Here is a 57,671-nt window from a genome sequence, read left to right as displayed (position 1 = left end):
TTTTATTTTATGGGAATAGCGATACATGAAGCCTTCCATCAAGGTTACATTATTGGCCTGTGATGCCTGAATCATCTGGCGACATTGATTCAGATTCATAGCTAATGGTTTTTCACATAGAACATGTTTACCTGCCTCACAAGCACGTATACTCCAGAAATGATGTAATGCATTAGGCAGTGGTATATATACAGCATCTATATTAGGATCCAAAAGCAGTTCCTCATAAGATTTGTATGTGTTGTGGGGATGAAAATTTGTTCGACATTCTTTGAGGGATTCTTCACTCCTTGAAGCAACTCCATAGAGAACAGAGTTTGGATCTTTAAGAATGGCAGGAATAACTTGTGTCTTCGCTATTCTTGCATACCCAAGAACTCCCCAATTAATTTTATCATTCATGACTAATCCTTATAGTATAAAGTCTTGCCTTTTAAGCCAGGTTTCAAATAGAGACGTCCATTGAGCAGAATTCCCTCTATCTTTTCCCAGTCCGAAGCCATGACCACCTTCTTTGAATAGATGGAGCTCAGATGATAAACCTGCTTTTCTTAAGGCCAGATAAAAATTTATTCCACTTTCAGGTGGTGTTACTTTATCATCATCTGCTCCTGCAATAAAAGTAGGAGGTACTTCAGAATGGACAAGCTGGTCTGTCGGATAAGCTCTGATAATGTCACCTTTAACTCTGACATGCTGGGGCAGATTGTCCTTTAATGAGTCATAGGACGCCATAGATACAACAGGATAGATAAGTCCCATAAAATCAGGACGACTAGAGAGAGTATCCACCTCATCAACAGGATTATACACTTTTTTTGAATAACATGTTCCCAGGGTAGCGGCTACATGTCCACCTGCTGAAAATCCCATTACTCCAATTTTCTGAGTATCATATCCATATGTGTTTGCTAATGATCTAATAACCCGTATGGCACGTTGACTATCTTGTAATGGAACATCCAAGTCGTTTTCATGACCTTCGCCTGGCATTCTGTGTTTTAATATAAAGCAAGTTATTCCTAATGTATTTAACCATTTCCCAATGTCCAAACCTTCTTTTGATATAACTTGTCTTTGAAACCCGCCTCCGGGGATTATCATTAAACAGGTCCCTGTAGGCTTTTGGGGTAAACAAGGAATTAAACTTGGATTAAGTACGTGCTGAGCAATTGTTTTACGCCAACCATTATCTTCTACGACTTCCAGGACTTCTTCTTTTAATTCTATTCCCTCAGATCCTGGTGCGACGGAAGGGTATAATCTGATCTCATCCATTATATTATCCTCCATAATGATCATTCTGACTTTCTAACCATTATAATAATTGTTCATATAGTGCCTTATTATGTTGGGAAGGGCAATGTTTCGATATTTATTTATATTATCAAGAAGTGTACACAGGAGAAATATAATTAAATCTATATAATAAAATAAAATATTAACATAAAAAGCTTGATAGTGTGATTAAATAATGTATTATAAAAATGAATATGTACCATATGAAATCGTAAGTATTGCACCATCTGAGAAACATTGGTCGTTTACAGTTTTTTTTAGTGACCTCAATAATGGCCACAGAACACTTTTGTAAGACGGGTTAGTGAGCAAATGAAAACAAGCAATGGTTCGGTAGAAACCAATTCTACCAGTTTTAATTCCCCATTGAATCGCTTTCAGAGAAAGTTCATTCAACAAAAAGAATGGCAACTCTATCTGTTTGTGCTTCCTGCTGTGATTTTCTTCTTTATTCACAGCTACATTCCTATGGCTGGGTTGCAGATCGCGTTTAAAAACTACAGCATTTCTAAGGGAATCTTAGCGAGTCCATGGATTGGATTTACGCACTTTGAGAAGTTCATTAAATCACCGATGTTTAGTCGGTTAATGGTGAACACGATTAAGCTTAGTTTGTACAACATAGTACTAGGCTTTCCTTATCCAATACTATTTGCATTAGTATTGAACCATTTAAGATTAAAGGGGTTGAGAAGGTTCTCTCAAACAGTGGCATTCGCACCTCACTTTATCTCTTTGGTCGTTATGGTTGGTATGATTTATCTCTTCTTATCACCTTCATCTGGTGTGGTAAATGTTTTCATAGAGAAGCTTGGGGGCGAGCCAGTATTCTTTATGGGAAGTTCTGCCTGGTTTAGGCCAATATTCGTTATTAGCTGGATTTGGCAGCATTCTGGTTATGAAGCTATCATTTATTTAGCTGCCCTTAGTGCGGTTGATATCTCTTTATATGAAGCTGCCACAATAGATGGTGCTAACAAGATACAGAAAATATTAAGAATTGATATTCCTGCCATTACTCCTACATTGGTAACGATGTTGCTTCTTAAAGTAGGGCGTATGTTGAATGTGGACTACCAAAAAGCGTTACTAATGCAGACAGCATTGAATCAGGATACTTCTGAAATAATCGGAACATATGTATATAAGGTTGGTTTGATAAACGCACAGTTTAGTTACTCCACTGCGATTAACTTATTCCAGACTGTTATTAATCTAGCACTTATTATCGCAGTGAACAAAATTAGTAAGAAGGTTGCAGATGAGAGCCTCTGGTAAGAAAAAGAAAAAAGAAGGCTTAGTTGCAGCCTTAACTTTTAAGCAAACAAAAGAAGATATAATTTTCAACGTTATTACAACAGTATTTGTAATATTAGGTTGTTTTGTCATTATATACCCTATTTATTTTATCTTGATTGCTTCTATTAGTAATCCTGATTATGTCCTCTCCGGTCAGATCATTTTTTGGCCAAAGGATATTTCTTTGGGTGGGTACGAACGGATCTTTAATTACAGCCCTATTTGGGTTGGTTATAGAAACTCTATTTTGTATTCCCTATTTGGGGCCATAATAAGTGGGGCGATTACATTATTTGTAGCTTACCCCATATCAAGGCAAAATTTTTCAGGACGTAAGTTTATTACCATCTTTATTCTGATAACAATGTTTTTTCAGGGTGGATTGATACCTACCTATATTCTTGTTAAATCTTTGCACTTGCGTAATACACCATTCGTGTTATTATTTGTAAACGGGATAAATGTGATGAATGTTTTCATTGCCAGTTCCTACTTCAAATCGTCCAACATTGAGTCATTGTATGAGGCAGCACAGATTGATGGATGTACCCACTTCGGTTACTTCTTTAAGATATTACTCCCCATATCAACACCCATTGTTGTTGTCATGTTACTCTTTTATGGAGTATGGCAGTGGAATGATTTCTTTAGAGCTATGATCTATATTGATAAAGATAGCATTCAACCGTTACAGACGGTATTAAAAGACTTATTGGCTATTAATAAGGTAAGTAATGATACATCAGAACTTGTATCAGATTACAAAGCTATAGAGGATATGATTAGAGCAGCGGAGTCTATGAAGTACGGTATTATTATCATGGCCACTGTTCCTATGCTAATTCTTTACTTATTACTACAAAAATACTTTGAACAAGGTATAACTATGGGGTCTGTTAAAGGTTAGGACCCTAAGAAATAAAATCGGAGGAAAAACATGAGAAAAGGTTTTCTTGTATCCATGGCCCTCTTTGTTTTGACAGCGGGGATGTTACTCGCAGAAGGTCAAGGTGAAGGTGCTGGTTCTGTAACTGGATTCAATCCTACAGGTCTTCCTATACTTCAGGAAAAGACTGAGTTTGATATGACTGGTATCTTGATGAACAATACACGTCAAGGTCGTCATGATGAAACAGATATGATGAAGTGGTTGGAGGAACAAACTAATATTAAGATCAATTGGAATTTGATTCCCCAAGACTCTTGGCAGGAAAAGAAAAATCTAATTGTCGCCAGTGGTGATTTACCAGATGCCTTCCATGCACAGAGAAGCCTGTCTTCTGAAGATGTTCAGAAGTTTGGAGCTGATGGTGTTATTATCCCATTAGATGACTTAATTGATGCCTATGCTCCTAATCTTAAGGCAAAAATGAGTGAACCATATCTACAATATTCCCGAAGTATGGATGGTAACCTTTATGCGTTGGCAGCTATTCAGGATTGGGGATTTGATTCATTTAACGCGGCTATCATCAACACTGCATGGTTGAAGAAGTTGGGTCTAAGTATGCCAAAGACAACTGATGACTTCTACAAAGTACTTAAAGCTTTCAAAACTCAGGACCCCAATGGTAATGGTCAAGCAGATGAGATACCATGGTCTTTCTTATATAAAGAAAATCCTCCTGTTCGAGAAGTTAAGAGAGAGCACTACTGGATTTTCCCTGCTTTTGGTATTGTTGATAACCCTACTCACATCTCAATTACAGATGATGGAGAGGTTATTTTCACTGCTAATAAGACAGAGTGGAAAGAAGCTGTGCAATATTTATCCAAATTGTACAAAGAAGGACTAATAGATCCAGAAGTATTTAGCCAGGACAGAGCTACTTTAACTAACAAAGTTAGAAACCAAGGGGCTGTTGGTTCTTATACTGACTATAGATTAAGATTATCTATTGCTTCTCCTGATATCCAGGATAACTTTGCTGCTATGCCTGCATTGACTGGTCCTCATGGTGACAAGGGTTGGATGAGAGCCATGATGGCTTATTCTGAAGGTTCCTTTGCTATAACCAGTAATTGTAAATCCCCTGCAGCTCTAATCCGATGGATGGATTACATCAATAATGATGAAAACTCTGTTCAAATGTCTTTTGGTATGTTTAAACCTGCTGGATATTCTGCAGCAGAAGCGCTTGTCCCTTCTACAAATATACCTGGTAAATATGTCGTTAATACGGAATTACGACCAGCAGATGTTAAGCCTTCTGAATGGCCTTTCACTGCACCTATCACAGTAGCTTGTACTTTGTTAACTTCTGAAGTAAGCAACAAGTACATCGAAGTTAAAGACAGTAATGTTGCCAAAGAAGAAGTATGTGCGGTATATAGAGATGATCTATCTAAGTATCCTTACAACTTCCCCTTTAAGTTCAGCAGCAGTGAAATCGAAGAACTTAGTTTGATTCAAACTGACCTTCTTAACTTCATCTACACTACTGAAGCTCAATGGATTGTATCTGGTTTCTCAGATGCAAAATGGAATACATATGTTAAACAGTTAGACAACCTTGGTATCGATAGATATCTTGAATTGTACAAAACTGCTTTTAACAGACAAAAGTAAGGAAAAAAAGCTGGCAGTTTCGTTACTGCCGGCTGCTTTCTCTCTATGAAAAGACCTCTTAAAAACCGACCTTTTATTAAACGATTCTTGGTTTCTTATTTTCTAGTGCTCCTATTGCCTATTATATTTTCCTATATCATTCTCTGTTTAAGCACCAACGTGGTCGAGAGTTATGCAGAAAAATCTAACAAGGCTATGATCAACCAGATACGCTTTAGTCTGGATCAGCGTCTGGATGTCCTGGAGAATCTGGTTTTTCAATTAAGTCAAATGCGACGAATAGAAAATCTGAGTAAACAAAAGGTTCCTCTACAACCTGATTTCTATTTCAATCTGAATCGTGCTATTAACGAAATTCAAACATATTTTATACCTAATAATAGTATCGCAACGGATCATTTCTTAATTTTATTGAATAGCCGTACGGTTACTGATGGCCATACAGTCATTCCTTTTGATACCTTTTTTGGCAGTCGTTTCCAGTACAATGATTGGTCAAAAGAACAATGGCTTGAATATCTGTCTCATCCCAAATATTCACCAACCTTTTTAGGGGAAGGGGATATATCGGACGGAACGGAAATCTTCAAGGGCATTCCTATGATTCAGACCGTTCCCTTTTATTACAACTCAGATAGTTCTGCCATTATGATGTTTCTCATAAAAGAAAATGATATTATCTCCCATTTTTATCCCGAAGATTCCACTTGGACAGGGGTTCCTCATGTCTATGATAGCCAGAATCACAATTTGCTAGCAGGCGCGGATCATGAGTTAAAGGGGAAGTATATAACCATTAATTCACCATCAGACTCTTTTGATATTGTCTATGGACTAAGTGTTCCTTATAACGAAGTCTTTATGGATTTGCTGCGTATAAGAACAATCATGTTTATAGCCTCATCCTTTATTCTGATTCTGACATTGTTTATTGCTATCATTATGGCCCAGAGGAATGCCAATCCCCTTCGCCAATTATACAATATGATATCCGATACCTTGCCTGAGGATGATCTGAATACCCTGGGCTATGAATCCTTAAACGGTTCTGTAACAAAACTTATTACTAGCAATGAAGACCTTAGGTCCAACCTACAGGATCATAAGAAGATTATCTCGGAAGAGTTTTGTCATAGATTGGTGAAGTACGGATTTGATACCCCATCAGAGATGGACATGGTTCTTAAGTTTATAGACAAGTCTATTCCTACAGGAACTTCAGGAATACTTCTTATGAACCTTCCTGTAGAAACATACTTTGATCAAAAGGATAGTATAGAAGAAATCAAAGGACTAAAATTAAGTCTGATGGAATTATTACAGGGTATCTCTTCCTTTCCCGCATATTGGATGGATCTTGATGATTTATCGATTGGTTATATTTATAGTTTGGAGAGACAAGATAGAGTAGGCTGGTTTGATGCTTTATATGAAGAAATAAAAGTACTAACCAATGCTTTAAGAGATCATTATGATCTTCCTTTTTACTGGTCTGTAGGGAATCCTGTAGACAACTTCTTTAATCTTAACTCCTCCTATAGGCAGTCCAAGATCGTCGCTGATGAGTTAGTGGACTTTCAGGTCGGTTCTATATATGAATATCGGAACTTTATTCAGAATAGCAGTGTCTATTCCTTTCCCATTGATTTAGTTCAGAAGTTATTCAATCTTACTAAATCAGGAGACACTGATATGGCCATCTCCTTATTTAAAGAAAACTGGACACAAAATCTGGAAGATCATTTTCTATCAAGAAGAAATCGTCAGATATATTTCTTAGAATTAAGAAGTCTTCTGACCAGAATTGATCCCACTATTACAGAAGTTCCCCAATATTTTGATTTTCATACTTTGCCTCAAGAGCAAGTATTCGATATGGTTATAGACACATTTTATAAAGTTGGTCAGAAGAATAAACGGTCTACCAACCAGGTTCAGAGTGAATTAAAAGATCAGCTTCTCAAATACTTAGAAGAGAATTTTGATGATCCTAATATTACCTTATGTAGTATCGCTGATGAGTTTGGCAAAAGTGAAAGCTATATCTCCCATATATATAAGAAGGGCTGTGGAACCAATTTCTATGGTTTACTTGAAGGTTTTAGAATGGAAAAGGCAAAGAAACTACTTATCCAGACGGATCTGTCTATAAAGGATATCTCAGATCAGTCGGGGTATTCCAGTATGCACTCCTTTAGAAGAGCTTTTAAGAAGATCTTTGGTATTAGCCCTTCTGCATTTCGTTCGGTTACACCTTCTGAAGAAGGTCATACCGCTATCATTTAAAATTTGATGACAAGATATCTCAGGAGTTAAGAGAATGGGTACAAATGTGAAGTATGGACCTTGGATTAGTGACCAGGGGGATGGGACTTTCAGGAATCCTGTATTATATGCGGATTATTCCGATCCCGATGTAATTAGAGTTGGTGATACTTATTATATGACAGCCTCCAGTTTTAATTGCACACCAGGTCTCCCTGTTCTGGTCTCAAAAGACCTTGTAAACTGGCAGCTCATTGGTCATGGAATCAAGAATGTCCCCCATCCAAGGTATACAGAATGTCAACCAGGATGCGGTGTCTGGGCTCCTTCTATCCGTTATCATCAGGGAATTTTTTATATAGTATTTCCTATGCCAGATGAAGGTTTATATGTCATATCCAGTGAAGATCCTTTTAAGGGATGGTCTGAACCCTGGCTACTATTGGAGGGAAAAGGACTCATTGATCCATGCCCCTTCTGGGATGAGGATAACAAGGCTTATGTCGTTCATGGTTATGCCTATAGTCGTGCGAGTATTAAAAGTAAACTTCACTTGATTGAAGTGAGTCCGGATCTAAAAAATGTTCTTAGTGAGGGCCAAACGATCATAGATGCTATGGGACGAATTCATACGCTTGAAGGTCCTAAAATGCATAAAGAGAATGATTATTACTACATAGCCGCTCCTGCTGGAGGAGTCCCTCAAGGTTACCAGATGGTTTTTAGATCCAAAAATATTTTTGGACCCTATGAAGAAAAAATAGTTCTATCCCAGCAAGGTTCACTAACCAATGGTCCTCATCAGGGAGCCTTTGTTGATGATATTGAGGGAAAATGGTGGTTTTACCATTTTCAGGATTTACAACCATGGGGGCGGATCAATCATCTGCAACCAGTGCAATGGATCGAAGATTGGCCCATCCCCGGTGTTGATCCTGATGGGATAAAGGGCGGTCGCCCTGTGCAGCGTTATAATAAACCGGCAGGGGAAAGCATCATTATCCAGCCAGCCGACTCGGATGATTTTTCTACAGAGAGTCTAGGATTGCAATGGCAATGGAATGCCAATCATGGGGAAGATTGGTATCAACAGGAAAAGGGTCTTCTGACTTTAAAGGGCACCACTTTAGACACAAAATTCTCTCTTTATCCCAGAATATTGACACAGAAGATTAATGCACCTCATTACCAGGCTATTGTCGCCTTGAGACCCTCCCAGGATTTCGTACATGGAGAAGCCGGCCTTTGTATAACAGGTCTCGAATCCTATCGCCTGGGAATGTCATGGGAAGATGGTACCTACTATCTTCTGTATTCTACTGATGAAAATGTTCTTCTAAAAGAAGCTATTGACTGGACTGATAAGGTCGATCTCTTTGTGGAAATGAATAAAGGAGGACTTTGCCGTTTTGGATACTTCCTGGGATTACAAAAGAATTATTTCGGCCCAAGCTTTAGGGCCAAAGAAGGTCGTTGGATAGGAACAAGATTTGGACTGTATTGCTACAGCAATAATGAACAAGAAGTAAAAGCTGATTTTATGTCGGTTAATATTAATAAAGGATAGGATGATGCCAGATAAGAACGAAATATATGCCATGGTTGACTCGTACATTGATAAAATCCTGGCGACAGGTTCTCCCGAAAAACCAGTATGGAATCAGGAAATGCTTCGACAAAATAAGAAGCCCCACTGGAACTATATTGATGGCTGTATGATGACAGCTTTCTTAACACTTTATGAATCCAGTAAGGATAAGAAATACCTGGATTTTGTAGATAATTTTATAGACTACTTTGTCAAAGAAGATGGTTCTATACTCTCCTTTGAACTTGAAACATACAACCTTGATAATATCAAGGAAGGAAGTGTTCTCTATAAACTATATGATTACACAGGTAAACAAAAATACCGTAAAGCCATGGATACCCTTTACCGTCAGATAAAGGAACAACCTCGAACCATTGAAGGTAACTTCTGGCATAAACTAATTTATCCAGGCCAGGTGTGGTTAGATGGACTGTATATGGCCCAACCATTCTATGTAGAATATGAAAAGAGATTTAAAAACAAAGAAGGTTTTGCAGATTCTTTCAAACAATTCATGAATGTAACTCAAATGATGAAAGACGAAAAAACAGGACTCTATTATCATGCCTATGACAGTCCTCGTATGATGTACTGGTCAGATGATGCTACTGGTAATTCTCCACACTTTTGGTTACGAGCCCTTGGATGGTTCCTCATGGCATTAGTGGACATCATAGAACTACTAGATGCTGAAGACAAAGAATTCAGAGATTTCATGCAAAAAACCCTGGAAGATCTCATCGAGTCTCTTATTAGGTTTCAAGATGAATCAGGCATGTGGTATCAAGTTGTTGATAAGGGTAATAAAAAAGGCAACTATCTTGAAACAAGCGGGTCTTCTATTATTGCCTATGCCATACTTAAAGCCTGTCGCCTTAATGTTTTGTCTGATAAATATCTAGAAGCTGGTAAGAAAGCTTTCTTTGGAATATGTGATACTTATCTCAAACCCGATGATACTGGTAGTTTTAATTTGGGAGGGACCTGTCTTGTCGCTGGTCTGGGGGGAAAACAACAGCGAAATGGTTCCTATGAGTACTACATCTCTGAACCTGTTGTCGAAAATGAAGCCAAGGGAATTGCTCCCTTCTTATTAGCTTATGTGTACCTTCGTGGATTAGAGGACTGATTCTTATCTAAAGAGTCTGAGAAAATAGCTAAAAAGGTCAGACGTTTTACCCTAAAAGGTCTGACCTTTCTTATAAAAACCTCAGACCTTTTTGATGACTTATCAGGCTTCCTCTGATTGTAAGTGCTTTTGAAAGAAGGGAAATATCTGTTCTCCCCCAAACTGATGAGAACCTTCAAACTCCGTATAAGCAAAATTATCATCCTTGTTTATCCCTTGATAGAAGCTCCGTATATGCTGAGCTAATCGTCTAGGTCCTTCAATACCCGAGCGTCCACTTAAGGGATCATCCTTGCCCTTTTCAAGGATGAGGGAACGAGGAGCAATGAGGCAGGCCACATCGGCCATATTCATATTCTTATTAATACCCGGTATAAAGTTGCATCCACACATATTACGAAGAAAAAAAGAATCCTCCCAGTAATGCAGATAACCACTAACGGCTGTACATTTGATACGTTCATCCATAGCCGATAGGTATAAGCTCTGTAGTCCTCCCCCGGAAAACCCACAGACTCCTAATCTAGATGCATCACCCCAGTTTTGCTGAAGAAGGAGATCTATTAATTTCATAAGATCCCATACCCAGGCACCGGCTAAACAGCTGCCTTGATTAATGAGAAGATTGTTGATCTTCTGACAGGAGCTCTTTTTTAGTTGTTCCGGTTCTAGTCCGGAATCTTCCGGCTCTCGTCTGTCTCCTGATCCTCTACTGTCAGGACAGAGTACTAAATAACCTTGTCTGACAAACTGGCGACCTATATCGTGATGATAGTGGTTGATATTGTGTTCCATCTGCACATGACGATGTAAACCTGCCACTCCGTAACGACCATCACTACCATGACCATGGGGAACGATCACTATAGGGAGTTTTTTTAATGTGTCTGTATTCTTAAGATCAATGGGGGACAAAAGAAAAAAAGGCATAGTGACACCCGGTTCTGTATCCATTGTCATATCATAACAGTAATGATCCCCATGATTTTCTTGTCCAAGTATTTTTGTATGGGCTGTCGTCTGTTGATAGATCTCTAGACCGAGTGATTCTTTTAGTTTGTCATAGTATACATCCCTCTCCTTAGGGGCCCTCGTTACTAAAGGAGGCGGGGTGAAATAGTTTTGTGCTACATTCATAACTTGTATTTTAGCATACAAATGAATTGTACGTTTAATATAAGAATCTGCCCCCTTTTCAAATGCCTAATACCCCATTTTAATAGGGGATATGGAATTACAATTACATGAACAATTATCAGAGTATATAAAAAAAGATGACCGAGATAATTTGTTAAGTATTTTGGCAAGTAATCCTTCTTTGATTGAAAAGCCCTATGAGGGAGGATGCTATCCTATCTTTCTAGCTGCCTCCACAGGGAATTATGAACTTGTAAAATACTTAATAGAATACTCACGGGTTAGTATGAACATTTGGGATGATAACCATGGGAATGTTCTCCATTATGCTGCCAAAGGGAATAATCCCGAACTGTTTGATTATTTGATAAACAGAGTTGGTGTTAATCCTTTAGAAGTCAATCTTCAAAGTCATACAGCTCTTGATGTAGCCCTTTCCGAAGGCTCTCATCATATCATACAGTACTATAAAGAGGGGCTCGGTATTGAAAAGAGCGACCTCTATACCAATCCTGTTTTGACCGGAGCTTATCCTGATCCTTCTGTAATCTGTGTAGGAGATGACTTTTATATGGTTACCTCCAGCTTTACTTTCTTTCCCTGTATTCCTGTTCTACATTCTTCAGATCTTGTTAATTGGAAGACTATTGGTCATGCTATAACGGAGACTGAGTATATAGATCTAACAAGCTTAGATGATGGTAGGGGTTTTTGGGCTCCGGACATCTCTTATCATGAAGGCCGTTTCTACATTACAGCCACACTTCGTTACAATGATGAAGATGTACCAGTTAGAAAACAGATGATCCTTAGCTCTGATAAACCGGAAGGCCCTTATTCTAAACCTGCTTTTATTGAAGAAGATGGTATTGATCCCTCCCTTTTTGTGGATGATGATGGGAGGCGGTATATGCTTCTGAACAGGGGGGCACGAATCTTTGAATTATCTCAGGATGCCACTAAAAAAATAGGGGAACCAACTCTCCTTTGGTATGGGAATCAAAAGAGGGCACCAGAAGCGCCACACCTTCTTAAGAAAGACGGGTACTATTATGTGTTTGTTTCTGAAGGGGGAACGGGACGTAATCATCAGATTGCCGTGGCACGTTCAAGGAATTTATTAGGCCCCTATGAAAACTGCCCCTATAATCCTATCCTTCATCAGAAAGATCCAGACCATCCTATACAACGTTCTGGTCATGGAAAACTATTGAAAGCTCCCGATGGGCGTTGGTTTATTTTGTACTTAACAGGGCGTATGGTGGATCAGCAGTATAGTATTCTGGGACGAGAATCCAGTTTGGATGAAGTGACTTGGACTGGTGATGGCTGGCCTATTGTTAATAATCTCAAAGGACCCAGCGGGGTTAATGTAAAACCTTTTCCTCTAAAGGAGGAGAAGGCTCCTTTACCAGGTCTATGGTTTTGTCAGGAAGAACTTGAAAAGGAATGGATCTTTGTGCGTCGTTCCTATAGGGAATACCTTCAAATGGATCCTGCCCAAAGAATACTAAAGATGGTTGCCGGTTCCACTCCCTTGAGTGAAGGCACCCCCCGTAATGTTATGGTTCAAAGGCAAAAGGCCTTCTGCTTTGACTTTTGCTGTCATATCCGATTATCGACCCCCAAGGTCGCAGGAGAGGCTGGCTTAACATGTTATTATGATCGCTCCACCTATTTGACCTTTTCCCTTGTAAAGGAAGGTGAGTGTTTAACCCTTCAGGTTAAGGAGCATGAAGGGCTTGAGGACCGAGTCCCTTTTAAACTAGCTTGGCAAGCTGATCAAGTAGAGTTGCAGATTAGAACAGACTATTATAAACGGGCTTTTTATTACAAAGCACAAAAGGAACAAGAATGGATACTGTTAGGGGAACTTCCTGAAGTCTACTACTTAAGTGACGAAGGAGGGAAGGGCAAGAGGTTTACAGGTGCTATGTTCGGCTTGTATACCTTTGATGAGGATGGTTCTGACCAGGTCATAGGTACATTTCAAGATTTTACTGTGAATAATAAAGATAGTGAGGAAGTTAGATGCGTATTAAAGTAGGTCCTTTTGAAAAATATACTCGTATTAATGATGTGTTAAAAGATTATTCTTCTTCTGATGAGACACTTATCATAGAATTATCAGAAGGAATATATGAAGAGAAGATAAGTGTCCTTCGTCCCCATGTTCAGTTTATTGGTTCCGGGCGGGATAAAACTAAGCTCCTGTGGAGTGATGGGGCTATTCATAAACTTCCCAATGGTAATGAGATGGGAACTTTTAATAGCTTTACCTTATACATTGGTGCTGAGGATTTTTATGCGGCTCATTTAACTGTTGAGAATGGAGCCGGTGAAGGACACAAGGTAGGACAGGCTGTGGCTGTCTACGCCGATTCAGATAAGGTCTTCTTCAGGGATTGTAGCCTATTAGGCCATCAGGACACCCTCTGTACAGGGCCCTTACCAGCGGATCCTTTTCCTAAGAGTCCTGAATTTATTCTTCCCTTTCATTCCTTAAGAGAAGGGAAGCTTGTCTACCGGCAATATTATGAAGACTGCTTTATTGAAGGTGATGTGGATTTTATCTTTGGATCCGCCCGTGTTGTCTTTCATCATTGCGAGATTTCTTCAGCCCGAAGAAGTAATGCTTTGGAAAGTTATGTGACAGCAGGATCTCATCCAGAATGGGAGCCTTATGGGTACCAATTCTGGGATTGTCGTTTGACAGGTTCTGCTCATGAACAATCTGTTTATCTAGGGAGACCCTGGCGTCCCTATGCTAAGACTGAATTCTGGAATTGTTATCTAGGGGAACATATTAAAGGTGCCGGTTGGGATCATTGGCGTAGTGAGGAGAAAAAAACAACTTCCCGATATCGGGAAGTTAATAGTCATGGGCCAGGTTTTAATTCCTCTGAAAGGGTTTCCTGGGCTTTGATTGTGGATGATCCTCAATTAGCCCCGCCCTCACTGGAGGACATATTCGAATCCGATAAGGACTGGATATTAGACAAAACACTTTCTAATTGATAATGGCCTACCAGGAATAGAGGTTTTTCTTTATCTCTGCTCACGGCATAGTAGTTTTTATCATATTCGAAGAAATTAACAGTCCCCTGATTCATAGCCATTCCTCCTAGGGAGTAACGGATTTGATAAGGGGCTTTTTTACCTACTTTCTCAGGTTGAGCTTCTCCTTCCACTTGAAAGCTAATGAGGTTTTGATAGAATATAAGAAATTTTTCCCTATCAATCTCTTGTCCATTATAGAGATATTGGCGATTATCCTTATCCCCATTGATTATTCCCGTATAGGTGGCATCCTTTGTGAATAGTTCAGCTTTGGTTACCGAATCAATACCCACAAGGTAAACATAGGGATCAACAAGATCAAAAGCTTTTGTCTCCAGAAAAGGGATCCTGTTTTTATCAAGGATGAAGATACTGTCTGAGCCAGGCACCTGGGCATATATATCTCCCTCAGGGCTTTGTGATCCTAGAATGAGGCTCAATGTTTTACCCCTTGTATCAGTAATCGATAGTTTCATAGGAGAGACTCCCAGAACCTCAGGAGATAGATCGGTAAAATCTTTAATGAGTAGGGGATCTGCTACTTTTTGGAGTTCTTTATCCATCTTGCTTTGGTTAACTGGTCTAGCATAGGGGTAAGGAGCCGTTAAGCTATAGGAGTAGACCTGTGCAGTAAACATATCGATTCTTGAATAAGGCTCGATATGAATCGTCTGGTTTCCTTGTTCAATGCTTATATCCTGTATACCCGTTATGTCTATAGGGGTGAGTTTTCTGGGTCTATAATCATTGAGAGTTTTACGCAGATTATCACCAATACTTCGGCTGATAAGCCAGGTATCATCTGTTTGAGAGTCTTTTAGGTAGTATCCTTCCTGGGTTACTGTTGCGTTTCCTAATAGAAATTCGTACTCTTCATCATTTTTGGTTTGGATCGTTATTTGAACAGGATCATCCCCCGGTTCAAAAAGATCTGGTCCGTCATCAAAAAGGCTCAGTGTATGAGCAGAGAGAAACTCATCAAGGGTGGCTTGAATTTGTATAGAGTCTGTTTTGACATCAGCTCCCTCTTTGATAATCCAGCTTGATTCTCCTTCTGTAAATGTCAGATGGCTATTCTGATGAACAAGAACCATCTGATCAACATCGGCAATCGTCAGATCTGTTATACCTGGCATCTCTACATAGGGCTGGGGGCTGTCTTTATCGGGCTTTTTCTCAATAGACAGGAAGAGATATACCAAACTTAGAATCCCTACGAGACTGACTAATACAATGAGATTCTTCCCTTTCTTTGTCACAGGTTTTTCCTCCGTTTATAGATGATAATTCCTGTTATCATGATAATAAAGGGTATCAGAATAGTAACGACGGCTCCCCATATATAGGCAGATCTCGTATTCATCTGCATCTTGGTTTGCAATAGGGAACGGCTGGGTACTGAGATGGTCACTTCATAATCATCCATCCAGTTAAGTGAACCAATAAGAAGCTTGATATTCCCCGGGAATATGCCAATTCCTCCCATATTAGAGAAGGCTGTTGGACTGGATATAACCACAATCTTAGTTCCAGATATTATGCCATCATCATCTACTTGAGTGATCCTGGCTCCTAAGGTGATGGGCCCTTGTTTATCTGAGTCCACCTGAGTCATGTCTTGTTGGCTAGTATCCAAGCGTAACCAGGATCGGGAACTACTTTGTAGGAAAGGTTCAAATTTTAAGTATTTCTTTGCTGCTTCTGTTTCTTTTATTTCCGCTGCTGCAGCAAAAAAAGGCATCATCTGACTTTGATTAATAAATTGACTAATCCCATCCTCTCCCAGGGTAGGGATGAAGAAGAAAGGATTATCGTTGAATTCTGGTAGGAGTTGTTTGCTATCCCTTTCCATAACGATGCCATTGGTGATGGCTATATTGAATTGACCTAGTACTTCTTCCAGATTAGGTAATTCGGACTGGGAGAAACCTATCGCTATAAATAACTTACCCCCTCCTTGCAGATATTCGTTGAGAATATTGGCTTCATAGGACGTAAAATCTTCTTGAGGCCCGATAATGAGGAGCATATCAGCGTCTGATGGAACAGCTCCTTCTCTGGTGATATCAAGTGAGCTTAGTTTATAGTTGCTTTCTTTAAGCTGGGTTTCTATATCTCCTCTTAGGAAGCTTCGTTCTCTGTGTCCTGTTACTTCATATACTTTGGGTTGGCGTCCTGATTTAACATAGGCTATAGCAGAGGATAACAACTGTTCGGCTTTTAAACCATACACCTGAGCTTGTTCTCCAGAGTTATCAACAATATAGAGATCTGTATCATGAAGAACCTGGAAATGCCCTTTACTTGTAATGATTATACTTCCAATGGATAGTGGTTTATCAGGATTTGTGTAGGGTTTTAATAGGTCCGGATTACGATCAGGATCTATTATGGATAGCTTCACATGGGAGTAGAAGGCATACTCATCTAGGATACCCTTTACAAGGGCTGTCTCTTTACCAGGTTTGTAGAGGGCATAGATGGTTACATCATCATCTAGTGACTTCAATAGTTCCTTAGAAGGAGCGGAGAGGCTGAAAATACTCTTTTGTGTCATATCTATTTGCAGGTTTAAGGATCCGACTATTAAGTTAAAGATTACCAATAACGTGAGAACCAGTAGGCTTACTACAACAGAGTAAAGGGCCAGTTTAACTCTTGAATCTATGTTTTTGAGTAGTTTCATCTTAAGCCTCCTTAGTCCAGCTGCGTTTTTCAATAAGCCTGGTGGTCATGAACAAAAAGAAAAGAGCAAAGCTAAGATAGTAGATGGCATCTGATAACTTGAGGAGTCCCATTGGGAAATAGGTGTATCTGGATGTGAGGGAAAAGCTGCTAATGCTCTTAGCTATTAATGAGGCATAGCTTGCCTGATGGATGAAAAATACTGCTCCTCCTATCACCAGAGCCATAATAGTCACAAAAAGCGGAATGATAATCGTTCCACTTTGTCTATAGAGCCAATAACCAATCAATAAGATGATGACAGCGACGAAGAGGAAGCCCCATAAGGGGGAATTGGGCACAATAGGTTTTAAAAAATCTGCAAACCAAGTGAATAATACCGCTCCAAAAGTGGTGATGGCTGCAGAAGCTTGATTATCTGTCAGGGCACTGATATAGACCCCCATAGCCAAAAAAGCTCCTCCTAAAAGGAAGAACCCAAGATAGGAGCCGAATATTTTTACAGCTTCTATATTTCCATAAAAGGCCAGAATAATGGGATAAATGAGCGTGATACCAATGGTAATAAGAAAAACAGTCAAAGGTGCTAGAAACTTACCAATGACGATTTGTACAGGAGTCACTGGTGCTGTTAATAAAAGCTGGTCTGTTTTGTTTTTCTTTTCATCAGCAAAAACCTTCATTGTTAATAAGGGAATAACAATAGTGAATATAGAAATAAGTGATCCCAGGTATTCTGCATATTGGGTACTATTCATAAAGAGGTTCTGTATGGTGAATAATAAACCTGAAATAAATAGGAATGAACCCATGAAAATATAACCATAGGGCGTTAAAAAGTAAGAGCTTAGCTCTCTTTTGTATATGGCAAACATCTATAGTTCCTTTTCTGTTGTGGTTAGATTTAAGAATATTTCTTCGAGACTTATATGACTTGGTCTCATTTGCATGATAGGAAATTTGTTTCGACTCATAAGATAGAAGACTTCTTCTCTGATATCGCGATCATCTTCTGCTTTTAAAATCATATTAATGATTCCATCTTCAGAAGACTTCTGGCACTGAACGAGGGTCACTGCTTTCATATCTTTAATAGCTGACCTTATATTATCCTGATTGGCCTTTATTTTTAGCTGAATCTGATTGGTGCCTTCCATCATTTTTGCGAGATTTTCCGGAGTGTCAGAGGCTGCAATCTTCCCCTTATTAAGAATGAGGAGGCGGTTACAGATTGCTGATACTTCAGGAAGAATATGGGAACTTAGTATGACCGTATGTTCCTGTCCTAATTTTGTGATGAGATTACGCATTTCGATGATTTGCTTCGGATCCAGGCCTACAGAGGGTTCATCTAAAATGAGAAGGTCCGGATTGCCTAATAAGGCCTGGGCCACTCCCACCCTTTGTTTGTATCCTTTAGATAGGTTATCAATGAGTCTGTTCTGCTGGTCTGTTATTTGAACAACCTCCATAACTCTATCTCTATCAGACTTTACTGTTTTAGAATTGAGACCCTTAAGTTGAGCCACAAAGGACAGGTAAGATTTGACGGTCATATCCGGATATAGAGGGGGGATTTCAGGAAGGTAGCCTATTTTTCTTTTGACTCCAATGGGATCTTCCCTAACATTAATACCATCGATTTCGATAGTGCCAGAAGTAGGGGCGAGAAAACCGGTGAGCATATTCATCGTTGTTGACTTACCTGCTCCATTCGGTCCAAGAAAACCTACAATCTCACCTTTTTTAATTCCAAAACTTATATTATCCACAGCTTTTTGTTTACCGTAGTGTTTGACAAGATTCGTTGCTTTAATCAATTAGGCACTCCTTAAATTATCGGAAAATAATCCTACCACGGGTTTTTTGAGTTGGTGAAGGAATAATAGGCACAATTTTTGAACCCAGGGGACAAAATCATTAATATAATTCTTCTTTTTATTTTAATTTATTATATGATGGGTCAGCATGGATACGGAAGACTGGAAGAATAATCTGCCCTTGGACTATATGGAGAAAGAAAACTTTTCCCTCCAATTAGCACGCTCTGTTATAAAGTTCGAACATGGAACGGACTGGCAGGTGGATAAAACGAATAATGTATATGATTTGATTTGCTGTTTAGAAGGGCATGCGGAATATGAGATAGGTTATGAGAGATTTGATATGGCACCGGGTGATATGGTTCTTATTGAACCTAATGTTCCTTTTAAGGGACATATTTCCAAGGGAGAGCATTTTGTTGGAATCGCACAGCATTTTCAATTCTGGATCTTCGGAGTCATTGACTTCTTTGCCTACATTCAATATCAACGAAAGATTTCTTTGAAGGATTGGGCCAGCTTCAAACCTATATTAGAATACTATTGGTCTTATGCTCCTGTTGATTCTATTATTTATGGGCAGAACTGTGCTTTTCATGTAATTTTGACTAAGTTTATTAGAGAGTCTTTCATCAATACTAGATTCCAGAAGGAAACTCCTTACTTTATATTGGAGACCGCTGCCCATGTCGGGGCTCGGGCTCAGTTTGCCGATACTCTTGATAGCATATTAGAAGAGATACCCTATTCCCGTCGTTATCTGGATAATGAGTTCAAACGATTTACTGGTAAAACCCTTAAGCAGTTTTGGTTAGAGAGAAAGCTTAAGAAAGCAGAGAAGCTATTAACTAGTGGTAACTCGGTAAAAGAAACTGCTTATCTGTTAGGCTTTACAGACCCTCTTTATTTTAGTCGTCTCTTTAAAAACAAAAGGGGATACAGTCCTTCAGAAGTTCGCTAATATAAACCATTTTCTCCATAGGTTCCTGTTGTTTTGTCCATATCGAATGAGGCCATTATGATGTTAGAATTCAAACACGAGGTAAATGATGACAATTAATTATTTGAACATTACCCCTTATACGGTGACTTTTACATGGGATTATCCCTTGAAGGATTCCTTGGATAAGGAATTTACCGTATCAATCAAGGGTGATGGTAAAGAGTATAATAGATATGTTACTGGCCGTAATGCTGTAACTATTTCCGGTTTGGAACCAGGAACTTCTTATGAAGGAACTGTAGAAGGTGCAGGGACTGTGTGGTCTATAGACTTCTTCACACAAGAAGGTTCTTCTTTAAATCCTTTAGCTTTTGGTGCTTTAGGTGATGGTATTCATGATGATACCTTGGCTTTTCAGGCCGCCATAGCTTGTCTTCCCAAAGAAGGTATATTACGAGTTACTTCCGGGACGTATCGGGTAAAACCTCTTTTTCTAAAATCAAATATGACTTTGGTCTTGGAAAAAGAGGCTCATTTAATGGCTGAGAAAGATCCTTCTTTCTATCCGATGATTCCTAAAATGGAAGAAGGACGTATCCTGGGTACCTGGGAAGGTTTGGAGTCTACGATCTATGCCTCTGTTATAACAGCAGTGGGTTGTGAAAATCTAACTATTGCTGGTGAAGGTATTATTGATGGGAACGCAGATATCACTAATTGGTGGCATTCTCCTAAGAATACTGTTCCAGCAGCTAGAGGGAGACTAGTTTTTCTTAATCAATGTCGTAAGGTTACAATGGCAGGTGTAACTCTTCAGAATTCTCCCTCTTGGACATTGCATCCTTTTTGTAGTAATGAACTTCTTTTTGCTGATCTTAAGATCAAGAATCCTGATGACTCTCCCAATACGGATGGTTTGGATCCTGAGTTTTGCCAGGATGTGGTACTACATAGTATTCATTTCTCTGTAGGGGATGACTGTATTGCTATTAAAGCAGGGAAAAAAGAACTGGCAGATCATATCAGATTATGTACTAAGAATGTAACGATTGAGAACTGCCTAATGGAACGGGGACATGGCGCTGTTGTTTTGGGCAGTGAAATGTCAGGTGGCATCGAAAATGTTCATGTAAAGGATTGTGTCTTCCTGGATACGGATAGAGGTATTCGTCTCAAAACAAGACGAGGAAGAGGGGGAGCTGTTAAGGATATTCATTGCGAATCTGTGTATATGCGTAACATTGGTTCCGCTTTTGTTTTTAATATGTTCTATTTCTGTGATGCTGATGGTAAGACTCCTCCTGTTCAAAATAAGGAAGCCCTTCCTTTAAATGAAGGAACACCTGAGTTGTGTAATGTTCATTTGGAAAATATCGAAATCGATGATTTACGAAATTGTTTCCTTTTTATGTATGGTTTGCCCGAAAGATGGGTGAATAATGTTAAACTTAAGGGTATTAAGGCGACTGCAGCTCAAAATCCAGAACCGGAATTTGCGGCTATGATGTGTGATATCGATCCTATGGTTCATCAAGGTTTATTCCTGCGGAATGTTAAAGATCTCGAAATGGAAGATCTGCAAATTGATGGATTTGAAAAGGATTTGAAAGGGATAGATAATGTTAAATTAGATGGCAATGGTATTGCTATTTAAATAGATAAGATAGTTATTAGGAGGTAATATAATGGATATAAGACATCCTGTTCATCCCGAACATGGTAAAAAAATGGACACTACTGAATTGAAAAGACATTTTCAAGTAGAAAATATCTTTGGTGAGGATAAGGTTAACTTAACCTATAGTCACATCGACCGAATTGTATTTGGTGGTGTTATTCCTAAGAAAGGAAAGGTAGATTTTCCTAAAGAAGTGTCAAAAGAAATCGCACAGGACTACTTTTTGGCAGCTCGAGAAATGGGTGTAATCAACTTAGGTGGTAAAGGTACTATCACTGCTGATGGTGTTGATTATGAGTTAGAAAACCTTAATGGTTTGTATCTTCCAAGAGGAACTAAGGAAATTTCCTTTGCCAGTGCTGATGCTTCAGCTCCTGCAAAATATTATATTGCGTCATCACCAGCGCATAAAGAATATCCTGTGAAGAAGATCACTCTTGAAGATGCTTCTCCTTCTCCTTTAGGTGACAGTGAGAAATGTAATAAGAGAACTATCTACAAATATCTTCACCCTAATGTTCTTGAAACATGTCAATTGTCCATGGGATTCACAAGAATGGAGCCGGGAAGTGTTTGGAATACCTATCCTTCCCACACTCATGAAAGACGAATGGAAGTTTATCTCTATACGGAAATGGACCCTGATACATTGGTTTTCCATATGCATGGCGAACCTTCTGAGACTAGACACATTATCATGAGAAATGACCAAGCTGTTATTTCTCCTTCATGGTCTATTCACACAGGTGTTGGAACAGGTCCTTATAGCTTTATCTGGGCTATGTGTGGAGAAAACAAAGTTTTCGATGACATGGATTGGGTAGCTGCTGAAGATATGGCTTAAGGTCAGATCTACGTTGTGATTTGTAGCAGAGAGGATGTTTCATTCTCTCTGCTTTTTTTATAGGGTGTATTGAAGGAGTTTGGAATGTTAGATCGTTTTAGTTTAAAAGGTAAGGTAGTTCTTATTACAGGAGCCTCCCGGGGCTTGGGACAGGGTATGGCTGTTGGTTTGGCTAAAGCTGGTGCTGATATCTTTGCTTTGGGTGTTAGTGCTATGACGGAAACTAAGGAACTTGTTGAAAAAGAGGGGCGTCGATTTGACTCTGCAAAAGCCGATCTTGTTCATTGTTCTGTTGAAGACCTAGCCTCTTATGTAAAAGCTGCTGTTGATCATATGGGACATGTTGATGTTCTTGTTAATAACGCAGGTATCATTAGACGAGAAGATTCTATTCAGTTTACGGAAAAAGATTGGGATGAGGTAATGGATATTAATATCAAGAAGGTCTTTTTCCTTAGTCAAGCTTTTGTTAATCAATTATTAAAACAAGGGAAGGGGGGGAAGATTATTAATATTGCTTCCATGCTTTCCTTTCAAGGGGGAATTCGTGTTCCTTCCTATACGGCATCAAAGTCAGGCATTCGGGGACTTACTATGTCAATGGCTAATGAATGGGCAAGTCATGGTATCAATGTTAATGCCATTGCTCCTGGCTATATGGCGACAGACAATACTAAGGATCTACGTAATAATCCTGAAAGAAGTGCGCAAATATTAGACAGAATTCCAGCAGGGCGATGGGGGACTCCTGAAGATTTGGCTGGAACCTGTGTCTTCCTGGCAGGTGACAATTCTAATTACATTAATGGTTATACTATTGCCGTGGATGGTGGTTGGTTAGCGCGTTAACATGTATTGCAAAAGCCCCCCATGGTGATGAGCCGAAGGGGGCTTCTTTTTCTAGGAGATTACAGTCTTGTTGGTTTCTCACAATTGTATTGGCAATGGAAATAGAAAACCGAATGAGTAATGAATCTGTAACCGGTTACAATGTTAGCACTGTAGGTTATAGATTTCAACGAAAAAAAACATAATATTTAGGAATATTTGAGATATTGTTTGACTTGTAGAATGTAACCGGTTACAATTTAGGCAACAAGACAATACCAGGAGGGTATGATGAGTCAACAGAATGTTGATTTGTTGCCTGTTAGAGATTGGGCAGCCAACAATCAAAAAAAACCGGCTAATCCGGTTAAAATTCTTCAATTTGGTGAAGGTAACTTCTTACGAGCTTTTGTCGATTGGATGATCGATATTTTAAATGAAAAGAGTGATTTTAACGGAAGTGTTCGTATTGTACAGCCACTGGATCGTGGTATGGTATCAATGCTTAATGATCAAGACGGTTTATACACTGTTGTTCGTCGTGGTTTATCTAAAGGCCAGATTGTCCAAGATAATAGATTAATTACCTCAATAGAAAAGGGAATCAATCCTTATACTGAATATGATGAGTTTCTGGCTTCTGCTACGTTAGAAGAACTTCGTTTTATTGTTTCTAACACTACAGAAGCCGGTATTCGATACGAAGCTTCTGATAAGTTAGAAGATAAACCCGCATCATCATTTCCAGGTAAAGTAACACAATTATTGTGGGCGAGATTTAATCACTTTAAGGGTGATAAAAATAAGGGAATTAACTTCATTCCTTGCGAACTTATTGATAAAAATGGTGATAATCTTAAGGCTATCGTTCTTCGCTTAGCTAAAGAATGGAATTTAACATCTGAATTTATTAATTGGGTAGAAGACTGTAATGTTTTCACTAATACTCTCGTAGATAGAATTGTTCCTGGTTACCCTGCTAATGAGATAGACGAATTATGTCATAAGTTTGGATACAAAGATAACTTAGCTGTATCCTGTGAAGATTTTCATTTATGGGTAATTGAAGGTGGTGAAGCTTTTCAAAAAGAACTTCCTCTGACAGAAGTAGGATTAAATGTTGTATGGACAGATGATTTACCTTCTTATCGAACAAGAAAAGTTCGTATCCTAAATGGTATCCACACTATGACTTGTGCTGCCGCTTATCAATATGGTATTGAAACAGTAAAAGAAAGTTTTGATGATGACGTTGTCTCTAAATTCATATCTCTTGGATTAGAAAAAGATATATTACCAACTCTTGCTGATCTTAAAGAAGATCCCGCTCCTTATGCTCAGGATGTACTTGAAAGGTTTGCTAATCCCTTTATTCAACATGCTTGGTTAAGCATATCCCTTAATACCGTATCTAAGTTTAAAACAAGGGTTCTCCCTAGTCTGCTTGGTATCCTGGAAGGGGAGAATAAGGTTCCTGAAGTATTGGCTTTTGCCCTTGCTTCAATAGTGGCATTCTACGAGGCAGAAAAAGTAGATTCTCAGTATTTCGGAGAAGGTATTAATGGCCGTTATGAGATTAAAGATACTCCAGCGAATATCGATTATATTATGGAGTGTTGGAAAGCATTCGACGGTGATCCAGAAACTATGGACCTTGTAGTCGAGAAAGTTCTTAAGAATGAAGATTTTTGGGGACAAGATCTATCTCGATTCTCTAACCTAAGTAAGAGTGTAAGCCTTTATCTTTTCCAAATAAAAACAAGAGGAATGAAGAAGGCTATGGCCGATTTGGTTTCAGCCTTACAATAAGGAGACTCTCATGAATTTATGTCATAAGATCCACGAATTGGATAACGTTGCTGTCGCTTTACAAGATTTAACTGCTGGTACAGAAATTTCTATAGGTGATCAAAGTTTTGCTTTGAAGACTGATGTTCCTATGGGACACAAGTTTGCCCTCGTTGATATTGAAGACGGTGGACAGATAATTAAGTACGGTACTTCCATTGGATCTACAAAGACAGAGGTACCTCAGGGCACTCATTTACATACCCATAATGTAAAGACCAACTTAAGTGATGTTCTGGAATATTCCTACGAACCAGCAGAGCCGGCTCTTCCTGTCAGTCCTGCAGAGCATAATAGTTTTATGGGATATCGTCGGGCCAATGGCAAGGTTGGTATTAGAAACGAAATATGGATTATCAACACTGTAGGTTGTGTTAATAAAACTGCTGAAATGCTTGCTAGAGAAGCAACCGCTACCGCTGATGGTAGACATGATGGGGTCTATACTTTTAGTCATCCCTATGGCTGTTCTCAAATGGGTGGGGATCAACTTAAAACTCAACAAGTCCTTGCTGGTCTGGCAAGACACCCCAATGCAGGTGGTGTTCTGGTTCTTGGATTAGGTTGTGAAAACAATCACATAGCTGAGTTCAAAAAGGTTCTTGGTGAGTACGATCCTAAACGAATACGTTTCTTATCTACACAAGATGTCTCTGACGAAATTGAAGCTGGTCATGAAATCATTGAGGAACTTGCTGAAATTCTTAAGGAAGATAAGAGAACAGAATGTCCTGTTTCTGATCTAGTGATAGGTCTTAAATGCGGTGGTTCTGATGGATTCTCAGGTATCACAGCTAATCCCTTAATCGGTCGAGTAGCAGATAAAATTGTTGCCACTGGTGGAACAGCCATACTAACAGAGGTTCCTGAGATGTTTGGAGCTGAACATTTCCTTATGAGCCGAGCTAAGGATGAATCTGTCTTTAAAAAGACGGTAGATTTAGTTAATAACTTTAAGTTGTATTTTCAACGATACGATCAGGTTGTCTATGAAAACCCTTCCCCAGGTAATAAGGCCGGCGGGATTACAACATTAGAAGATAAATCTTGCGGCTGTATTCAGAAAGGGGGAACTTCCCCTGTTGTTGACGTTCTTGATTACACAGAATCACCTAAGCTTAAAGGTTTGAACCTATTAAATGGGCCTGGTAATGATGGTGTTTCTGTTACTAACATGATTGCCGCTGGAGCTCAGATCGTGCTCTTCTCTACTGGTCGAGGAAATCCTTTGGGAGGACCCGCTCCTACGCTGAAGATTGCCACAAATACTCCTTTAGCTGAGAAGAAACCACGTTGGATTGACTTTAACGCAGGACGCTTGCTGGAAGGTAATCCTGAAGAACAGGTAACTAACGAACTGTATGAACTCATTCTGGAAGTTGCCAATGGCAAAAAAGCTAAGAATGAGATCAGTGGATACAAAGAAATTGCTATTTTTAAGGATGGTGTTACTCTATGAGCCACAACTCAAACTTTCTTACTGAAGATTTTCTTCTTCATTCAGAAGCTGCTAAGAAATTATTTCACGAATATGCTGAAGATATGCCTATCTTTGACTATCATTGTCACTTAAATCCCAAAGATCTGGCAGAAAACAGACAATACAATAATCTATATGAAATCTGGTTGGAAGGGGACCACTATAAGTGGCGAGCCATGAGAACTTCCGGTATTTCTGAAGAATATATTACAGGCAATAAGAGCCCCCGCGAGAAATTCCAAAAATGGGCCGAAACGGTTCCCAAAACTATTGGAAATCCCCTTTATCATTGGACTCATTTAGAATTAAGAAGACCTTTTGGTATAACCGATTTGCATCTTAATGCGGATACAGCAGAGGATGTATGGACAAGAACAGAGAAGCTTCTGGCTCAACCTGAGTTTTCCAGCTGGGGTATTTTGAAGAAAATGAATGTTAAGATGGTAGGGACAACAGATGATCCTATTGATGATTTGAAGTACCACGAACAGCTTAACAGTAATAAGGATGCTGAGTTCAAGATGTATCCTACTTTTAGACCTGATAAAGCTATGGGTGTTCATAGTGTAGAAGGGTTTAACGAATACCTTGATACGTTGGGATCCGTATGTAACACCACAATTGATTCCTGGAAATCTCTCTTATCAGCACTAGCCGATAGGCATCAGTATTTTCATGATAGAGGTTGTCGTGTTACTGACCATGCTCTGGATAAAGTATTTTATATTGAAGCGACGGATAGTGAATTAGAAGCTATTTTTACCAAAATCCGATCAGGCAAAGCTCTTAGTGAACAAGAACAGGGGGCCTATATTACTGCCTTTATGTTAGAAATGGGGCGCTTAAATTCTTCAAAAGGTTGGGTTATGCAGATCCATATTGGAGCTTTGCGTAATAATAATAGCAGAATGGTCAGAACCTTAGGTGCCGATACAGGATTTGATTCTATTCAAGACGGTATGGTAGCTCCTCCTCTGGCTAAGTTATTAGATAGCCTGGATACTTCAGATCAACTTCCTAAGACTATTCTGTATACACTTAATCCTGCAAATAACGAAATTTTTGCAACCATGCTTGGTAACTTTCAGGGAGCAGGTGTGAAAGGAAAGTTACAGTTTGGATCTGGTTGGTGGTTTAATGATCAGAAAACAGGTATGCAGGATCAAATGACTAGCTTAGCGAACTTAGGCCTTCTCTCTGCCTTTGTCGGTATGGTTACTGATTCAAGAAGCTTGTTAAGTTATCCACGACATGAATACTTTAGAAGAGTGTTGTGTAATCTAATAGGAGGCTGGGTTGATGCTGGTGAAGCCCCTGCAGACTATGAACTATTAGGTAATATGGTGAAGGATATTTGTTTCCGTAACTGTATAGATTACTTTCCTGTTGAATTGTAATATTAGTTCATGACCATATATGAAATTGCTCGAAAGGCAGGCGTCTCTGTTGCGACTGTCTCTCGGGTTATTAATAATAATAAAAATGTTCGGCAGTCTACTCGAGAGAAAATTCTTAAAGTCATTGAGGAAGAAGAATATTTTCCTAATAGTTTGGCTCAAGGCTTATCAAGTTCTAGTACTCGGGATATCGGGATTCTCTTAATTGATGTGCGACAGTTATATTTCTCAGAAGTTGTGCATTCCATAGAACAGGAAATTAGTCAGCAAGGATATAGTTCCATTCTTTGTAATACTGGTGGCAGCTTAGATGACCAGAGGAATTATTTAGCGCTCCTAATGCAGAAGCAGGTTAGTGCTATTATCCTTGTAGGGTCAGTCTTTAATTATGAGAAGTTACAGAAATCCATCGAAGAGATTGCTAGTAGAATTCCTGTTATAATAATTAATGAGAGCTTACAAGGGGAGAATATATATTCAGTAAGTTGTGATGAATCCCATGGTGTTCAAGAAGCTATTAAATATCTGCATGAACTGGGTCATCGTAAATTCATCTATATAAAAGAGGCAGATACTTATTCCGCCAGGAGAAAATTACGGGGATTTATAAAGGGGATGGAAAGGTTTGATATTCCTAATGAGTCTTACAAAGTTATTCAATCTTCCGGAGGTGTTGAAGGTGGCCGAGTTGCGGGTGAAGTTATAGTTGGTAGTGAATCGCCTTATACGGCTATTATTACAGAAGAGGATATAACCGCGGTAGGTGTTATACAAACTTTGGAGACAAGAGGATTTACTATTCCAGAGGATTATTCTGTCATTGGTTTTAACAACTCTCTGTATACAGAATGTAGTACTCCTAGGATTAGTTCTATTGATAGTCAGATGACACCATTAGGGTTAAATGCCGCTAGGCTTTGTATGGATATCCTCCAAAAAAGACCTGTATCTGCTAAAAATGTCATCTTACCCGAATTAGTGTTAAAAGAGAGCACAGGACCAGCAATATCTTCTTTAGCTATTAACCAAAAGTTCCCGTCTTAAGTTGATTCTTGCTCAATTCTTTAAACATTCCTTCTTGCTTAAGCAGTTCATCAGGACTCCCATCTTGTATGATATGACCTTTTTCCATAACTAATATACGATCCATATGTAATATAGTTGATAGTCTATGGGCTATAACAAAGGTTGTTCTGTTTTCAATAAGCTTATCCATAGCTTTTTGAACTAATACTTCTGAGGCGGTATCTAAGGCAGATGTAGCTTCATCGAAGAAAAGAATTTGGGGATCTCTGTAAAAAGCTCTGGCTAATACCAGGCGTTGGCGCTGTCCTCCTGATAGATTGGCTCCATGTTCTCCGAGTATCGTATCTATTCCTTGAGGTAGCTCTTTAACAAAGTCCCATGCATTAGCTGCCTTGAGGGCTGTAATAACAGACTCAGTATCACTTTGAATATCTCCATAACTGATATTAGCTTTAATAGATCCGGAAAACAGTATGGGAGTTTGACTGACAAAGGCGCAATTTTTTCTCATACTACGCATATCATGAAGGGCATATGATTGTTCATCAAGGAAAATCTCACCCTTTTGAGGTCTCACAAAACCTATTAATAGATTAATAAAGGTTGTCTTGCCACTACCAGAAGGGCCCACTATACCGACAGATTGACCAGAAGGAATATCCAATATGGAAATATCCAGATGCTTTTCCCTTTGGTCCCCATCTGATTCATTATAGGTAAAGGTGACATCTTTAAGATAAAAATGACCTTCAACAGATTGAAATGCTTTTTTTCCCATATTGTATTCAATATCAGGAGCATTTAATACTTCAACAATAGAATGGAAAGACTCCCGTCCTTTGTAAAGATTAGGGAGTATATTAAATACGGCTCCCACTGAGTTAGACATCATTGTGAAAAAACCTTGATATAGGACAATATCTCCCACAGGTATCAATCCTTGGGATGCCATATATACTGTAAACACTAAGGCCAGGAGACTAAATAATTGTAACACTACCCATGTTGAAGCTCCAAAGGCTGCATTGAGAACATCCAAACGTAAACCTGAAGTATTGATTTTATCAAAAAAGACTTCGATATTTTCTATTTCCGTATCTTCAAGGGCATGGGCTCTTGCTACAGGAAGCATTTCAATGGATTCATTAACTTTGGCTGACAAATTTTCCATATCTTTACGATACCTGGTATTTGTTCGTTCCATTCGCTTTGAATAAATAAAACGTATTAGGGCCATTATGGGTAAAGAGGCAATGAAAAAAAGAGTCACCTTAGGTTGTTTATAGGTTGTAACTCCAAAAATATAGATGAAAGAAGTTATAGCAGGCAATAGACTCATTGTTCCTTGCTTTAATGCCATTTCTATGGTCTCCACATCTCTTAGAAATTTAGCTGTCAGCTTTCCCGATTTTGTTTTTAAATAATATCCCATACTTAATTCCTGAAGTTTACGTATGAGATGACTTCTTAGATCCTTTTCTATTTTACGTGAAGCTTCAGAAAAAATTTTAATATGGAGAACATTGAATAGAATATTAAGTACAAGTAATATTCCGATTCCAATACTGGGCCATAGAATTGTTATTAGTCCACTGCTTCCTTTGTCAACAATGGTGTTAATCAAATAAGAGACATAAAGTGGCATCAACCAAACAGGGGAATGTTTGAATAAGAAAAAAATGTAAGATAAAAAAAACTTAAGCCAATGTGTAGATATTAATTTAATCGCGTAATTGTTTTGATTTTTCATTGTCATACTGGCAGTATCTTAAATCGACTTTGTTCCTTTTGAAAGATCTGTTCGAAGATGTGCCCCTCCATAATATGAATTGAACCATTTGTATCACCATTGTTTTCTTTGTATAATACAGCAAACTAACGAACGAGGAGTTTTTATGTTAAATCTTGGAATGCGGGCTCATGATTTGGGTAAGATGACAATAGAATCTTTAGCCCAGGAGCTGCAGAAAAGAAACATTCCCCATATTCATATGGCATTAGCCAAAGTTTTGACAGATTATGATAAGGATAATCATAAATTGTCCCCTGGTTTTGCTCGCCATATAGAAGCCGTACTAAGAGCTCATGGTGCGCATATATCCATACTTGGGTGTTACATAAATCCTGTCCATCCTGATCCTGTAAAATTAGAAGAGAGTCTTTTATATTTTGAAGACCATATTAGGCATGCTAGAGATATGGGGGCTTCTATTGTTGGGACAGAAACAGGTTCCGTTAATGCTGATAATAGTTATCATCCTTTGACAGATACAGAAGAGACTTTTCAGAAATTCATTAAGAGCCTAAAGCGTCTCGTTAATGTTGCAGAAAATTATGGTGTTCATGTAGCTATTGAGGGTGTAGCCATGAAGAACACCATTGATACTCATCAAAAGATGGTTAGAGTTTTTGATATCATAGATTCACCTAACTTGGGCGTTATTTATGATCCTGTTAACTTTATTCCAGACGATCGATGTGCTGATCATGAAAATCATATTGCTGAAGCCTTTCAGTTGTTTGGTGATAAAATTCTAGCCATTCATGCCAAAGATTTTGTTGTAGAGAATAATAAGAAAGTGGGAGATCTACCAGCTGGACAGGGATTGATGAATTATCCTTTCTTTTTAAAGATTCTTAAGGAAAAGTATCCCCATATACATGTATCTCTAGAAAATAATACTCTTGATACTTTGCCTGGGGCATGGAAACATGTTTCTGATTGCTATAGCAATCTTAAATAGTATTTATTCTATATTATTTCTGTTTGTAGGCTCTTCAGTACAAATCACCCTTTTAGGGTGATGTTTTGAAGAGCTTTTCTATTCTACAATGCTTGGGTGGAGGGGTAATGAAAAAAATACTACGAATCATTGGTATTATATTTATTGGTCTTTTTGTTTTAGCTGCGGTTCTAGGTGTTGTCGCAGAAAAGTATGATAAAAAAATAGGTCCCAAACAGGCCTTCTATTTTTTAAATAGTAGTGATGAAGATAGAACCATATTATTCTATCCCTCTACTTTTTCAGATGAAGAGATGTTAAACAATGAAGCTTGGTACGAATTTAATACAAAGCCTGGAAAGACGACATTTGGTAAAATATTCCAGAATAATTACCAATATAAAATCATTTCCTCTGATTCGCAAAAAACGATTCGTCACATAAGGGGATTTAAAGTTTTAGAAAATCAGGAAGAGGATAGTTATAAATACATTTATATTGATCTGGGAAGTCAGTCTTACATTGCTTTGGTAAACGTAAATGCTTACTATGGTGGTGGCGAGATTGCCCAATCTATGGCTGCAGCTGTTGGTTCGAATGCTGATGCCCCTTATATCTATAAGCTATATGATGGTTCAAAGCCAATACAGTTGCCAGATCTTATATATACAAGAGATACCCTTGTTCTTCCTGGGGATAAATTTCCAAACAAAATATCCTATTCTGAGCTTATTTACACTCTTGTCGCTGTGCCTTCTACAGTTAAAACTGTACAGGAAGCACAAACTTATGCTGTAGATTATATAGGCAGTATTTGGTAAGTCGTTATCGGGACATGTTTTTAATTCTATGACTTATTTCTTGAACGGCATTGGCCACTTGTATAGCGTTTTCTGATATATTTTTGGTGACCATTTCTTGTTCTGATAAGGCATTGGCTGAATCTTTTACATAATTGTCAACAGATTCAGCTTGTATAACGATTTCTTTAATGTTGCTGGACAAGTTATTGGATAGGATCTGGATATCTTTTATTTGTTGAGCAATATCCTCTGTAGCTTTTGATGTTTGTCCTGCCAGGTTTTTAACCTCAGACGCTACTACGGCAAAGCCTCTACCGGCATTACCAGCTCTTGCGGCTTCTATCGTTGCATTTATGGCAAGTAAGTTTACCCTATCAGCTATATCACCGATTAGATTTACTATATTCTCCACTGAGGTCATGGTAGAATTAAGGTTAGTACTGACTTCATTTGTCAAATTTATACTAGTTGATATTTGTGATGCAGCTTCTTTGGATAGGCTCATGTTCTTGCTAATATGATCGATGGCTTCTGTTATATTAACTATAGAGGAAGACATATCATCCATCTTTTGTGATGTCGAATCAGTAAATTTGATTGTTTCCATTAAATTAGTCACATCCGTGGCAAATTTGACTATTTTGAAGGGTTTTCCTTCTAAGTCAAAGATGGGATTGTAGTAGGCATGTATCCAAACAGGTTGTCCGCTTTTTGTGATTCTTTTATATACGCTTGTCTGAAATTGACCATTGCGTAATTGAGTCCAAAAGTCTTGGTAGGAAGAACTATTAACTTCCTCTTTGTCCACTAAAAGGCTATGATGTTGGCCTTTTATTTCCTCTAGAGAATATCCGATTATGTTTAGGAATATATCGTTAGCGTCTGTTATTGTTCCATCCAGATTGAACTCAATCACACCTTGGGAATTTTTAATAGCATCGACTTGTCCTGCATAATTTGCATTTGCTTTCTTTTCCTCTGTTATATCCATAGCATATTCTATGATTTTACTGGGTTTCCCATCTGCACCGAAAATTGGATTATAGCTGGCTTGAATCCAAAACTCTTTACCTGATTTACTAATCCTTTTGTATTGTCCGGTGGTAAATTGTCCTCGACTTAATTTATCCCAGAAATCTTTGTATTCTGGTATATCTCTTTGTTTTGTTGGAATGAGAAGTTTATGGTTTTGTCCAATTAACTCTTCTTTTTCATATCCTGAAATAGTTAGGAAATTCTGATTGGCTTGAAGAATTTTACCTTTTAAGTCAAATTCGACAATCCCCTGGGAGATATTATTGGAAGCAATTTGACTTTCGTATTCTTGAATTTTCTCTTTTAGCTCTGTAATATCCATACCAATTAAAACAAATAGGTTGTCTTGCCTTTTTTCCGTACTTGCTTTTAACCAAATCAGTTTAGTCTTATCTTTTGTGATTAAGCTTATTTCCTGGGGAGAGGTGATACTTGTATCATAGTCGTTTGGTATATATTGTGTAATGGATTTTCCTTTTACATCTTGTGCTGATATACCAGTTCTTTCTGTAAAGTACTTATTGACATCGATAATATTTCTATTTTCGTCAAAGAGAATTTCTATTAAATGATTATTTATACTCAAATTAAATTCCTTATGCTTCTTCACTAAGTAACTCCATAAGTTTATATGCTTAAAATAATAAGCTATATGTGTAATAAATCGCTAGAGGTATTTTCATATTTAGGTAAGTCTTTATCAGATTATTTTACTAATATACCCAAATAAGGATGTCAGGTCCAGGAAAATGACAAAGGTGGTAATCGATATAGATATATTGTTTTGTTACAGTTAATATGCTTAGTATAGGAGAGGGAGTAAATCATGAGTAAACAACGCTTGCTGGTCATTAATCCAAAGCAAGATTCTAAAGCATTAATAGCTTTGTCCTCAGAAGTGAGACTAGCAATATATGATCTGCTGCGTAATCAATCCATGAATGTACGTGAGATTGCTGATACACTTCATATACCTGCTTCTACAGCAGCTTTTAATGTGGCGAATATGGAAGAAGCTGGTCTCATAGAAACCTATTCCCAAAAAGCTACTAAAGGGAGCCAGAAAATCTGTAAAGCTCTATACGATGAAATCTTGATTACCTTTGAAATAGAATCAGAAGACACAGCACAGAATACTATTGATATGGAAATGCCTATTGGTTTATACACTGATTTCAATGTTAGTCCGCCCTGTGGCTTGTGCTCTGCTCAAAATATGATCGGATATCTAGATGTGCCAGCTTCCTTTCATGAGGCGGAAAGGGTAAAAGCCAGTCTTCTTTGGTTTCAATCAGGATATGTTGAGTATAAATTCCCTAATAATTCTTTATATGAAAGTAGAGAACTGGAAGCTCTTGAATTTACTTTAGAGCTTTCTTCTGAAGTTCCAGGGACTAACACCAATTGGCCTTCAGATATTTATGTGAGTATTAACAACGTAGAAATAGGCTGTTGGACCTCTCCAGGTGATTTTGGTGATAAGAGAGGTAAGTTTACTCCCGATTGGTGGAAGCTCGAAGGATCACAATACGGATTACTCAAAACCTGGAGTGTTGCTAAATCAGGTTCCTTCATTGATGGTAAACAAATATCAAATGTTTGTTTGAAGGATTTGAATATCAAAGATCATCATTCCATTAAACTACGTATTGAAGTAAAGGATCAGGCTAAGCATGTTGGTGGTGTTAATATCTTTGGAAAATCCTTTGGTAATTATGATCGCGACATCCATTTACGACTAATTCTAGAAAAATAAGTAATACATTAATATTGAATATAAACAATAATATTGTTTGACAGGTTAAAGATGGTCACAGTAAGATCTACCCCATAAAGGGGGAATAGATGAAAGTTCATATTAAAGCTTTAAAACAATTCACTATTGGAGAGGTGGATAAACGAATATTTGGGTCATTCTTAGAGCATCTGGGAAGGGCTATCTATGGTGGTATATATGAGCCAGGTCATAAAGACGCGGATTCTAATGGTTTCAGACAGGATGTGTTAAAATTAGTTAATGATCTGGATGTTCCTGTAATTAGATATCCAGGGGGGAACTTTGTCTCTTCTTTTTATTGGGAGGATTCTGTTGGGCCTAAAGAAGAACGCCCTAAAAGGCTTGATTTGGCTTGGCGAGCTGTAGAACCAAATGAATTTGGGTTGAATGAATTTACCTCCTGGATACGTAAGACCGGAGCAGAGCCTATGATGGCATTAAACTTGGGTACCAGAGGAATTGACGCTGCAAGAAATTTATTAGAGTACTGTAATCATCCTTCAGGATCTTACTGGAGTGATTTAAGAATAAAACATGGATATCCTGAACCTCATAATATTAGATTATGGAATTTAGGTAATGAGATGGATGGCCCTTGGCAAGTAGGGCAGAAGACGGCTGACGAGTATGGCAGAATAGCTGCTGAAACAGCGAAATCATTAAAATTATTCGATCCTGAACTAGAACTCATCGCCTGTGGTTCTTCCAGCAGTGATATGGTTACTTTTCCTGAATGGGAAGCTACTGTTCTGGAACACACTTATGATTATGTAGATTACATATCCTTACATCAATACTTTTCTAATTATGATAATGATTTAGATGATTTTCTGACCTCCAATTTGGAAATGGAAAGTTTTATTAATACTGTGATTGCTACTTGCGACTATGTGAAGAGTAAAAAGAGATCCAATAAAACTATGTATCTATCCTTTGATGAATGGAATGTCTGGTTTCATTCAAAAGAAGCGGATAAGGACATTGAGCCCTGGACAGTAGGGCCTAAACAATTGGAAGATATTTATACTTATGAAGATGCATTAGTTGTTGGTTTGGCATTGAATACTTTATTGCGTAAATCAGATCGTGTAAAAATTGCCTGTCTTGCCCAATTGGTAAATGTAATAGCCCCAATAATGACAGAAAATGGTGGTAGTGCATGGTGTCAAACCATTTACTGGCCCTTTTATTATGTATCAAAGTATGGCAGAGGGGTGGTATTGCAATTAGATGTTGATTCCCCAACCTATGAAAATAAGAAGCACGGAGCTGTCCCCTATCTTGATGTTGTTGCTGTTTGGGATGAAAAAAATAATAAAATAGTTGTTTTTGGAGTAAACAGGAGTCCTTCAGAAGCATTAAGTTTTAATCAATCCTTTCATGGGTTTGGTGAATTAGTTCTAGATGATTGGGTAGAACTACACCATGATGATATTAAAGCTGTTAATACAAAAGACCAACCTAAAAATGTATATCCACAACAGAAGTCTGTTGATGTTGAATCCATTGACTTGTCTCCTCTTAGTTGGAATATGCTTGTATGGAAGGTTAAATAAACAGTTATTGTGAGAATATAAATAATATAATTGTACAGAAACAATGAATTTGTTGACAGCATAAATAAGTGGATCTAAGCTTACACTGTATTCATATACGGCGCAAATTTAGGAGGAAAAAATGAGAAATCACACTTCTTTTATGCTGTTTTTAATTTTCTTACTTGTAAGTACTATGGCATTTGCTAATGGTGATCAGGAAAATAACAGTGGAATGAGTCCAGATGAAGTGACTTTAAGCTTTTGGACTTTTCAAGAAATTCATTATCAGTATTTTTCAAAGATGGTTGATAGATGGAATGCCGAAGGCCATAAACCAATGATAAAAATTGATGGTCAAGTACTTCCTTATGGAGAGATGCATGACAAGCTGTTAGTCGCTCTTCAATCAGGAGTAGGGGCTCCAGATATGGTTGATATTGAAATCTCCCGATTTCCTAATTATCTGAAAGGGAAGGTTCAACTTCTTCCTTTTAATGATATGATTGATCCTGTAAAAGACAAGTTAGTCATTGCTCGTTATGATAATTACGCCAAGGATGGCATGTACTATGGATTACCTTTTCATGTAGGTGCCAGTGTCATGTATTACAATAAAGAATTATTAGATGCTGCAGGAGTTAAAGTCTCTGATATCGTTACTTGGGATGACTATTTTGCCGCAGGAAGAAAGGTCTTGTCCGCTACTGGTAAGCCCATGACCACCTTTGAAGTTACAGAACAGTGGTCTTTCTGGCAGATGATCAGTCAACAAGGATCTGACTTGTTTAATGCAGATGGCACCCCTTCTCTCGATAATCCAACAAATGTAAAAACTCTTCAATTCATGTTAGATATGATAAATTCTGGTGTTGCCGTACCTGCTCCCGGTGGATTTCACCATTCTGAAGAATATTATGGTTTTATGAATGATGCAGGGGCTGCTTCTGTTATGATGCCTATGTGGTATATGGGACGATTCACAGATTATATGCCTGATCTGAATCAAAAGATTATCATAGCTCCCTTGCCTCGTTGGACAAAAGATGGAAATCGTTCAGCCGGGATGGGAGGTACTTCTACCAATGTGACAGCACAAAGTAAATATCCTGATGTGGCCAAGCAATTTCTTGCCTTTGCCAAACTATCTCAAGAAGGCAATATTGCCATGTGGAAAGATCTTGGATTTGATCCTCCAAGATGGGATGTTTGGGAAAAGCCTGAAATGAATGAGCCTAATAAATTCACAGCGTATTTCCTTAATGATAATATTTTTGAAATGCTAGTTGATATTAAGGATGAGGTTTATCCTATTAATGTTGTGGAAGATTTACCTGAAGGTATCACTCTTGTTAGGAATGCCTTATTTCAAGTATTAGAAGAGCAAAGCAAAACTCCTAAAGAAGCTTTAAGTGATGTGGCAAAGGAACTTCGTTAGTTTTTGATAAGTCAAATAAATACCGGTCGGATGATTTATTTACTATTTCATCCGACTGCTTTCAATTGAGGTCTTCAATGAATAATGCTAAAACATTTCAACAAAAAATAGTTCCCTATGTTTTTGTCTCTCCTTTCATTATTACTTTTCTTCTTTTTTTTCTTTATCCACTTATTTCTAGTGTGATAATGAGTTTTCAAGAAATTTATCCCGGTGAGGTAAGTTTTGTTGGGTTCAGTAACTACAATGAATTGGTAACTGAACGTTTTTATACTGCATTAAGTAATAGCTTTTGGTACACCTTTTGGACGATTGCCATTTTAGTACCTTTGCCCATTATTCTGGCGGTAGCTCTGCATAAAGCCACTGTAGGCAATACTGTTTATCGAGCCTTACTCTTTGTTCCTTCTCTTGTTTCTGTTGTCGTTGCTGGTACTTTGATTCGGTTGTTGTTTGCTTCAAATGATCAAGCCCTTGTTAATAGTTTATTTCGATTACTGGGAGGAGAGAGCAAAAACTGGCTATTAGCGGGACAACCTTATGCCATGATCTTACTTGTTGTCCTGGCGACTTGGAAGTGGACAGGAGTCAATATAGTTTACTTTTTGGCTGGCATAAATAGTATTCCCCATGAGTTATATGAAGCAGCCACGATTGATGGTGCTGATTGGAATACACAATTCTGGAAAATTACCCTCCCACTAATTAAACCAACAATAATCTTTGTAATAACTATTAGTATCTTTGGCGGTTTTTCTATGTTTGAAGAAAGTTATATTCTGTGGGCCGGAAATGAGTCTCCTAATAATGTTGGTCTTACCATGGTTGGCTATTTATATCAGCGGGGCTTTCAACAAGCTAATTTGGGGGTTGGTTCTGCTATTGGAGTTGTTCTTATTACTATAGTTTTCATTATTAGTATAGTACAGCTTAATTTATTTGGTTTTTTTAAGGAAGAACAGTAATGACAGTTAAAAATACTCTTCTAAAATATCTCAGGGTTTTTGTTGTGACATTCGTTTCCATGGTATTTGTCTTTCCACTCATTGCCTTAATTTTTGCTTCTTTGAGACCTGGTCAGGATCTGATGAGATTTGGAATATCCTTGAAAACCTTAATTCCAACCCAGCTAAGTTTAGATTATATTTTAGCTTTATTTGGTCCCCTTGGTGAGAACTATAGAAGTTGGTTCTTGAATAGCATTGTCATCACCGCTTTACAAGTTGTGATCAGTATTTTTCTATCTTCCATGGTTGGATATGGACTTGGTGTTTATCGTTTTAAAGGAAGGAATGTTATCATGGTTTTGGTCATTTTTGTTATGATGATTCCTATTCAAATATTAATTCTACCTTTATACAAGTTATCTATCAATTTAAAAATAATTGATACCTATGTAGGAGTCATTCTTCCTTTTGCTGTATTTCCTTTAGGAATATTTTTCTTTAGGCAGTATGTCCTCGGTATGCCAAAAGATTACATTGATGCCGCACGAATTGATGGTTTAAATGATTATATGATATTTGTCCGTATTATGGCTCCTATTATGGCTCCAGCATACGGGGCTATGAGTATTTTGATTGCATTAAATAGTTGGAACCAATTTCTGTGGCCTTTGATTGTCTTAAGGTCATCTCAAAAGTTTACCCTTCCAATCGGGTTGAATACCTTATTAACTCCCTATGGGAACAATTATGATGTTCTTATCTCTGGTGCTGCCCTTGCTACCATTCCTATAATTATTGTCTTTATCTTTTTTCAAAAGAATTTTATGACTGGTATGACAGCAGGGGGAGTTAAAGGATAAGTAAGTTTTATATGGGATAAAAAAAGCCTCCCTATTAGGAGGCTGTATAAGGCGCCGACCGGATTCGAACCGGTGAATGAAGGTTTTGCAGACCTCTCCCTTACCACTTGGGTACGGCGCCATTTGACTGCGAGGTGTAATATAACAAAAAGAGTTTTCTTTGACAAGCCTTTCTGAGTAATACTTTAACAATGTTCATTATTAATAGGTTGATAGAAATACCCATCCTACAAAAGTTAGGTCTTTATGAATCATTCGACTAAAATAATGAAGATGTCTCATTTGGTATAAATATCAGTTGAAGTAAAGATTTGTATTTTAATCCCACATTGTAAATAGCCCTCACTAAGTGATGTTCAGTGAGGGAGTATTCCTATTTAAACAAAATAGATTCTAAAGCATCTTTTGGCGTGTATTCTTTATTAAGCACTTTATAGACAAAGTTTATAATATTTAATTTGAGGTTAAATGCTAACATCAGTTGATAAGCCATCTTGCAGGCGGCAACCCCTTCTGGTAGATAGGGTAACTTTGTAATGTTATCCAGTATCTCATCAATGTTATCGTAGGGATCAATGATTCCTTTTAGGACTATATCTCTACCAAAGCGTCTGTTACGACCATGGACGGATCGACAGGTAACATCCAAATCTCCCACTCCAGCTATGGAAGTAAAAGTTTCTGGGTGAGTGGCTCCCATAGCCTTCCCCAATAGCATTAATTCATTTAATCCAGCTGCCAATACCAAGCTTTCAGCATTATCTCCAAATATTTTGGAATCTTCCTTAAGGGCATCGATGGCTCCAAAGGCGATGGCGATAACATTTTTCAAGGCCGCTGATGTCTGAACTCCTACCACATCTAAACTACTATACACTTTGAGGGAATCAGAATTGAGCAATTCCCGAAATCTTATTGAATTCTTAGGATTAATACTGGCTGATATTAGACCTGTTAACATACCCTGAGCTACTTCTTCTGCATGGCTAGGGCCAGAAATATAGACAAGGTTGCCTTTATAAAATCCAGGGAGATAGTTTTCTAATACTTCCACAATTGGCTTTGGTTTGTCTTCTCCTGGAAGAAAACCTTTTGTGATAATACCAATAGTACTCTTTCCTTCCATAATATTAGGTACTGTAATAATTTGTTTAGCTATTCCTAAAAGGAATAAAGAAGGTGTTGCCAAGATAATATAGTCTTTTCTTGATGCTGCTTCGATAAGGTCCGAAGTGGCTGTTAGTGTATCTGGAAGTTTTGTACCTGGAAGATATCTTTTATTCTCATGTTCATTATTTATGGAATCTGCCACATCTTGTTCGAAGCTCCATAATTGAACAGATATTCCCTTTTGGGCTATAGCTTTTCCCACTGCTGTTCCCCAAGCTCCCGCTCCAATTATTCCAACAGTATTTTTATCAACCATTGTGGTTCCTTTTTCTAAAAAATATGTGCTAAATCATCCACTTGTTTAGCCATCAGGTCAAGACTAACACTTGAATTGATCATTTGCTATTAGATATTTTACAATATATTAGAAAACTTGGTTGTTAAACTTTATTTTATCCAATAATAAATGCTGAATCTCTTATGTGGAACAGATTGGATCTTATTTATATGATGTGTTAGACTCAGTTCAATGTGTTTTAGAAAATTCCTAGTCCTTATACTTGGCTTCTTATATTTAACATTTAGTCTATATGCTTATGATGAGATCGATATCAATTCCACAACCGATGGATTAATAGGCATTGGTGGAGAAGGTAATGATTATGTGACCTATATATTTGAGGTAACTGATTCCACCTTTGCCTTGCAAATAAAATTAAACAATTCTGTCGCTGATTTAGACCTTTACCTAAGATATGGTGAAGATATGATGAACTACGATGATGCAGATGCGAGAAGTGCTGGCATTGAATACAATGAATCCATATTTCTGAGTCGAACAAGTGATACGCCATTGCAGACAGGATATTACTATTTAGATGTAGCTCAAAATAATACAGGATATCCCCAAAAAAATGGTGAATTATGGGATCAAGTTCCCTATACTTTAAACCTAAGATCCTACTCCCAATATAATTATAGCGAAGTAGAATTAAACAAAGTTTATAATAGTTCTATCTTACGGGAGAATGGACACTTCCAAGTATATAAACTTGAATTAGATTCGGTACAATCCTATCTAAGAATAGATCTATTGCGATCTGTAGCTGATTTGGATTTCTTTTTTCAAAAAGATTATCCTGCTATTGATGCTAAGGATGCCGCTTATTCCCAGAAGAGTTTACTTGCCCATGAGTTTTTAGAAATAAAGGATCAAGATTTTCTTACTCCCGGGTCTTACTATCTTACAGTCTATGATCCGCTTAACTTGAACATGGATTTCCCTTTTGCTTTGAGAATAGCTAATGATTATTCATTCATAACAGAAGACTTGCCAGTATTAGATACGGGTGCTGTTACTAATATCAATAGAGCCGCTGAAGCTACCGTAGAGATATCAAGCAATAATAGTCGTGGTTCTGGTTGTCTGGTCAGCCCTATGGGATTTATTCTTACCAATTATCATGTTATTAAAGCCCCTTGGGGTGAACCGTATAAAACATTTTATATCAGTTTGAATCAGAATTTATCATTACCACCTGTAGAACAGTTTCAAGCTGTTTTTGTTGATGGGGATGAAGAAAAGGATATTGCCCTATTAAGAATTACAAGTGATTTTTATGGACAACTTCTTCCTAGTGATTACCGGTTCCCGTACTTTACTATAGGAGATTCTTCCCAATTAGAGCTTGGTAATACATTACATTTGTTCGGTTATCCCAGTATTGGCGGTCAAGGAAGCCGGGTTTCTTTGACTTATACCCAAGGTTTTGTAAGTGGCTTTGAACAAACTAACTATGGTCAAATCATTAAAACTGATGGAGAGATAAGCTCTGGTAACTCAGGAGGAGCTGCTACTGATGATCAGTTTCGATTAATTGGATTACCTACAACAGTTGTCTCTGAGCATTCTGGTCGCTTGGCTTATATTCATCCAGTGAATCTAATTCCTCAAGAATGGCGTAGATTATGGGAGAATTTTCAATGAGAGAAGATGTTAGTTTATTACAGGAATTGATTCGTAATAAATGTGTAAATACGGGGGATGTGAAATCTGGCAATGAAATTATAAGTTGTCATACCTTAGAACGTTTCTTCAATACCTATGGTTATGAAGGGGAGATCCTTCATAAAGAAGAATCTCGTTCCAATTATCTATTAAGAGTCCCCGGTTATGATAAGAAAGCCCCCTCACTCATGTTTCAGTGTCATTTAGATGTTGTTCCCGCCACAGAAGAGGATTGGGATCTTCCTCCCTTTGAAGGAATAATACAAGATGATGTCTTATGGGGGAGGGGAGCCGTTGATATGCTTAATATCACAGCCGCAATGGCTGTAGGTTTTGTTAAGGCCCTGAAGCAGAAGACTTCCTTTCCTGGCGATCTCATATTTCTGGCTCTTGCAGATGAAGAAGCTAGTGGACAATATGGTGCTGATTTCCTCACGAAACATCATTGGGACAAAGTTCAATGTGATTATCAAATTAGTGAGCTTGGTGGCTTTCATTTAGCAACGGACAATGGTCCTGCTTTGACTCTTGCAAGAGGGGAAAAGGGAGTCATGTGGACTCGTATATCTGTGAAAGGGACAGCCAGTCATGGTTCCATGCCCTATAAAAGTGATAATGCTGCTTACAAGATTGCCAAAGTATTGCAACTTCTGGCAGATCAGAACACTGCTCCTAAGCTCCATGATCTGTTTAAAGACATGGTTGCCCAGAGTCTGACTAGTAGCATAGCTGCTAGATTATTGAATTTTGAAGATCATGATCTAGGGTTGGATCAAGTCTTTGAGGATAATCCTGGTTGGGCCAAATTCCTTCATTCTGCCTCACATCTAAGCATTAGTCCTGGTGTTATACGCATCGGAGATAAGGTTAATATTGTGCCTGATCGTGGAGTATTAGATTTGGACATAAGGATTTTACCAGGAGAAAACAAAGATTCTGCTCTAGCAGAATTACGAAGAATCCTTGAGCCTTGTCTAAATGATATAGATATTGAAGTTTTTGAATATTTTCCTCCCAACCTTAGTAAGAAAGATACTCCTTTAAAGAAAGCTATTACCCAGGTTACCAGTGGTCATTTCCCAAAGCATCAAATACTGGACATGCTTATAGGAGGTGTTACTGATGGTAGATATTGGCGAAATAAAGGAACTTGTGTCTATGGATTCAGCTTATTTGATGAAGAATTGACCTTAAATGCCTATTCAGAAAGGCTTCATGGTAAAAATGAAAGAATCAGTTTAAACAGTTTAAAACTCTCAACAGACTTTTTTACAGAGATACCCAGCTCTTTCTATAGAGAGTGGGAGTTATCAAAATGATAAAATTACCGATGGTTATTACCATTGGTAATTATTATAATCTTTTGAAAGCATCATACAATAAGAGGCAATTCTGGATGATTTCTTCCTTTTTTTGTTCTATCGATTGGGGACGAATATCCTTATTACTAATGAGATGATTCATTTCACCTTGGAAATACATGAAAATCAAATCTTGAAGACGGTCGATGTAGTATTCAGAAACCTTTTCTTCTGCACCTAATCTAACCATATCCTTCAATCTTTGATTGATATATTCTAATCCTATTTTAATTTCTTTTGGCATAGGGGTGGCGAATTCCTCAAGGAATACAAAACGGTATAATCCAGGCTGATATAAAATAGCCTCCATATAGCTTTCCATATAATTTCTAAAGAGGACTAAGCCCCTTTCTGTGGTTTTGATATCTTCCTCTGGATAGTGTTTAACTAATTTGTTATAGGCAGGGAGAAGACATTGCCAACGCATGTCATTCAGGTCCTGAAAGTAGTTATATAGATTTGTGTGAGCACAACCAGCTCTTCTGGCTATATCCCTTAGATTCAAAGTCATACCAGTTCTCTGTTCAACAATACAGTCAAGACAGATATTTATGATATTTTCTTTTGTGGAATTATTCAGCTTGATTATTTTGGCCACTGTTACAATCCTTTATCTTAATTGTATACAGTGGCTTTAAGTTCTCAAGTTTTAAGCATTATCTTCAGGTTCTGCTAAGCCTAGCAAGCCTTTAATATGAGTTTTTATCTGATCCAGATAATTATTATATTGTGCATCCATTGATTTTAGATTCTGTTCCAATATCCGTCTAAATTCCGGATCCGCTTCCATAGCCGCTTCTGGGGACATTCCTGTTTGAGCGGCAATAGCTCTTGATTTCTGGCTAAGTTGAGGACCCAATTGCTGTTTGATTTGATCCTTTAGGTTGAGGTGATCATCAATGAATTGTTTAAATAACCCTTTGAGTTGTTCAAATATATAGTCCACTTCCTTGCTTTCAGTCAGTTCTTTTAAGCCTGTTCTTAATTTATCTAGGGTTTCCTCATAACCATCTTCTGCTCGTGGATATTTTAGATAAGATAGAAAGGTTTCTGCCAAACCTTCCAGAAAATATTCCTTATTGGAAGCTTCAGACATTTGTTTCTTAATATCTGTTGCTTCTGTTCCTTCCAGATAAGCAAAAGCTGCTTTCCTTCCCAATGTCTTTATATCTTTCTGTTTGAGTGCTTCTTTATCAACAACAATATCCTTTGTCTTTTCCAAAGCTAGTTCCCACGCAGATTTTATTTCAGCCATTATTGCTCCTCCTCTATTAAATTACACAGACTTATCCCAAGGGACAAGTTACTATTTGACGTTCTGTAATGATTAAATCAACCTTATGGTCATGTTCTTCACAGGGAAGGGTATCACAGAGTAGTTTATCAATAACCAATGCGATCTTGGTGAATGGATAAGAATGTTCTGCAAAATACTTATCATAATATCCTCCTCCATAGCCAAGACGTTCTCCTTTCATACTAAAAGCTAAACCGGGAACAAGCATTAGGCTTGACTCTTCACCTTCATACTTTATTGATTGTTCAAATGGTTCCCTAATACCATAATTATTGGTCACAAGCTTAGAATGGGGATTAATAAGATAAAAGTCTATTTTTTTGTTGTTCATCACAGGAACCCAGACCGTTTTGTTTTCCTTCCAAGCCCTTTTTCTTATTTGCTCTGTTTGTATTTCTTTACCAAAGCTTAAATAGAGTAGTATGTGTTGGCTCTGTTTCCAATAAGATGTTGTATAGAGGGTCTGGCTCATGTATTCACTAAATTGGGCGATATCCTTCTCTGAGCATGTTTCCAGGTATTGTTTACTCTGTAGCCTGATGTCTTTTTTTAACGGTAATTTCATAGATTGAGTTCATATTCCTTTATTTTATTGAGGAGAGTTCGTCTTGTAATACCCAATTCTTCAGCGGCTTTACTCCGCTTCCCATCATTACGATGTAAGGATTGAATAATAGCTTCCTTCTCAAGGTCTTTGAGAGTTCCTTGTTTGATGGTGGACTCAGAGTTGTCTTGTATTCCTTCTGAAATCGATAAATCTTTTGCTGTGATAATATTATGGTCACATAGTATAGTGGCTCTTTCAATGATATTTTCCAACTCTCTAATATTCCCTGGAAAGCTATAGGTCTGAAGCACATTGATAGCTTCTGTTTGAATGTCCAACTGGGATAGGCCCATTCTCTTCTGATTAGCCTCCAGAAAATGTCCAATTAAAAGGGGAATATCTTCAATTCTTTTTCTAAGGGGAGGTAATTCCAGTCGTATGACATTGAGTCTATAAAAAAGGTCTTCCCTAAAGGATCCTTTTTCCACCTTATCTTCCAGATTTTTGTTTGTTGCTGCAATGATCCTTACATTTATCGGAACATGTCCTGTGCTTCCTAATCTCTGGATCTTACGTTCTTGGATAACCCGCAATAATTTGACTTGTAGATGATGTGGCATATCTCCGATTTCATCAAGAAATAGAGTTCCTCCTTCTGCTAGTTCGAATAGACCTTGTTTTTTTTTGTCGGCTCCTGTGAAAGCTCCCTTTTCATAACCAAACAACTCCGATTCCAAGAGAGACTCTGGTACTCCCCCAATATTAATAGGCCAGAATGGCCCTTCTTTTCTTTTTGATAATATATGAACTTGTCGAGCGATGACTTCTTTACCAGTACCGCTTTCCCCTGTAATTAGAATATTGGATTCTGTAGGAGCGGCCTTTTGCATTAAACGCCATAACTCTTTGAGGGGCCCAGATTCAGAAAATACGAATTGAGGTGAACCCTCTTCTCCTCGTTTTACTTGTTTAAGTAACTTATACTCCTTGATGGTTTTGTTGAGTCGTATCACTAATTCTTCAGGATCAAAGGGTTTGACAATGTAGTCCACAGCTCCAGCTTTCATAGCAGCAACTGCATCTTCCACTTCCCCAAAGGCACTCATCATAATAGCTGGTACATCTGGACCTTGTTCCTGTACCCAATTGAGCAACGCTAATCCGTTCATCCCAGGCATTTTTAGATCAAGAACCATAGCATCAAAAACCTCTTCTGTGAGTTTTTTCTGTCCGGATAACCCATTAGATGACTGGATTATTTCAAATCCTTCTGATTCTAGATACTGAGCCAAAGATTTACGTAGATTGTCTTCGTCTTCAACGACTAGTACTCTTTTCAATATTTATATCTCCTCAATTTGAGTATAGCTTCTGCACCTTTTGTAGGTCTATTTTTAATCGAAATTTCTCCTCCTTGAGCCTCAACAAAATGTTTTGTAATAGCTAAGCCGACTCCAGAGCCTTGAATCTTTGTTGTAAAAAAGGGATCAAAAAGGTGTTCCCTGTTTTTCTCTTCAATTCCTGTCCCTTCATCTAGCAAATGAATGAGAATCCAGTCTTTTTGTGTTTCTCCTATTATCTCAACCACAGAACCATCGGGATCACTTTCCAGAGCATTTTTAATCAGATTTTCAAACACTGATCTAAGATAATCCCTATCAAATAATACACTTACATCACGATTCCAGTGGTAATGTGTCTTTATTTTGTGATCCCTTTTATGAACAATTTGTTCCAGGAAATCTTCTATTTGAATAGGTTCAGGCTTCCCAATAGGGTTCTTAAGAAAGTGGCTTACCCTATTAATAAGATTATTCATCCGGTCTATTTCTTCTCCAATGATGACCAATTGTTCTTGATCCTCAGAGGAAAGTTTCTTACGTAGCAGAGCCTGTTGCATCTTTAGAGTCCCTAAAGGATTTTTTAATTCATGGGTTAATGTACGTGCCGCTTCTCCTAATTGGGCCAAACTCTTTTGGTTCTGTGTTTCTCTTTGAAGAGCGAGTATCCTCCTGGCCATAAGAATAACCATGACGACTAATATGGTCATAACTATGAGAAAAAGGCCCATGATACTGTTACGAATAAAGCCCTGTCTGTCAAATTTAGCCATATCCAGATCCACTAATATATAAGTTGACTCTTGTCTGCTATGTCTGGGCCCAGACATCATCATATTTCTGCGATCCATCATAGGGCCCGGAGCTGGTGGGTTATCGCTGAGATTCGGTCCACGTCCAACTTCTCGTATGTATCTGTATAAACCATCACCTGATAATCTTTGTATCCCTTTGTATGCAGAATATATATTATCAGGAGCGGACCCTTCCGTAATAATAGCATCACTATTCTTATAGATACCGTAACCGGTAAGCACCTCATTAAGATCAGGCATTTCAAGATCCAAAGAATAAGCTTCCCATATTTGATTAACCAAACTATTTATCTCTATATTCCTGTGAACAATATTGAGCTTCAAACCTACAGATAAACTAAAACTAAAAAAGACAATAAGAAACACACCCAATATACCTGCTGTGACTATTAAAATGATTTGTGTTGCATTGATGTGTTTCTTCATAAAATCAACCCCTACCGCGTTCTTTTGGTGTAGTTATAATGTTTCTATAATCCTCATTACTAATATATTGAGGATTATAGGTTAATTGTTCCCTTTCCAGAAGTTTATAAAAGGATCTCATGTGATTTCGGGATCCTTTAGTTAAATTATCGTAAACAAAAGAAATATCTTCTTTTTGAGTCCTCTTTAAGGCCAGTTGCAGATCCGAAATATCTAAGTCTTCAATGGAGGCTCCAATATAGAGAGCGGCTCCCAGTGATTCTGAGCCTTTCTGTGTAAGCTCATCATAAAGGGATTGGAGTGATTCGTCCTGGAAAATACCGGGTATATCTTCAACAATTGGATCGCTAATATCATAACGGATTAAAAGTTGACCAATCTGTTCCATGTGATTTTGTTCACTTTGGGATATGTTATGGAAAATTCTCATACCCCATTTGTCATAAAGAAAGGAATAAACATCTCTGGCTAACTTTTCTTCCTCTCTTAGTAGAGTCAGATCAGAACTTTCTTCTTCACTAATAGTATAATCTGTTTGCGATCCTACTTCCGCAAAAACCATCATAGACATACTCATCAATGCCGCTAATATTAATAGTTTATTTTTCATAACAGCCTCCCCTAGGTTTATGTACTATTTACTATGCATATGCCATGCCAAGAAAAGAGGGGATTAAGGGGGATTTTATGATAAAAGATGGGAAAAAAGAAACCAAAGGGAGAAAAAGGGGAAATATTTTCCCCTTAAAAGGCAAAGTTCTCAAAATGAATATGACTATTCTTAACGCCCATTTGATTAAGAATTTTGATAACTATTTTTCTAACTAAGGGTGAAGAGCATAGATAGTAATGATAGTGTGAGGGGCTGTCTATGTGTTGTTCAAAATATTCTTTGGTAAAATAGGACTTATCCCGTTCATATATCAACTTGTAGATTCTAGTCTCTTCACTCTTTCTTTCTAATTCATCGATTTCCTCAGAATAGAGTAATTCCTCTTGACTTTGAACAGATAAAAAAGCCAGAGAAGGAACAGGAATATCTTTTGCCAATTCGTTCTGGAGGAGACTCACCACCGGAACAATCCCTATACCTGAACCAATATAGCAAATATTTTGATTTTTCTTAGGGAAGAAAGCACCATAACTTCCATTAATCCTAATGATATCACCAGGAACAAGTTTGCTTATTTTAGAAGTAAAATCACCTAACTCTTTGACCCCTATTTCCAGATGGTCTGACTGGGGTTCACTTAAAAAGGAGAAGGGATGGACTTCTCGTGGAAACCCTTTCTTCAGAATTTGATAAAAACCAAACTGACCTGCTTTATAGCGAAAGGATTTTGGTTTTTCCATTTTAATATGATAGAGTGACTTCTTCTTCTCAATGGACACAATCTTAACCTTAGGGAGAAAGAGCCATCGAACTTTAGAATAAACCCATAATCCCATCACCAAAGCATAAGGTCCATACCATAATACCCGTGATACGGGATGAACAAAGTCAATAACCCCTGCTTCTCTCACATGGATGAGCATGACTGATGCCAGACTTATGAAGAATAAATAATGAGCTAGCTTTAGAATATCATAAGACTTAAGCGCTTTAATATTCCATTTATGGGCGATATCCTGGATAAATCCAAAGAGCTTTGTTCTTACCCAGACCATTGATAATATTCCCCCACCTAAGAATAGACCTAAGAGAATCCAGCTACTTGCTGTAATCCAATAACCGGAAAAGATCTTTATGGCTCCATGAAAAGGAATATAAAACAAAATTCCTATGGATGCCAGAATATGCCATTGTATAGCCTTATCATAGGGGAGTAATTTTTGAAGGAAGGGTAGTTTTGCTCCTAATAATACATTTCCTAAGATCCAATAAAAAGCAAAGACACTCATAAAGTAGTTTATGGCATCTATTGCTTCCCAAAAGGGTGTAGAGAACAATAAAAAAAGATATTGCACTAAGGGCAGCAGACCATATAGGCCTGCTAATAATATGGTCATGACCGCCCCTTGACGATATTGACAACCTCTGCTATCCAACTGTGTTGCATCTCTACAGCTTTTCTAGGACCATAGGTTGTTGCCGCTGATAAAGCGTCTACTCCCAATTGTTGGGCAACGGCAGGTTGTTTATCTAAAAAAATCCTTCCTGTCCCCTTTTCCAGTGCAATTAAGATGTAGGGGGACTTATCTGATTGTTTATTCAAAAAGTCTCTCATACTTGGTTCTACCCCGTCTGGACTATCTGTACTTAATAGAACAACCGCTGCATATTTTGAAGGATCAGCACTCTCCACACCTCTGGAAAATTCCACCTTATAGGGGTATTTATTTCTTCTGAATTCTGTCTTGATAGTATTCATAGCTTTTTTATTGGTCTTTGTGATGGATGACATAACAACCTGAATAGTATCAGAATTATTTGCAAAAGTTGGTATTCCTATAATGGCTACTAAAAATAGGAAAAAAAGGGTTCTCTTCATTCTTTGCTCCTTGTATTTAACCTTATAAATATTTGTTACCACTGCAAGTGATAATTTAGAGTGTTAACAATGTTAACACTCTAAAGGTTACAAATAAAATAAGGAATACCTATTATTAATTTTTAACAAAACACACTAAAAACAGTGCTATTGATAACAAGGACCGCCGATTCCCATTCCATACCCTTGGCTCATAGGTCCACCATAGTTACTTCTTCGACCTCTCCCGAATCCCTTATTTCCGTTATTAAGAACATATACTTTTCCCTCTAGTTCTACAGTTTGCGTGAAAATATCACCATCATAATTCCCATTAATATCCACTAGAGTCCCAGTGACCGTTAAGTTTGTTCCTTCTCTCAAGTCCATATCCCCTATGTATTGTCGGGCCCCGGGAATATTTAATCCATAAGTTTTTCCATCCGATTTGAGTAAAACCCTTGTACGGTCAAAAGCAAGAGTTCCTTCCATAGTGACTGATTGTGCATTGTCGAAAGCCTTTACCCTTTGCTCCCATAATTCACTTCTATCAAGATTTGGTCCTTGTGTTTCCTGATTTCCATTTGCAAACGCCCCTACAGACATAATGGTAATAGCTACTACTGTTAAAATTAATTTCTTCATTTTTCTCTCCTACGAGTTAACTTTGAAGTTTTCGCTTCATAACTATCTTATGCAAAGGCCATGCCAGTTCTTAATATTTTTATTAAGTATATATTATATAAGAATATAAATACAAATTTCAGGAATGGGGTATGAAAAAGAATGGGAAATGTTTTCCCTTTTGACCTCAATATGAAAAATATGCCCAGTATCTGACGATTGATGTTAGAATATGTGACAATTCATTTTAGTGGAGATCATTATGTCTATTAATGCAATTACTTCAGAATCAGCCATTGAACAATATAAAAGAATGGCCAAGTACTGTTTCGTTGATACTACAGGCTGGACAGATACCTGTTATCCCTTACCAAAGGATAAAGATATTGGCTTTGGATTATTTGATGGGGAAACACTTACTTCTGCAGTTATTAACAGACGATATAATGTCCATTTGTACGGCGTTGAAAAAAAGCTTTGTGGAATATCGGGTGTGATCTCCTTGCCTGAAGTCAGACAGCAGGGAGGGATTCGTCAGATCATGACCCATCTCTTAAAAGAAGCAGTACAAAATGGGGATCAACTTAGTGCCTTGTATCCCTTCAAATATGGGTTCTATGAAAAATTCGGTTATGGCTATCTGGGTGGTCTTCGGCAAATTATCTTTAGTCCTTCGTCTTTAGTGCGACAAGACTTTAAAGGAAGCAGTGGATACTATCACAATACTAAGCAAGAATGGGAAGACATCAAAACAGTTATCAGACGATGGTCTACCTTCTATAACTTTGCAGCCCATTGGGATGACTTATCAAAAGATAGTTATGAAAGACAGCTTAAAGAGAGTAATCATTATGCCTATCTCATTTATAACTCCAGGAGAGAACCTTGCGCGTATCTTCAATTTGCTCTATTGGACAGGGGGGCTAAAGGTGGATCGAGTCTTAAATTACACAAAGCAAGTTGGACTGGACAGGACGGATGGAGTGGTTTAGTCGATTTTTTAGGTCGTCATAGAGATCAATGTGAGAGCATTGAATGGATAGATTCCGGTTATTCTCCTATTATACATGAATTAAAGGAACCTCGGGCTGATTGGAAACAATTTGGTTCCTGGATGGCCAGGCCATTAGACGTCAGGGATATCTTGGAAAGTTATATACAATATTATCAGTTCAAGGGAAACCTTTCTTTTTCCTTACAGGATCCTGTTTTAAAGCAAAATACAGGTACTTATATTATTTCAAAGGGAACATTGGATTTTAAGCCAGAAGAATTAAAGGCTTATGAGATGACTTTATCAAGGTTCTCCTCCTTGCTCTTTGGTTCCATTACCTCTTCTCATATTCCTTATCTCTCTGATACAAAAGATATGCCCAATGATGTATCTTCCCTTTTTGATGTCAAACATGATCCTTATTTTGTGTCTGAATACTTCTAAAAAGGAAAAGTAGGCCTTTTTTTTGAAGTTCTGTCCGATAAGTACTACAATGAGAAAGAAATCACTTAGGAGCAAACTAATGATATATAAAAAGTCATGGGCTCTGTTGGCATTGCTATTAATAACATCAACCTCATTGTTCTCTCAAAGTTCTACTTCTGAGGTCATAACAGCTTATGCTGATAAAAGGACACAAGGAAGGAAGATGTCTTCCATACTTCGCTTGTCCATGACCAGATACCGTGATAGTAGTGTCATAGCCCAAGCTTCTGGTGACGAAGCTAATCTTCAAAGGATAGAAGAGGATTTTATCCATGATATCCGTCTTTGTCTTTTGGGTTTTACAGATCCTATATCAGATGAAAATATCTTTACAGAAGTAGGGATTGATGAATTACCATCTGATGGTGTGTATTTTGATCTTCATATTTACTCCCTTCTTCAGCCAGGTGTCCATTATACTCAGAAAGAAATGCCCATGTTTATTTACCTCTCGGTTATATCCAAAGGTCAGTTTGAAACCTTAACTACCATTAAATATAATCCCAGTATAAACACTCTCTCCTATGCTATTCGAAATGCTTTATTGGATTATTCTGTAATATTTGAATCAGATCGGCCAAGTATTAAGAACTTATTCATTATGGACCGGGTTATTCAGTTAGGTACTATTGGGTTTTAGATGTAGACCTTTCCTATTTCTTCTTCTATTAATATCTTTATTTCATACTATTCTACTTGAAGGAGTAAAATAATGAACGAGATAAGATGGTCTTGGGTAGGTATAAGCCTTATTATAATGGTTGTTACTCAGGTTCTGTTAGGTTTTGCCTTTACTGTATTTGGCTTAGCGACACTGGGAATGGGTTTTTTACTTTTCCTATTCTTAAAACCTATTACCTATTTTGTAGGAGGATTCATCACAGGTTATATTTCTCCTGGAATTACCATTGTAGAACCGGCAATTGGTGTGGTTCTCGCAACAGTGTTAAGTATTATCTTTGATTCCCAACGACTTTTTCCTGGTCGTTTGATCGGTTTGATTTTTACTAGTGTTATAGCTTTCTTCTTAGCTATATGGGGTGCCTCCTTAGGAGAAAGGGTTCAGGGTAATTAAGTTCTAGCAGGATTTTAATAAAATTATCATCTTTACCAAAAAATATAAGATCATATTTAAGACATCCCTTAATAGAGGAGTTGCCTTTATGTATGATCTTCATATTCATACTAGTAGTTCTGACAACCTCATGACTACCACTGAAATTCTAACAAGTTTAAAACAAGTAGGTATTCATTCAGTAGCTGTTACTGACCATGATACTATGAAAGGGATTCATTCCTTTCAGGAAGAAAGTCTATTTTACGGTGTTTCTGTTATTCCTGGTATTGAGATCAATTGTATTGATTCAGGATCAGGTCGTCAAATGTCAATCCTGGGGTATTTTAAAGAGAACTATATCCCTGAAGTGGAATCAGCCCTATACCCCTTACGGGAAATCCGACAAAATAATGCTTATGAAGCAGTGAGGCGAGTGCGAAGAAATGGGTACCGCATTACATGGGAAGCGGTTCAGGAATTAGCAGAACCTGATAGGGTCATAACACCTACTCACATTATGGAGGCCTTACGTCAGGAAGGTTATACCATGACCTTGTTTGGTCCTTTGTATGAAGAATTATTTAATTCGGGAAAAGAACAGCGAAGAACCGGTTTGGCTTATTTCCCAACACCTTTATGGGAATATCATAAAGTTATAGAGCTCATAAAAGATAATGGGGGTATTCCCGTTTTGTCTCATCCGGGTAAAAATAATCTATTTGAATTAATACCTGAATTAGTCTCATCAGGACTACAGGGCATCGAAGCTTATCATCCTAAACATAGTTGTCAGGATAGGGCCCTTGCTTTAGCTTTAGCCCGGAAATATCATCTCACTATCACAGGAGGTACGGATTATCACGGTATATACGGTCGTAGAAACCGCTTGCCAGGATGTAAATATCTCACTGCACAGGAATATAAATTATTTTATCATCAATTGGAAAAGGCCCCTTCTCTCATTAAAACCTGATAGTCATAGTCCTCTCATCTATCCTCCTGGGGGTAATTTCTTTACCTAGCGGAAGTATGAATTTTCCTTTATGATTCGAATCGATAGGGAGGTTTCATGGATATTGTATCTTTTGCTTTAGGTTTTTTGAGTGCCTTGGTACTCTTTACTGTACTCATTCTTATTATAGGCAAACTTCAGAAGGAACGAAACAAAGCGGTTCTCACTAGCAGCCTGTCTTCTTTGGAAGAGCGTTTACGTACTGAGGAACAGAACAAAATGGCCTTGAAAGAAGAGAAGACCTCCCTTCAAAGAGAGAAAGACAACCTTCAGCGTCAAGTTCAAGATCTAAGCTCCTCCCTCAGTGTTATAAAGACTAGATGGGAAGAAGAACAGAAACATTCCCATGAAAAGCTTAAACTCCTGGAAGATGCCAAGCAGCAATTAACACAACAGTTCAAAGTGTTAGCCGGAGATATTTTTGATGAAAAAAGCCGAAGCTTCCGTGTGCAAAGTAAAGAAAACCTTGATCAAGTACTGGCTCCTTTTAAGGATCAGCTCAGTCAATTCAGGAAGAGAGTAGAAGAGACCCATTCTGAGAATATCAAAGAAAGGGCGGGGCTAGCACATCAAATAAAAAATCTCCAAGAGTTGAATAAGCAAATGTCAGAAGAAGCCATAAATCTAACAAGAGCTTTAAAGGGACAAACAAAGACCCAAGGTACCTGGGGTGAAATGATATTGGAAACCGTTTTAGAAAAGTCCGGTCTGGAAAAGGGACGAGAATATGAGGTTCAGGTTAGTGCCCGCTCAGAAGAAGGCAATCGTTATCAACCGGATGTCATTGTTCATTTGCCTAACAATAGGGATATAATCATTGATTCTAAGGTATCCCTCGTTGCTTATGAACGCTTTTGCAGTAGTGAAGAGGATACAGAGAGAAGCCAAGCTTTACAGGAACATCTACTCTCTGTAAGGAATCATATAAAAGGGTTGTCACAAAAAGCCTATCAGGATTTGAAGGCTATCCGTTCTATGGATTTTGTATTTCTCTTTGTTCCTGTGGAAGGGGCTTTAGCTGCTTCCCTGCAGGGAGATGGTCAACTCTTCTCTGAAGCTCTCGATAAAAACATAGTACTCGTTGGTCCTGCTACTCTATTGGCCACCTTACGAACTGTTGAGAATCTATGGCGTCAGGAACGTCAAAATCAGAATGTTATGCAAATCGTAGATAGAGCAGGTAAACTCTATGATAAATTTGCTAACTTTGTAGGTGATTTACAACAGATAGGCCAACGGTTGGGACAAGCTCAGCAAGCTTATGATGGAGCTTTAGGTAAGCTATCAACAGGCCGGGGAAACATCATGCGGCAGATCGAAGACCTTCAAAGTCTCGGTGTTAAAGGTAGTAAAAAGATCCCTGAAGCCGCTAGTTTAGCTCCCCTTGCCAAGGGTGAGTTGCCCTTTGGTGAGGAGAGCTAATCATACTTTATATATGACGTTCTATAATTCCCATGATTTTATATACTAGCTCACTGGCGGCATAGCTCTGGGCATATTGACCTTTCGCTGGAGCTAATTCTACTAAATCAAATCCTATAAGCTTGCGTTGACTGGCTACCGACTCAATAATGCTTAAGGTTTGATACCATCCCAATCCTCCTGGAACGGGTGTTCCTGTTTCGGAAAATAAGCTGGGATCTAATCCATCAATGTCTAAGGTAAGATATACTTTCTTAGGAAACTCACTGGGGAGTATGATCTTTGTGATACTCTGTTCCCAGCATTCTCTCCCATCAATGAAGGATAGTTTAGCTTCCTGTCGTAGAGTGACTTCCTCTGGACTAAGGGCTCGAACCCCTACCTGATAGAAGGGAAGTTTAAGATCATAGGCCCTTTTCATAACACAAGCATGGGATAGGGGACTTCCCTCATATTGATCACGTAGATCTGCATGAGCATCAATCTGGACGATACCTACAGGTTCATCCCATTGGGATAGAGCTTCAAAAGCTCCTACACTAACAGTATGTTCTCCTCCCAGAAGGACGGGTATATGTTTTTGGTTAAGAACAGCTAATACATGTTCCTTTGTCTCTTCAATCATGGATTCTGGAGTTTTAACATTAACAGGAGAATAGGTATGAATTCCTTTTTCACAAGG

50 protein-coding genes and 1 tRNA gene (2 of these 51 cut by a window edge) are annotated in these 57,671 nt (G+C 38.0%); 30 read left to right on the top strand and 21 right to left on the bottom strand.

Annotated features, from left to right (window positions below; translation table 11 throughout):
- Positions 1-402, bottom strand: partial view of a Gfo/Idh/MocA family protein gene (locus K345_RS0113955; protein WP_028974688.1) — the start only. It extends 582 nt beyond the left edge of the window; 402 of the gene's 984 nt are visible here — the first part of the coding sequence; the start codon lies at positions 400-402; the stop codon falls past the left edge of the window.
- A 9-nt stretch (positions 403-411) separates the two neighbouring features.
- A complete protein-coding gene (locus K345_RS0113950) occupies positions 412-1,278 on the bottom strand; it encodes an alpha/beta hydrolase (RefSeq protein WP_053228325.1) in 867 nt (288 codons plus the stop codon).
- 333 nt (positions 1,279-1,611) lie between these two features.
- Here K345_RS0113950 and K345_RS0113945 point away from each other — a divergent pair, with 333 nt between their 5' ends.
- Genes K345_RS0113945 through K345_RS0113920 form a run of 6 tightly spaced genes read left to right on the top strand, consistent with a single transcriptional unit; the run spans position 1,612 to position 10,152 of the window.
- Entirely contained in the window at positions 1,612-2,577 is a 966-nt protein-coding gene (locus K345_RS0113945) for an ABC transporter permease (protein WP_028974686.1), read from the top strand.
- Positions 2,561-3,505, top strand: a complete 945-nt coding sequence (locus K345_RS0113940) for a carbohydrate ABC transporter permease (protein ID WP_028974685.1) — start codon at positions 2,561-2,563, stop codon at positions 3,503-3,505. Before K345_RS0113945 ends, K345_RS0113940 begins: the two co-directional genes overlap by 17 nt.
- Before the next feature lie 30 nt (positions 3,506-3,535).
- Positions 3,536-5,167: an extracellular solute-binding protein gene (locus K345_RS21180; protein ID WP_053228324.1), complete on the top strand. Its 1,632-nt coding sequence runs from the start codon at positions 3,536-3,538 to the stop codon at positions 5,165-5,167.
- Positions 5,168-5,212: 45 nt separating this feature from the next.
- Positions 5,213-7,453 carry a helix-turn-helix transcriptional regulator gene (locus K345_RS0113930; RefSeq protein ID WP_028974684.1) on the top strand — a complete coding sequence of 747 codons (2,241 nt, stop codon included), beginning with the start codon at positions 5,213-5,215 and terminating at the stop codon, positions 7,451-7,453.
- A 34-nt stretch (positions 7,454-7,487) separates the two neighbouring features.
- Positions 7,488-8,999 carry a glycoside hydrolase family 43 protein gene (locus K345_RS21175; RefSeq protein ID WP_053228323.1) on the top strand — a complete coding sequence of 504 codons (1,512 nt, stop codon included), beginning with the start codon at positions 7,488-7,490 and terminating at the stop codon, positions 8,997-8,999.
- A 4-nt stretch (positions 9,000-9,003) separates the two neighbouring features.
- Positions 9,004-10,152 carry a glycoside hydrolase family 88/105 protein gene (locus tag K345_RS0113920; protein ID WP_037572472.1) on the top strand — a complete coding sequence of 383 codons (1,149 nt, stop codon included), beginning with the start codon at positions 9,004-9,006 and terminating at the stop codon, positions 10,150-10,152.
- Positions 10,153-10,254: 102 nt separating this feature from the next.
- On the opposite strand, the gene K345_RS0113915 is transcribed toward K345_RS0113920, so the two are convergent.
- Positions 10,255-11,289: a dienelactone hydrolase family protein gene (locus K345_RS0113915; RefSeq protein ID WP_156888411.1), complete on the bottom strand. Its 1,035-nt coding sequence runs from the start codon at positions 11,287-11,289 to the stop codon at positions 10,255-10,257.
- A gap of 91 nt (positions 11,290-11,380) precedes the next feature.
- Between K345_RS0113915 and K345_RS21170 the strand changes: the two genes are divergently transcribed.
- Together K345_RS21170 and K345_RS21165 are read left to right on the top strand one after the other, a co-directional pair.
- Positions 11,381-13,336, top strand: a complete 1,956-nt coding sequence (locus K345_RS21170; RefSeq protein ID WP_053228322.1) for a family 43 glycosylhydrolase — start codon at positions 11,381-11,383, stop codon at positions 13,334-13,336.
- Entirely contained in the window at positions 13,321-14,307 is a 987-nt protein-coding gene (locus tag K345_RS21165) for a pectinesterase family protein (protein ID WP_053228321.1), read from the top strand. The genes K345_RS21170 and K345_RS21165 overlap by 16 nt, the downstream gene beginning before the upstream one ends.
- Here K345_RS21165 and K345_RS0113900 read toward each other — a convergent pair.
- From K345_RS0113900 to K345_RS0113885, 4 genes are read right to left on the bottom strand one after another with little or no spacing between them, the layout of a single operon-like run.
- Positions 14,229-15,608 carry a DUF4340 domain-containing protein gene (locus K345_RS0113900; RefSeq protein ID WP_028974681.1) on the bottom strand — a complete coding sequence of 460 codons (1,380 nt, stop codon included), beginning with the start codon at positions 15,606-15,608 and terminating at the stop codon, positions 14,229-14,231. The genes K345_RS21165 and K345_RS0113900 overlap by 79 nt on opposite strands.
- A complete protein-coding gene (locus tag K345_RS0113895) occupies positions 15,605-17,035 on the bottom strand; it encodes a GldG family protein (RefSeq protein ID WP_028974680.1) in 1,431 nt (476 codons plus the stop codon). Before K345_RS0113895 ends, K345_RS0113900 begins: the two co-directional genes overlap by 4 nt.
- Position 17,036: 1 nt before the next feature.
- Positions 17,037-17,909 carry an ABC transporter permease gene (locus K345_RS0113890; RefSeq protein WP_028974679.1) on the bottom strand — a complete coding sequence of 291 codons (873 nt, stop codon included), beginning with the start codon at positions 17,907-17,909 and terminating at the stop codon, positions 17,037-17,039.
- The gene (locus K345_RS0113885; RefSeq protein WP_028974678.1) at positions 17,910-18,854 is read right to left on the bottom strand and encodes an ABC transporter ATP-binding protein; all 945 of its coding nucleotides are present in this window, start codon (positions 18,852-18,854) and stop codon (positions 17,910-17,912) included.
- Positions 18,855-19,002: 148 nt separating this feature from the next.
- Here K345_RS0113885 and K345_RS0113880 point away from each other — a divergent pair, with 148 nt between their 5' ends.
- The 8 genes from K345_RS0113880 (at position 19,003) to K345_RS21155 (ending at position 28,919) form a co-directional block, all read left to right on the top strand.
- Positions 19,003-19,818 carry an AraC family transcriptional regulator gene (locus tag K345_RS0113880; protein ID WP_028974677.1) on the top strand — a complete coding sequence of 272 codons (816 nt, stop codon included), beginning with the start codon at positions 19,003-19,005 and terminating at the stop codon, positions 19,816-19,818.
- Positions 19,819-19,903: 85 nt separating this feature from the next.
- Positions 19,904-21,454, top strand: coding sequence for a glycosyl hydrolase family 28 protein (locus K345_RS21160; protein WP_053228320.1), 1,551 nt, complete (start codon positions 19,904-19,906; stop codon positions 21,452-21,454).
- A 31-nt stretch (positions 21,455-21,485) separates the two neighbouring features.
- Positions 21,486-22,322: a 5-dehydro-4-deoxy-D-glucuronate isomerase gene (gene kduI / locus K345_RS0113870; RefSeq protein ID WP_028974676.1), complete on the top strand. Its 837-nt coding sequence runs from the start codon at positions 21,486-21,488 to the stop codon at positions 22,320-22,322.
- 84 nt (positions 22,323-22,406) lie between these two features.
- On the top strand, positions 22,407-23,171 hold the full coding sequence (gene kduD, locus K345_RS0113865; protein ID WP_037572470.1) for a 2-dehydro-3-deoxy-D-gluconate 5-dehydrogenase KduD: 765 nt from the start codon (positions 22,407-22,409) through the stop codon (positions 23,169-23,171).
- 270 nt (positions 23,172-23,441) lie between these two features.
- Positions 23,442-24,959: a tagaturonate reductase gene (locus K345_RS0113860; protein ID WP_083963782.1), complete on the top strand. Its 1,518-nt coding sequence runs from the start codon at positions 23,442-23,444 to the stop codon at positions 24,957-24,959.
- 10 nt (positions 24,960-24,969) lie between these two features.
- The gene (locus K345_RS0113855; RefSeq protein WP_028974673.1) at positions 24,970-26,457 is read left to right on the top strand and encodes a UxaA family hydrolase; all 1,488 of its coding nucleotides are present in this window, start codon (positions 24,970-24,972) and stop codon (positions 26,455-26,457) included.
- Complete coding sequence (uxaC, locus tag K345_RS0113850; RefSeq protein WP_028974672.1) at positions 26,454-27,875, top strand: glucuronate isomerase; 1,422 nt, start codon at positions 26,454-26,456, stop codon at positions 27,873-27,875. Before K345_RS0113855 ends, uxaC begins: the two co-directional genes overlap by 4 nt.
- Before the next feature lie 9 nt (positions 27,876-27,884).
- Positions 27,885-28,919: a LacI family DNA-binding transcriptional regulator gene (locus K345_RS21155; protein WP_053228319.1), complete on the top strand. Its 1,035-nt coding sequence runs from the start codon at positions 27,885-27,887 to the stop codon at positions 28,917-28,919.
- Here the strand turns inward: K345_RS21155 and K345_RS21150 are convergent.
- Complete coding sequence (locus K345_RS21150) at positions 28,897-30,651, bottom strand: ABC transporter ATP-binding protein (RefSeq protein ID WP_053228318.1); 1,755 nt, start codon at positions 30,649-30,651, stop codon at positions 28,897-28,899. The genes K345_RS21155 and K345_RS21150 overlap by 23 nt on opposite strands.
- Before the next feature lie 145 nt (positions 30,652-30,796).
- Between K345_RS21150 and K345_RS0113835 the strand changes: the two genes are divergently transcribed.
- Positions 30,797-31,645 (top strand): sugar phosphate isomerase/epimerase family protein, encoded by an 849-nt coding sequence (locus K345_RS0113835; RefSeq protein ID WP_028974671.1) that lies wholly within the window; start codon positions 30,797-30,799, stop codon positions 31,643-31,645.
- 107 nt (positions 31,646-31,752) lie between these two features.
- The gene (locus tag K345_RS0113830) at positions 31,753-32,445 is read left to right on the top strand and encodes a hypothetical protein (RefSeq protein WP_028974670.1); all 693 of its coding nucleotides are present in this window, start codon (positions 31,753-31,755) and stop codon (positions 32,443-32,445) included.
- A gap of 4 nt (positions 32,446-32,449) precedes the next feature.
- On the opposite strand, the gene K345_RS21145 is transcribed toward K345_RS0113830, so the two are convergent.
- Positions 32,450-34,072 (bottom strand): PAS domain S-box protein, encoded by a 1,623-nt coding sequence (locus K345_RS21145; RefSeq protein WP_053228317.1) that lies wholly within the window; start codon positions 34,070-34,072, stop codon positions 32,450-32,452.
- Between the two features lie 216 nt (positions 34,073-34,288).
- Here K345_RS21145 and K345_RS0113820 point away from each other — a divergent pair, with 216 nt between their 5' ends.
- The 5 genes from K345_RS0113820 (at position 34,289) to K345_RS0113800 (ending at position 40,019) form a co-directional block, all read left to right on the top strand.
- A complete protein-coding gene (locus K345_RS0113820) occupies positions 34,289-35,218 on the top strand; it encodes an ArsR/SmtB family transcription factor (protein ID WP_028974669.1) in 930 nt (309 codons plus the stop codon).
- An 89-nt stretch (positions 35,219-35,307) separates the two neighbouring features.
- Positions 35,308-36,795, top strand: a complete 1,488-nt coding sequence (gene arfA / locus K345_RS0113815) for an arabinosylfuranosidase ArfA (protein ID WP_028974668.1) — start codon at positions 35,308-35,310, stop codon at positions 36,793-36,795.
- A 121-nt stretch (positions 36,796-36,916) separates the two neighbouring features.
- Positions 36,917-38,212 (top strand): ABC transporter substrate-binding protein, encoded by a 1,296-nt coding sequence (locus K345_RS0113810; RefSeq protein WP_028974667.1) that lies wholly within the window; start codon positions 36,917-36,919, stop codon positions 38,210-38,212.
- A gap of 188 nt (positions 38,213-38,400) precedes the next feature.
- Positions 38,401-39,177 carry a carbohydrate ABC transporter permease gene (locus K345_RS0113805; RefSeq protein ID WP_245584629.1) on the top strand — a complete coding sequence of 259 codons (777 nt, stop codon included), beginning with the start codon at positions 38,401-38,403 and terminating at the stop codon, positions 39,175-39,177.
- Positions 39,177-40,019 carry a carbohydrate ABC transporter permease gene (locus tag K345_RS0113800; RefSeq protein ID WP_028974665.1) on the top strand — a complete coding sequence of 281 codons (843 nt, stop codon included), beginning with the start codon at positions 39,177-39,179 and terminating at the stop codon, positions 40,017-40,019. Before K345_RS0113805 ends, K345_RS0113800 begins: the two co-directional genes overlap by 1 nt.
- Positions 40,020-40,068: 49 nt before the next feature.
- Here K345_RS0113800 and K345_RS0113795 read toward each other — a convergent pair.
- Together K345_RS0113795 and K345_RS0113790 are read right to left on the bottom strand one after the other, a co-directional pair.
- Positions 40,069-40,140, bottom strand: a tRNA-Cys gene (locus K345_RS0113795).
- Positions 40,141-40,392: 252 nt separating this feature from the next.
- Positions 40,393-41,445 (bottom strand): NAD(P)H-dependent glycerol-3-phosphate dehydrogenase, encoded by a 1,053-nt coding sequence (locus K345_RS0113790; RefSeq protein WP_028974664.1) that lies wholly within the window; start codon positions 41,443-41,445, stop codon positions 40,393-40,395.
- A 213-nt stretch (positions 41,446-41,658) separates the two neighbouring features.
- Between K345_RS0113790 and K345_RS0113785 the strand changes: the two genes are divergently transcribed.
- Together K345_RS0113785 and K345_RS0113780 are read left to right on the top strand one after the other, a co-directional pair.
- Positions 41,659-43,116 (top strand): trypsin-like peptidase domain-containing protein, encoded by a 1,458-nt coding sequence (locus K345_RS0113785; protein WP_028974663.1) that lies wholly within the window; start codon positions 41,659-41,661, stop codon positions 43,114-43,116.
- Entirely contained in the window at positions 43,113-44,456 is a 1,344-nt protein-coding gene (locus K345_RS0113780; protein ID WP_028974662.1) for a M20/M25/M40 family metallo-hydrolase, read from the top strand. Before K345_RS0113785 ends, K345_RS0113780 begins: the two co-directional genes overlap by 4 nt.
- Before the next feature lie 34 nt (positions 44,457-44,490).
- Here the strand turns inward: K345_RS0113780 and K345_RS22460 are convergent, their stop codons facing one another.
- The 9 genes from K345_RS22460 to K345_RS0113735 form a co-directional block, all read right to left on the bottom strand.
- A complete protein-coding gene (locus K345_RS22460) occupies positions 44,491-45,096 on the bottom strand; it encodes a TetR/AcrR family transcriptional regulator (RefSeq protein WP_053228316.1) in 606 nt (201 codons plus the stop codon).
- 51 nt (positions 45,097-45,147) lie between these two features.
- Positions 45,148-45,753, bottom strand: a complete 606-nt coding sequence (locus K345_RS0113770; RefSeq protein ID WP_028974661.1) for a DUF6657 family protein — start codon at positions 45,751-45,753, stop codon at positions 45,148-45,150.
- A 31-nt stretch (positions 45,754-45,784) separates the two neighbouring features.
- Positions 45,785-46,360, bottom strand: coding sequence for a 5-formyltetrahydrofolate cyclo-ligase (locus tag K345_RS0113765; protein WP_028974660.1), 576 nt, complete (start codon positions 46,358-46,360; stop codon positions 45,785-45,787).
- Positions 46,357-47,682: a sigma-54-dependent transcriptional regulator gene (locus K345_RS0113760; protein WP_028974659.1), complete on the bottom strand. Its 1,326-nt coding sequence runs from the start codon at positions 47,680-47,682 to the stop codon at positions 46,357-46,359. The genes K345_RS0113765 and K345_RS0113760 overlap by 4 nt, the downstream gene beginning before the upstream one ends.
- The gene (locus K345_RS22455) at positions 47,679-48,923 is read right to left on the bottom strand and encodes a sensor histidine kinase (RefSeq protein ID WP_053228315.1); all 1,245 of its coding nucleotides are present in this window, start codon (positions 48,921-48,923) and stop codon (positions 47,679-47,681) included. Before K345_RS22455 ends, K345_RS0113760 begins: the two co-directional genes overlap by 4 nt.
- 4 nt (positions 48,924-48,927) lie before the next feature.
- Entirely contained in the window at positions 48,928-49,533 is a 606-nt protein-coding gene (locus K345_RS0113750) for a DUF2202 domain-containing protein (RefSeq protein WP_028974658.1), read from the bottom strand.
- Positions 49,534-49,667: 134 nt separating this feature from the next.
- The gene (locus K345_RS0113745; RefSeq protein WP_028974657.1) at positions 49,668-50,933 is read right to left on the bottom strand and encodes a ferric reductase-like transmembrane domain-containing protein; all 1,266 of its coding nucleotides are present in this window, start codon (positions 50,931-50,933) and stop codon (positions 49,668-49,670) included.
- Positions 50,930-51,415: a hypothetical protein gene (locus K345_RS0113740; protein WP_028974656.1), complete on the bottom strand. Its 486-nt coding sequence runs from the start codon at positions 51,413-51,415 to the stop codon at positions 50,930-50,932. Before K345_RS0113740 ends, K345_RS0113745 begins: the two co-directional genes overlap by 4 nt.
- A gap of 147 nt (positions 51,416-51,562) precedes the next feature.
- Positions 51,563-52,039 (bottom strand): hypothetical protein, encoded by a 477-nt coding sequence (locus K345_RS0113735; RefSeq protein WP_028974655.1) that lies wholly within the window; start codon positions 52,037-52,039, stop codon positions 51,563-51,565.
- A gap of 241 nt (positions 52,040-52,280) precedes the next feature.
- Between K345_RS0113735 and K345_RS0113730 the strand changes: the two genes are divergently transcribed.
- The 5 genes from K345_RS0113730 to K345_RS21125 all read left to right on the top strand — a co-directional run bounded on the left by K345_RS0113730 (position 52,281) and on the right by K345_RS21125 (position 56,989).
- Positions 52,281-53,456, top strand: coding sequence for a GNAT family N-acetyltransferase (locus K345_RS0113730; protein WP_028974654.1), 1,176 nt, complete (start codon positions 52,281-52,283; stop codon positions 53,454-53,456).
- Positions 53,457-53,535: 79 nt separating this feature from the next.
- Complete coding sequence (locus tag K345_RS0113725) at positions 53,536-54,138, top strand: hypothetical protein (protein ID WP_028974653.1); 603 nt, start codon at positions 53,536-53,538, stop codon at positions 54,136-54,138.
- Positions 54,139-54,210: 72 nt separating this feature from the next.
- The gene (locus K345_RS0113720) at positions 54,211-54,573 is read left to right on the top strand and encodes a hypothetical protein (protein WP_028974652.1); all 363 of its coding nucleotides are present in this window, start codon (positions 54,211-54,213) and stop codon (positions 54,571-54,573) included.
- Between the two features lie 88 nt (positions 54,574-54,661).
- Positions 54,662-55,528 (top strand): PHP domain-containing protein, encoded by an 867-nt coding sequence (locus tag K345_RS21130; protein WP_053228314.1) that lies wholly within the window; start codon positions 54,662-54,664, stop codon positions 55,526-55,528.
- Between the two features lie 96 nt (positions 55,529-55,624).
- On the top strand, positions 55,625-56,989 hold the full coding sequence (locus tag K345_RS21125) for a DNA recombination protein RmuC (RefSeq protein ID WP_037572465.1): 1,365 nt from the start codon (positions 55,625-55,627) through the stop codon (positions 56,987-56,989).
- Positions 56,990-56,996: 7 nt separating this feature from the next.
- Here K345_RS21125 and speB read toward each other — a convergent pair whose 3' ends face one another.
- On the bottom strand, positions 56,997-57,671 hold the 3' portion of the coding sequence (gene speB, locus K345_RS0113705; protein WP_028974651.1) for an agmatinase. It continues 186 nt past the right edge of the window; 675 of the gene's 861 nt are visible here — the last part of the coding sequence; its start codon lies beyond the right edge, outside the window; the stop codon is at positions 56,997-56,999.

The organism is Spirochaeta cellobiosiphila DSM 17781 (genome assembly GCF_000426705.1).
In the GTDB taxonomy this organism is placed as follows: Bacteria; Spirochaetota; Spirochaetia; order DSM-17781; family DSM-17781; genus Spirochaeta_E; species Spirochaeta_E cellobiosiphila.
This window is presented reverse-complemented; position numbering and strand designations above follow the sequence as displayed.

Bases quoted from the DNA above. Each gene is read 5' to 3' on its own strand.
- K345_RS21180 (WP_053228324.1), top strand. From the start codon at position 3,536: ATGAGAAAAGGTTTTCTTGTATCCATGGCCCTCTTTGTTTTGACAGCG.
- K345_RS21160 (WP_053228320.1), top strand. From the start codon at position 19,904: ATGATGACAATTAATTATTTGAACATTACCCCTTATACGGTGACTTTT.
- K345_RS0113800 (WP_028974665.1), top strand. From the start codon at position 39,177: ATGACAGTTAAAAATACTCTTCTAAAATATCTCAGGGTTTTTGTTGTG.
- K345_RS0113855 (WP_028974673.1), top strand. From the start codon at position 24,970: ATGAATTTATGTCATAAGATCCACGAATTGGATAACGTTGCTGTCGCT.
- K345_RS0113805 (WP_245584629.1), top strand. From the start codon at position 38,401: ATGAGTTTTCAAGAAATTTATCCCGGTGAGGTAAGTTTTGTTGGGTTC.
- K345_RS0113920 (WP_037572472.1), top strand. From the start codon at position 9,004: ATGCCAGATAAGAACGAAATATATGCCATGGTTGACTCGTACATTGAT.
- K345_RS0113750 (WP_028974658.1), bottom strand. From the start codon at position 49,533: ATGAAAAATAAACTATTAATATTAGCGGCATTGATGAGTATGTCTATG.
- K345_RS0113730 (WP_028974654.1), top strand. From the start codon at position 52,281: ATGTCTATTAATGCAATTACTTCAGAATCAGCCATTGAACAATATAAA.
- kduD (WP_037572470.1), top strand. From the start codon at position 22,407: ATGTTAGATCGTTTTAGTTTAAAAGGTAAGGTAGTTCTTATTACAGGA.
- K345_RS0113950 (WP_053228325.1), bottom strand. From the start codon at position 1,278: ATGGATGAGATCAGATTATACCCTTCCGTCGCACCAGGATCTGAGGGA.
- K345_RS0113810 (WP_028974667.1), top strand. From the start codon at position 36,917: ATGAGAAATCACACTTCTTTTATGCTGTTTTTAATTTTCTTACTTGTA.
- K345_RS0113735 (WP_028974655.1), bottom strand. From the start codon at position 52,039: ATGAAGAAATTAATTTTAACAGTAGTAGCTATTACCATTATGTCTGTA.
- K345_RS0113860 (WP_083963782.1), top strand. From the start codon at position 23,442: ATGAGTCAACAGAATGTTGATTTGTTGCCTGTTAGAGATTGGGCAGCC.
- K345_RS0113830 (WP_028974670.1), top strand. From the start codon at position 31,753: ATGAAAAAAATACTACGAATCATTGGTATTATATTTATTGGTCTTTTT.
- K345_RS0113945 (WP_028974686.1), top strand. From the start codon at position 1,612: ATGAAAACAAGCAATGGTTCGGTAGAAACCAATTCTACCAGTTTTAAT.
- K345_RS21130 (WP_053228314.1), top strand. From the start codon at position 54,662: ATGTATGATCTTCATATTCATACTAGTAGTTCTGACAACCTCATGACT.
- K345_RS0113770 (WP_028974661.1), bottom strand. From the start codon at position 45,753: ATGGCTGAAATAAAATCTGCGTGGGAACTAGCTTTGGAAAAGACAAAG.
- kduI (WP_028974676.1), top strand. From the start codon at position 21,486: ATGGATATAAGACATCCTGTTCATCCCGAACATGGTAAAAAAATGGAC.
- K345_RS0113790 (WP_028974664.1), bottom strand. From the start codon at position 41,445: ATGGTTGATAAAAATACTGTTGGAATAATTGGAGCGGGAGCTTGGGGA.
- uxaC (WP_028974672.1), top strand. From the start codon at position 26,454: ATGAGCCACAACTCAAACTTTCTTACTGAAGATTTTCTTCTTCATTCA.
- K345_RS21150 (WP_053228318.1), bottom strand. From the start codon at position 30,651: ATGAAAAATCAAAACAATTACGCGATTAAATTAATATCTACACATTGG.
- K345_RS0113835 (WP_028974671.1), top strand. From the start codon at position 30,797: ATGTTAAATCTTGGAATGCGGGCTCATGATTTGGGTAAGATGACAATA.
- K345_RS21125 (WP_037572465.1), top strand. From the start codon at position 55,625: ATGGATATTGTATCTTTTGCTTTAGGTTTTTTGAGTGCCTTGGTACTC.
- K345_RS22455 (WP_053228315.1), bottom strand. From the start codon at position 48,923: ATGAAGAAACACATCAATGCAACACAAATCATTTTAATAGTCACAGCA.
- K345_RS0113720 (WP_028974652.1), top strand. From the start codon at position 54,211: ATGAACGAGATAAGATGGTCTTGGGTAGGTATAAGCCTTATTATAATG.
- K345_RS0113915 (WP_156888411.1), bottom strand. From the start codon at position 11,289: ATGAATGTAGCACAAAACTATTTCACCCCGCCTCCTTTAGTAACGAGG.
- K345_RS0113820 (WP_028974669.1), top strand. From the start codon at position 34,289: ATGAGTAAACAACGCTTGCTGGTCATTAATCCAAAGCAAGATTCTAAA.
- K345_RS21155 (WP_053228319.1), top strand. From the start codon at position 27,885: ATGACCATATATGAAATTGCTCGAAAGGCAGGCGTCTCTGTTGCGACT.
- K345_RS0113785 (WP_028974663.1), top strand. From the start codon at position 41,659: ATGTGTTTTAGAAAATTCCTAGTCCTTATACTTGGCTTCTTATATTTA.
- K345_RS0113725 (WP_028974653.1), top strand. From the start codon at position 53,536: ATGATATATAAAAAGTCATGGGCTCTGTTGGCATTGCTATTAATAACA.
- K345_RS21170 (WP_053228322.1), top strand. From the start codon at position 11,381: ATGGAATTACAATTACATGAACAATTATCAGAGTATATAAAAAAAGAT.
- K345_RS0113940 (WP_028974685.1), top strand. From the start codon at position 2,561: ATGAGAGCCTCTGGTAAGAAAAAGAAAAAAGAAGGCTTAGTTGCAGCC.
- K345_RS0113740 (WP_028974656.1), bottom strand. From the start codon at position 51,415: ATGAAGAGAACCCTTTTTTTCCTATTTTTAGTAGCCATTATAGGAATA.
- K345_RS0113895 (WP_028974680.1), bottom strand. From the start codon at position 17,035: ATGAAACTACTCAAAAACATAGATTCAAGAGTTAAACTGGCCCTTTAC.
- K345_RS21165 (WP_053228321.1), top strand. From the start codon at position 13,321: ATGCGTATTAAAGTAGGTCCTTTTGAAAAATATACTCGTATTAATGAT.
- K345_RS0113930 (WP_028974684.1), top strand. From the start codon at position 5,213: ATGAAAAGACCTCTTAAAAACCGACCTTTTATTAAACGATTCTTGGTT.
- K345_RS0113765 (WP_028974660.1), bottom strand. From the start codon at position 46,360: ATGAAATTACCGTTAAAAAAAGACATCAGGCTACAGAGTAAACAATAC.
- K345_RS0113780 (WP_028974662.1), top strand. From the start codon at position 43,113: ATGAGAGAAGATGTTAGTTTATTACAGGAATTGATTCGTAATAAATGT.
- K345_RS0113890 (WP_028974679.1), bottom strand. From the start codon at position 17,909: ATGTTTGCCATATACAAAAGAGAGCTAAGCTCTTACTTTTTAACGCCC.
- K345_RS21175 (WP_053228323.1), top strand. From the start codon at position 7,488: ATGGGTACAAATGTGAAGTATGGACCTTGGATTAGTGACCAGGGGGAT.
- K345_RS0113880 (WP_028974677.1), top strand. From the start codon at position 19,003: ATGGATACGGAAGACTGGAAGAATAATCTGCCCTTGGACTATATGGAG.
- K345_RS0113745 (WP_028974657.1), bottom strand. From the start codon at position 50,933: ATGACCATATTATTAGCAGGCCTATATGGTCTGCTGCCCTTAGTGCAA.
- arfA (WP_028974668.1), top strand. From the start codon at position 35,308: ATGAAAGTTCATATTAAAGCTTTAAAACAATTCACTATTGGAGAGGTG.